At 61.1% G+C, this 56,300-nt stretch carries 54 protein-coding genes; 20 read left to right on the plus strand and 34 right to left on the minus strand.

The genetic code is table 11. The features are described 5' to 3' along the window. Positions 1-118 precede the first annotated feature (118 nt). A complete protein-coding gene (locus HU767_RS14425) occupies positions 119-733 on the plus strand; it encodes an NAD(P)-dependent oxidoreductase (protein ID WP_186729805.1) in 615 nt (204 codons plus the stop codon). A gap of 8 nt (positions 734-741) precedes the next feature. Here the strand turns inward: HU767_RS14425 and HU767_RS14430 are convergent, their stop codons facing one another. The 11 genes from HU767_RS14430 to HU767_RS14480 form a co-directional block, all read right to left on the minus strand. Next, positions 742-1,071 (minus strand): GlpM family protein, encoded by a 330-nt coding sequence (locus HU767_RS14430; protein WP_167352841.1) that lies wholly within the window; start codon positions 1,069-1,071, stop codon positions 742-744. 25 nt (positions 1,072-1,096) lie between these two features. After that, positions 1,097-2,425 (minus strand): sigma-54 dependent transcriptional regulator, encoded by a 1,329-nt coding sequence (locus tag HU767_RS14435; protein WP_186706335.1) that lies wholly within the window; start codon positions 2,423-2,425, stop codon positions 1,097-1,099. Further along, positions 2,422-4,323 carry an ATP-binding protein gene (locus HU767_RS14440; protein WP_186706334.1) on the minus strand — a complete coding sequence of 634 codons (1,902 nt, stop codon included), beginning with the start codon at positions 4,321-4,323 and terminating at the stop codon, positions 2,422-2,424. The genes HU767_RS14435 and HU767_RS14440 overlap by 4 nt, the downstream gene beginning before the upstream one ends. A 214-nt stretch (positions 4,324-4,537) precedes the next feature. Next, positions 4,538-5,272: an amino acid ABC transporter ATP-binding protein gene (locus HU767_RS14445; RefSeq protein ID WP_018614195.1), complete on the minus strand. Its 735-nt coding sequence runs from the start codon at positions 5,270-5,272 to the stop codon at positions 4,538-4,540. Further along, entirely contained in the window at positions 5,269-5,940 is a 672-nt protein-coding gene (locus HU767_RS14450; RefSeq protein ID WP_014339892.1) for an ABC transporter permease subunit, read from the minus strand. Before HU767_RS14450 ends, HU767_RS14445 begins: the two co-directional genes overlap by 4 nt. Next, positions 5,940-6,686 (minus strand): amino acid ABC transporter permease, encoded by a 747-nt coding sequence (locus HU767_RS14455; protein ID WP_053124568.1) that lies wholly within the window; start codon positions 6,684-6,686, stop codon positions 5,940-5,942. Before HU767_RS14455 ends, HU767_RS14450 begins: the two co-directional genes overlap by 1 nt. A 190-nt stretch (positions 6,687-6,876) precedes the next feature. Further along, complete coding sequence (locus tag HU767_RS14460) at positions 6,877-7,791, minus strand: glutamate/aspartate ABC transporter substrate-binding protein (protein WP_186706333.1); 915 nt, start codon at positions 7,789-7,791, stop codon at positions 6,877-6,879. Positions 7,792-8,144: 353 nt separating this feature from the next. After that, the gene (gene glpD, locus HU767_RS14465; protein ID WP_186706332.1) at positions 8,145-9,683 is read right to left on the minus strand and encodes a glycerol-3-phosphate dehydrogenase; all 1,539 of its coding nucleotides are present in this window, start codon (positions 9,681-9,683) and stop codon (positions 8,145-8,147) included. A gap of 319 nt (positions 9,684-10,002) precedes the next feature. Beyond that, the gene (locus HU767_RS14470) at positions 10,003-10,758 is read right to left on the minus strand and encodes a DeoR/GlpR family transcriptional regulator (RefSeq protein ID WP_186706331.1); all 756 of its coding nucleotides are present in this window, start codon (positions 10,756-10,758) and stop codon (positions 10,003-10,005) included. A gap of 85 nt (positions 10,759-10,843) precedes the next feature. Then, on the minus strand, positions 10,844-12,349 hold the full coding sequence (gene glpK, locus HU767_RS14475) for a glycerol kinase GlpK (protein ID WP_186729806.1): 1,506 nt from the start codon (positions 12,347-12,349) through the stop codon (positions 10,844-10,846). A gap of 73 nt (positions 12,350-12,422) precedes the next feature. After that, complete coding sequence (locus HU767_RS14480; RefSeq protein WP_186706329.1) at positions 12,423-13,274, minus strand: MIP/aquaporin family protein; 852 nt, start codon at positions 13,272-13,274, stop codon at positions 12,423-12,425. A gap of 324 nt (positions 13,275-13,598) precedes the next feature. Here HU767_RS14480 and ybaK point away from each other — a divergent pair, with 324 nt between their 5' ends. Together ybaK and HU767_RS14490 are read left to right on the plus strand one after the other, a co-directional pair. Continuing rightward, the gene (gene ybaK / locus HU767_RS14485; RefSeq protein ID WP_186706328.1) at positions 13,599-14,069 is read left to right on the plus strand and encodes a Cys-tRNA(Pro) deacylase; all 471 of its coding nucleotides are present in this window, start codon (positions 13,599-13,601) and stop codon (positions 14,067-14,069) included. A gap of 174 nt (positions 14,070-14,243) precedes the next feature. After that, positions 14,244-15,032: a PhzF family phenazine biosynthesis protein gene (locus HU767_RS14490; RefSeq protein WP_186706327.1), complete on the plus strand. Its 789-nt coding sequence runs from the start codon at positions 14,244-14,246 to the stop codon at positions 15,030-15,032. Between the two features lie 107 nt (positions 15,033-15,139). Here HU767_RS14490 and HU767_RS14495 read toward each other — a convergent pair whose 3' ends face one another. Continuing rightward, a complete protein-coding gene (locus HU767_RS14495) occupies positions 15,140-16,249 on the minus strand; it encodes an ABC transporter ATP-binding protein (RefSeq protein WP_186729807.1) in 1,110 nt (369 codons plus the stop codon). Next, positions 16,246-17,166, minus strand: coding sequence for an ornithine carbamoyltransferase (gene argF / locus HU767_RS14500; RefSeq protein WP_186706325.1), 921 nt, complete (start codon positions 17,164-17,166; stop codon positions 16,246-16,248). Before argF ends, HU767_RS14495 begins: the two co-directional genes overlap by 4 nt. Positions 17,167-17,569: 403 nt before the next feature. Here argF and HU767_RS14505 point away from each other — a divergent pair, with 403 nt between their 5' ends. The 3 genes from HU767_RS14505 (at position 17,570) to grxD (ending at position 20,528) form a co-directional block, all read left to right on the plus strand. After that, on the plus strand, positions 17,570-17,857 hold the full coding sequence (locus HU767_RS14505) for a hypothetical protein (protein WP_053124551.1): 288 nt from the start codon (positions 17,570-17,572) through the stop codon (positions 17,855-17,857). 131 nt (positions 17,858-17,988) lie between these two features. After that, a complete protein-coding gene (locus HU767_RS14510) occupies positions 17,989-20,097 on the plus strand; it encodes a molybdopterin oxidoreductase family protein (RefSeq protein ID WP_186729808.1) in 2,109 nt (702 codons plus the stop codon). Positions 20,098-20,186: 89 nt separating this feature from the next. Then, on the plus strand, positions 20,187-20,528 hold the full coding sequence (gene grxD / locus HU767_RS14515) for a Grx4 family monothiol glutaredoxin (RefSeq protein ID WP_186729809.1): 342 nt from the start codon (positions 20,187-20,189) through the stop codon (positions 20,526-20,528). A gap of 227 nt (positions 20,529-20,755) precedes the next feature. On the opposite strand, the gene bfr is transcribed toward grxD, so the two are convergent. Then, positions 20,756-21,229, minus strand: coding sequence for a bacterioferritin (bfr, locus tag HU767_RS14520; protein ID WP_186706323.1), 474 nt, complete (start codon positions 21,227-21,229; stop codon positions 20,756-20,758). Positions 21,230-21,427: 198 nt separating this feature from the next. After that, positions 21,428-21,646: a bacterioferritin-associated ferredoxin gene (locus HU767_RS14525; protein WP_003178704.1), complete on the minus strand. Its 219-nt coding sequence runs from the start codon at positions 21,644-21,646 to the stop codon at positions 21,428-21,430. Between the two features lie 313 nt (positions 21,647-21,959). On the opposite strand from HU767_RS14525, the gene HU767_RS14530 reads away from it, so the two are divergent. Then, positions 21,960-22,562 carry a peroxiredoxin gene (locus tag HU767_RS14530; RefSeq protein WP_003204949.1) on the plus strand — a complete coding sequence of 201 codons (603 nt, stop codon included), beginning with the start codon at positions 21,960-21,962 and terminating at the stop codon, positions 22,560-22,562. A gap of 236 nt (positions 22,563-22,798) precedes the next feature. On the opposite strand, the gene rnt is transcribed toward HU767_RS14530, so the two are convergent. Beyond that, entirely contained in the window at positions 22,799-23,476 is a 678-nt protein-coding gene (gene rnt, locus HU767_RS14535) for a ribonuclease T (RefSeq protein ID WP_003204947.1), read from the minus strand. Next, positions 23,473-24,519, minus strand: coding sequence for a dihydroorotase (gene pyrC, locus HU767_RS14540; RefSeq protein WP_186729810.1), 1,047 nt, complete (start codon positions 24,517-24,519; stop codon positions 23,473-23,475). Before pyrC ends, rnt begins: the two co-directional genes overlap by 4 nt. A gap of 191 nt (positions 24,520-24,710) precedes the next feature. On the opposite strand from pyrC, the gene HU767_RS14545 reads away from it, so the two are divergent. After that, positions 24,711-25,712, plus strand: a complete 1,002-nt coding sequence (locus tag HU767_RS14545; protein WP_186706321.1) for an OmpA family protein — start codon at positions 24,711-24,713, stop codon at positions 25,710-25,712. Positions 25,713-25,840: 128 nt separating this feature from the next. After that, entirely contained in the window at positions 25,841-27,058 is a 1,218-nt protein-coding gene (locus HU767_RS14550) for an argininosuccinate synthase (protein WP_053124536.1), read from the plus strand. A gap of 90 nt (positions 27,059-27,148) precedes the next feature. On the opposite strand, the gene HU767_RS29195 is transcribed toward HU767_RS14550, so the two are convergent. Continuing rightward, positions 27,149-27,634: a hypothetical protein gene (locus tag HU767_RS29195; RefSeq protein WP_346343468.1), complete on the minus strand. Its 486-nt coding sequence runs from the start codon at positions 27,632-27,634 to the stop codon at positions 27,149-27,151. Positions 27,635-28,100: 466 nt separating this feature from the next. On the opposite strand from HU767_RS29195, the gene HU767_RS14560 reads away from it, so the two are divergent. Next, positions 28,101-28,727, plus strand: a complete 627-nt coding sequence (locus HU767_RS14560; RefSeq protein ID WP_109753848.1) for a response regulator transcription factor — start codon at positions 28,101-28,103, stop codon at positions 28,725-28,727. A gap of 55 nt (positions 28,728-28,782) precedes the next feature. Here the strand turns inward: HU767_RS14560 and HU767_RS14565 are convergent, their stop codons facing one another. From HU767_RS14565 to metG, 8 genes are all read right to left on the minus strand, one after another. Further along, on the minus strand, positions 28,783-28,968 hold the full coding sequence (locus HU767_RS14565; RefSeq protein WP_186706319.1) for a hypothetical protein: 186 nt from the start codon (positions 28,966-28,968) through the stop codon (positions 28,783-28,785). Positions 28,969-29,075: 107 nt separating this feature from the next. Next, positions 29,076-29,714 (minus strand): endonuclease III, encoded by a 639-nt coding sequence (nth, locus tag HU767_RS14570; protein WP_186706318.1) that lies wholly within the window; start codon positions 29,712-29,714, stop codon positions 29,076-29,078. After that, a complete protein-coding gene (locus tag HU767_RS14575) occupies positions 29,711-30,244 on the minus strand; it encodes an Rnf-Nqr domain containing protein (protein ID WP_186729811.1) in 534 nt (177 codons plus the stop codon). Before HU767_RS14575 ends, nth begins: the two co-directional genes overlap by 4 nt. Next, positions 30,237-30,848 (minus strand): RnfABCDGE type electron transport complex subunit G, encoded by a 612-nt coding sequence (locus tag HU767_RS14580; RefSeq protein ID WP_186729812.1) that lies wholly within the window; start codon positions 30,846-30,848, stop codon positions 30,237-30,239. The genes HU767_RS14575 and HU767_RS14580 overlap by 8 nt, the downstream gene beginning before the upstream one ends. Beyond that, positions 30,845-31,831 (minus strand): RnfABCDGE type electron transport complex subunit D, encoded by a 987-nt coding sequence (locus tag HU767_RS14585; RefSeq protein ID WP_186729813.1) that lies wholly within the window; start codon positions 31,829-31,831, stop codon positions 30,845-30,847. The genes HU767_RS14580 and HU767_RS14585 overlap by 4 nt, the downstream gene beginning before the upstream one ends. Then, positions 31,818-32,825: an electron transport complex subunit RsxB gene (gene rsxB / locus HU767_RS14590; protein WP_186729814.1), complete on the minus strand. Its 1,008-nt coding sequence runs from the start codon at positions 32,823-32,825 to the stop codon at positions 31,818-31,820. Before rsxB ends, HU767_RS14585 begins: the two co-directional genes overlap by 14 nt. Then, complete coding sequence (locus HU767_RS14595; RefSeq protein WP_186706313.1) at positions 32,822-33,394, minus strand: Rnf-Nqr domain containing protein; 573 nt, start codon at positions 33,392-33,394, stop codon at positions 32,822-32,824. Before HU767_RS14595 ends, rsxB begins: the two co-directional genes overlap by 4 nt. 129 nt (positions 33,395-33,523) lie before the next feature. Next, entirely contained in the window at positions 33,524-35,569 is a 2,046-nt protein-coding gene (gene metG / locus HU767_RS14600) for a methionine--tRNA ligase (protein ID WP_186729815.1), read from the minus strand. Between the two features lie 299 nt (positions 35,570-35,868). Here metG and apbC point away from each other — a divergent pair, with 299 nt between their 5' ends. Beyond that, the gene (gene apbC / locus HU767_RS14605) at positions 35,869-36,963 is read left to right on the plus strand and encodes an iron-sulfur cluster carrier protein ApbC (RefSeq protein ID WP_186729816.1); all 1,095 of its coding nucleotides are present in this window, start codon (positions 35,869-35,871) and stop codon (positions 36,961-36,963) included. A 128-nt stretch (positions 36,964-37,091) separates the two neighbouring features. On the opposite strand, the gene HU767_RS14610 is transcribed toward apbC, so the two are convergent. Continuing rightward, complete coding sequence (locus HU767_RS14610; RefSeq protein WP_186706310.1) at positions 37,092-37,850, minus strand: SDR family oxidoreductase; 759 nt, start codon at positions 37,848-37,850, stop codon at positions 37,092-37,094. 164 nt (positions 37,851-38,014) lie between these two features. Between HU767_RS14610 and HU767_RS14615 the strand changes: the two genes are divergently transcribed. From HU767_RS14615 to groL, 4 genes are all read left to right on the plus strand, one after another. Beyond that, positions 38,015-38,746, plus strand: a complete 732-nt coding sequence (locus HU767_RS14615) for a HugZ family protein (RefSeq protein ID WP_186706309.1) — start codon at positions 38,015-38,017, stop codon at positions 38,744-38,746. Positions 38,747-38,812: 66 nt separating this feature from the next. Then, positions 38,813-39,289 (plus strand): FxsA family protein, encoded by a 477-nt coding sequence (locus HU767_RS14620; protein ID WP_039591771.1) that lies wholly within the window; start codon positions 38,813-38,815, stop codon positions 39,287-39,289. Between the two features lie 244 nt (positions 39,290-39,533). Then, the gene (locus tag HU767_RS14625) at positions 39,534-39,827 is read left to right on the plus strand and encodes a co-chaperone GroES (protein WP_003204913.1); all 294 of its coding nucleotides are present in this window, start codon (positions 39,534-39,536) and stop codon (positions 39,825-39,827) included. 50 nt (positions 39,828-39,877) lie between these two features. Next, positions 39,878-41,521 (plus strand): chaperonin GroEL, encoded by a 1,644-nt coding sequence (gene groL, locus HU767_RS14630; protein WP_053124505.1) that lies wholly within the window; start codon positions 39,878-39,880, stop codon positions 41,519-41,521. 213 nt (positions 41,522-41,734) lie between these two features. Here the strand turns inward: groL and HU767_RS14635 are convergent, their stop codons facing one another. Then, positions 41,735-42,478: a phosphatase PAP2 family protein gene (locus HU767_RS14635; protein ID WP_186729817.1), complete on the minus strand. Its 744-nt coding sequence runs from the start codon at positions 42,476-42,478 to the stop codon at positions 41,735-41,737. Positions 42,479-42,800: 322 nt separating this feature from the next. On the opposite strand from HU767_RS14635, the gene colR reads away from it, so the two are divergent. From colR to HU767_RS14660, 5 genes are all read left to right on the plus strand, one after another. Continuing rightward, complete coding sequence (colR, locus tag HU767_RS14640; protein WP_024779529.1) at positions 42,801-43,484, plus strand: two-component system response regulator ColR; 684 nt, start codon at positions 42,801-42,803, stop codon at positions 43,482-43,484. After that, positions 43,474-44,751, plus strand: coding sequence for a HAMP domain-containing sensor histidine kinase (locus HU767_RS14645; protein ID WP_186706307.1), 1,278 nt, complete (start codon positions 43,474-43,476; stop codon positions 44,749-44,751). Before colR ends, HU767_RS14645 begins: the two co-directional genes overlap by 11 nt. 114 nt (positions 44,752-44,865) lie before the next feature. Further along, positions 44,866-45,534, plus strand: a complete 669-nt coding sequence (locus tag HU767_RS14650; RefSeq protein ID WP_186706306.1) for a class I SAM-dependent methyltransferase — start codon at positions 44,866-44,868, stop codon at positions 45,532-45,534. A 4-nt stretch (positions 45,535-45,538) separates the two neighbouring features. After that, the gene (locus HU767_RS14655; RefSeq protein WP_186706305.1) at positions 45,539-46,255 is read left to right on the plus strand and encodes a lipopolysaccharide kinase InaA family protein; all 717 of its coding nucleotides are present in this window, start codon (positions 45,539-45,541) and stop codon (positions 46,253-46,255) included. After that, positions 46,252-46,479, plus strand: a complete 228-nt coding sequence (locus HU767_RS14660) for a hypothetical protein (RefSeq protein ID WP_186706304.1) — start codon at positions 46,252-46,254, stop codon at positions 46,477-46,479. The genes HU767_RS14655 and HU767_RS14660 overlap by 4 nt, the downstream gene beginning before the upstream one ends. A gap of 254 nt (positions 46,480-46,733) precedes the next feature. Here the strand turns inward: HU767_RS14660 and HU767_RS14665 are convergent, their stop codons facing one another. The 6 genes from HU767_RS14665 to HU767_RS14690 form a co-directional block, all read right to left on the minus strand. After that, positions 46,734-49,760 (minus strand): multidrug efflux RND transporter permease subunit, encoded by a 3,027-nt coding sequence (locus HU767_RS14665; RefSeq protein ID WP_186706303.1) that lies wholly within the window; start codon positions 49,758-49,760, stop codon positions 46,734-46,736. A 13-nt stretch (positions 49,761-49,773) separates the two neighbouring features. Then, positions 49,774-50,922: an efflux RND transporter periplasmic adaptor subunit gene (locus tag HU767_RS14670; protein WP_186706302.1), complete on the minus strand. Its 1,149-nt coding sequence runs from the start codon at positions 50,920-50,922 to the stop codon at positions 49,774-49,776. 155 nt (positions 50,923-51,077) lie between these two features. Beyond that, positions 51,078-52,175: a DUF1513 domain-containing protein gene (locus HU767_RS14675; protein WP_186729818.1), complete on the minus strand. Its 1,098-nt coding sequence runs from the start codon at positions 52,173-52,175 to the stop codon at positions 51,078-51,080. Between the two features lie 2 nt (positions 52,176-52,177). Then, complete coding sequence (locus HU767_RS14680) at positions 52,178-53,242, minus strand: imelysin family protein (protein WP_186706300.1); 1,065 nt, start codon at positions 53,240-53,242, stop codon at positions 52,178-52,180. Positions 53,243-53,270: 28 nt separating this feature from the next. Beyond that, entirely contained in the window at positions 53,271-54,662 is a 1,392-nt protein-coding gene (locus HU767_RS14685; protein WP_238349477.1) for a di-heme oxidoredictase family protein, read from the minus strand. 272 nt (positions 54,663-54,934) lie between these two features. Beyond that, complete coding sequence (locus HU767_RS14690) at positions 54,935-56,275, minus strand: ATP-binding protein (protein ID WP_186729820.1); 1,341 nt, start codon at positions 56,273-56,275, stop codon at positions 54,935-54,937. Between the last annotated feature and the right edge of the window lie 25 nt (positions 56,276-56,300).

Below are 56,300 nucleotides of genomic sequence, written 5' to 3' on the forward strand. Positions count from 1 at the left end.
AGCGGGAGCAAGCTCCCTCGCCACAAGGGCTTCATTTCAAGCCACAAAGGCTCATGTCATTTGGGAAATATTCAAGCAACTGCTTCAGTAGCATCTTGTGTAATCAACGGAGAATACCATGAGCAAAATCGCAATCATCGGCGCCACCGGGCGTGCGGGTAGCCAGCTGTTGGAAGAGGCCCTGCGCCGTGGTCACAGCGTAACGGCCATTGCCCGCAACACCGCGAAAATCGGCGAAAGGACCGGGGTGGTCAGCAAACAGCTGGATGTATTGGACAGCGAGGCGTTGACTGCGGCCATCGCCGGCCACAACGTGGTGATCAGTGCCGCGCACTTTGCCACCGTGCCGGCCGACAAAATCATCGCACCGCTGAAGGCCGCCGGGGTCAAGCGCTTGCTGGTGGTCGGCGGGGCCGGTTCGTTGCTGCTGCCGGATAACAGCCGGGTGATCGACAGTGATGGTTTTCCTGAGGAATACCTGGCCGAAGCCAGCGCCGGTGCCGTGTTCCTGGATGTGCTGCGCAAGGAACAGGACTTGGACTGGACCTTCCTCTCGCCTTCGGCGGAGTTCGTTGAAACCGAGCGCACCGGGCAGTTCCGAGTGGGCAAGGACCACCTGCTGTTTGATGACACCGGGCGCAGTTGGATCAGCTTTGCCGATTACGCCATCGCGATGATCGATGAAGTGGAAACGCCGCAGTTTTCGCAAAAGCGGTTTACCGTCGGCTATTGATCACAGAATCAGCCGTGAAGCCGCACCCAGACGCTGACCAGCACCGTCGCCGCCATCAGCCAGGCGACGGCTGCCACGGCCAATGAGGCTTCGAGGCGCATGCGGTCGACCATCACGTACAGCGTTGCGAGATAGACGAAGTACGGAATGATCGACCACATGCCAAACACGATGGTGGTCTTCAGGTCGTCCACCGAGCGGCCCTTGCCGACGATGTAGTGGGCGATCAGGGCGAAGGTGGGGAACAGCGGCACCAACCCGGCGATGTAGTAATTCTTGGTCTTGGCGAGCATCGCCAGGATGACCACCACGGCGGCACCCAGCGCCGCCTTGAAAATCAGATCCACAGCTTCACATCCCAGGTCAGTGGCTCAGGCCATATTTTTTGACTTTGTCGAACAGCGTGGTCTTGGCCATGCCCAGTTCCTGGCTGGCCTGGGTCAGGTTGCCACCGCTGCGTTGCAGGGCGTCCACCAGCAGGTTGCGTTCGAAGGCTTCCACCGCTTCGGCGAAGGCCAGGCCCTGGCTGCCACCGCTGGCGCCGGAGCGCTTGAAGGCCGGCAGGCCCAAGGCATAGCGCTCGGCGACGTTGCGCAGCTCGCGCACGTTGCCCGGCCAGTCATGGCTCATCAGGTTCGACAGGGTCTGGTTGTCCAGCTCCGGCACCGTGCGGTCGAAGCGCAGGGACGACTGCTGGAGGAAATGCTCGAACAGTTGCAGGATGTCTTCGCGCCGCTCGCGCAGGGGCGGCAGCTCCAGGGTCACCACGTTGAGGCGGTAATACAGGTCGCTGCGGAACTGCCCGGAGCGGCCCATTTCGTCCAGGTCGGACTTGGTGGCGGCGATCACCCGGCAATCCACGGCCACGCTCTGGTTCGAACCCAGGCGTTCGAGGGTGCGTTCCTGCAACACGCGCAGCAACTTGATCTGCAAGGGCAGGGGCATGCTCTCCACTTCATCGAGGAACAGCGTGCCGCCGTCGGCGTGCTCGATCTTGCCGATCCGGCGCTTGCCGGCACCGGTGAAGGCATTGGCCTCGTGGCCGAAAATCTCGCTTTCGAACAGGTTTTCCGGCAAGCCGCCGCAGTTCAGCGCGACGAACTGCTTGTCATGGCGCCGACTGAAATCATGCAGGCAGCGGGCGACCAATTCCTTGCCGGTGCCGGTTTCGCCTTCGATCAGCACGTTGGCCGAGGTGTCGGCGACGTTGGCGATCAGCGCGCGCAGGTGCTGCATGGCCGGCGAGCGACCAATGATCCGGCCTTCCAGGGAATCGCGTTCGGCCAGTTGCCGCCGCAGCGATGACACTTCCCGGGCCAGGCTGCGCTGCTCCAGGGCGCGGCGGGCGACGTCCACCAAGCGTTCAGGAGAGAAGGGCTTCTCCATGAAGTCATAGGCGCCTTTTTGCATGGCGCCCACGGCCATGGAAATGTCGCCATGGCCGGTGATCAACACCACCGGCAGGCTGCGGTCCCGCGCCTTGAGACGGGTCAGCAGTTCCAGGCCGTCGATGCCCGGCAGGCGAATGTCGCTGATGACGATGCCGGCAAAGTTATCGTCGACCCGCTCCAGCGCCTCTTCGGCGCTGCCCACGCCGACGCAGGGAATGTCTTCCAGGCTCAAGGCCTGCTGGCAGCCCAGCAGGACGTGGGGGTCGTCTTCGACGATCAGTACGCTCAGGTCGTGGTTCATAGCGGCTCGGCAGGTGAAGGGTTCACCAACGGTAGGTTGAGGACAAACGTGGTGCCACGCTCGAGCGGGTACTCGACGCCCAGGTGCCCACCCGCGGCGGCGGCCAGGCTCGCCGAGAGCGTCAGGCCCAGGCCCAGGCCTTGTTCGCCAGGCTTGGTGGTGAAGAACGGTTCGAACAAATGCTTGCGGGCCTCAGGATCGATGCCGTGGCCATTGTCGCGCACCCGCAAGCGATATTTACCGTCGGCGGCCTGGCCTTCGAGCCACAGTTTCGGCTCGGGTTGCGTCTGCATGGCGTCCAGGGCATTGCCGATCAGGTTCACCAGGATCTGTTCCAGGCGGGTCTGGTCGATTTGCAATTGGACGTCATCGAAACCGCTGTGGATCTGGATGTCGAGGTTTTCCAGGCGTCCGCCCAGCAGTTGCAAGGCGGCTTCGACGGCTTTGCCCAGGCTCGCTCGGCCCTGGTCATCGCCGCGGCGGGCAAAGGCGCGCAGGCTGGCGGTGATCCGGCCCATGCGGTCGATCAATTCGTTGATGGTATTGAGGTTGGTGCTGGCGATGTCCAGTTGGCCGCGCTCAAGGAAGCGTACGGTGTTGCCGGACAAGGTGCGCAACGCCGCCAGCGGCTGGTTGAGTTCATGGGCAATACTGGTGGACATCTGGCCGATGGCCGCCAGTTTTCCGGCCTGGACCAGTTCGTCCTGGGCCCGGCGCAAGGTCTCTTCGGCCTGGCGTCGCTCGCGGATCTGGCCCTTGAGTCGTTCGTTGCTGGCACGCAGGTCGGTGGTGCGTTCGGTAATCCGACGCTCGAGCTGGTTGTTGGCTTCCTGCAACGCTTCCCGGGCCGCGAGACGGGTGGCAATGACCTTGCGCCGTTCGTTCCAGGCGATCAGCAGGAACGCCACCAGGGCGAAGGCCACGGCCACCAGGATGCCTTGGTTGATCGCCTGGCGACGCAGGTCTTCAAGGGGCGTCAGCAGGGTGAAATTCCACGGGGTATCGCTCAAGGGCCGGGTTTGCGACAAATAGCTGATGGCGCGCTCGTCGGACACCAGTTGGGTGTTGGCCGGGAAGGTCAGCTTCTCCATGCCTTCGGCCAGGCGCTCCCGGGCCAGGGGCACCAGCTCGTTCAAAGGGAACCAATAATATTGCAGGCTGCGGGCCAGGCGTTCCTTGGTCTCGTCGCTCAGGGGGCGCACCGACTTGAGCCGTCGCGCCGAGTCGCTGGACAGGATGATGATGCCGTTTTCATCACTGACGAACGCCTCCAGCCGCGCCCGCTGCCAGCGCTCCTCCATGGCTTCGAGGCGCACCTTGACCACGGCGACGCCGATGATCTTGCCCTGTTGTTCCAGGCCATGGGCGAGATAGTAACCGGGCTCGCCATTGGTGCTGCCGATGCCATAGAACCGTCCCGGCTGGCCGCGCACGGCGTTCTGGAAGTAGGCGCGGAAGGACAGGTCTTCGCCCAGGTAACTGTCGACATCACGCCAGTTGCTGGTGGCCATCACCCGGCCGGTGGTGTCCATCACGTAGATGGCCCGGCTGCGACTGCGGCGGTTCAGGCCTTCGAGGTATTCGTTGACGGTCTTGCGATGCTCGGGCGTCGGGTCGTCCAGCAGTTGCGAGACGCTCGACTCAAGCTCCAACAGGCTGGGCAGGTAGGTGTACTTGCTGATCTCGCTCTCGACCGCACGGGCGTGCAGTTCCAACTGGCGCTCACCATTCTCGGCGAGGCCGCGTACGCCGTAGTGCTCACTGATCCAGAAGCCGAGGTAACCCAGGCCGATCATCAACGCAATGACCAGCGGCGGCAGGAACAGATGGCGGATCAGGCGGGGTTTCACGGCGAGTGATGGCGGCGCGGCGCGATAAAGGGTGGGGTCGCATTTCATCACAGAAGCCTTGGGTCAACCAGTGTGGCGGCGGTCGTCCTTCGAACGCGGTCCTGTGGCGAGGGAGCTTGCTCCCGCTCGGCTGCGAAGCAGTCGCAAAACGGTTCATGCGGTATGCCAGAAACATTGCATTTGCCGGTTTGGGGTCGCTGTGCGACCCAGCGGGAGCAAGCTCCCTCGCCACAAGGACAAGCGCGCCTAAAGGAGGCGACGCTTAGTGCTGCAGGATTTTCTCAAGGAAATGCTGCGCACGTTCGGAGCGGGCGCTGATGTCGCCGAAGAACTCTTCTTTCGGGCAGTCTTCGATGATCTGGCCCTGGTCCATGAAGATCACCCGGTTCGCCACTTTGCGGGCGAAGCCCATTTCGTGGGTCACGCACATCATGGTCATGCCTTCGTGGGCCAGTTGCACCATCACGTCGAGCACTTCGTTGACCATTTCCGGGTCAAGGGCCGAGGTCGGTTCGTCGAACAGCATCACCACCGGGTCCATCGCCAGCGCACGGGCAATCGCCACGCGCTGCTGCTGGCCGCCGGAGAGCTGGCCCGGGTGCTTGTGGGCGTGGGCCGAGAGACCCACGCGCTCAAGCAATTGCAGGCCTTTCTTGGTGGCTTCTTCCTTGCTGCGGCCCAGCACCTTGATCTGCGCGATGGTCAGGTTCTCGGTGATGGTCAGGTGCGGGAACAGTTCGAAATGCTGGAACACCATGCCCACCCGCGAACGCAGTTTCGGCAGGTTGGTCTTCGGGTCGGCGATGGACGTGCCATCGACCACGATGTCGCCCTTCTGGAACGGCTCCAGGGCGTTCACGCACTTGATCAGCGTGGACTTGCCCGAACCCGACGGCCCGCACACCACCACAACCTCACCCTTGCTGACCTCGGTGCTGCAATTGGTCAGTACCTGGAAGTCCCCATACCACTTGTTGATGTTCTTGATAGAGATCATACGGCGAACCTTTTTTGCAGACGCTTGACCAGCAGCGAGGCGGCAAAGCTGATTGTGAAGTACACGAGACCTGCGATGATCAGGAACTCATTGGAGCGGCCGATGATGTCGCCATTGGCCCGCGAAGCATTGAGGAAGTCCACCAGGCCGACCGTGTAGACCAGCGAGGTGTCCTGAAACAGGATGATGCTCTGTTGCAGCAACAGCGGGGTCATCTTGCGAAACGCCTGGGGCAGGATGATCAGGCGCATGACCTGGCCATAGTTCATGCCCAGTGCCTGTGCCGCGCCCATCTGGCCCTTGGGGATCGACTGCACGCCGGCCCGCACGATTTCGCAGAAGTACGCCGCCTCGAACATCATGAACGCCACGACGCAGGAGCCGAACGCACCGATCGGCGTGTCTTCGCCGGTGATCCAGCGCAGCACGAACGGCACCGCCAGGTAGAACCAGGTGATGACCAGCAGCAGCGGGATCGAGCGGAAATAGTTGACGTAGGCGCCAGCGATATTGGAGACCAGCTTGTTGTGGGACAGGCGCATCAGCGCCAGGATCGTCCCCAGGATGATCCCGCCGACGACACCCAGGGCCATCAGCTTGAGGGTCATCACCATGCCGTTCCACAAGCCGGGAATGGCCGGGATGATGCCAGTGAAGTCGAATTCCATTATTTACCCCCCACGGAGATCAGGCCGGGCACCGCGACTTTCTTCTCGACCATGCGCATCAGCAGCATCAGGCTCATGTTCAGGGTGAAGTAGATCAGCGTCGCCAGGGTAAAGGCTTCGAACAGGTTGGCCGAGAACTCGGCGGTCTGCTTGGTCTGCGCGAGCAATTCCATCAAGCCGATCAGCGAGGCCACGGAGGAGTTCTTGAAGACGTTGAGGAATTCCGAGGTCAGCGGCGGAATGATGATCCGGTAGGCCTGGGGCAGCAGCACGTTCCAGTAGATCTGCGGCAGCTTGAAGCCCATGGCGCGGGCGGCGGATTCCTGGCCGCGCGGTAGCGCCTGGATGCCGGTGCGTACCTGTTCGCAGACCCGCGCGGCGGTGAACAGGCCCAGGCACACGACGACGCTCAGGTAGGCCGAGGTGGTCGGGTTCAGGTCCTGCTTGTACCACTCCTGCATATCGGCGGGCAGCAGGTCCGGCACCAGGAAGTACCAGATGAACAGCTGAACCAGCAGGGGCACGTTACGGAAAAGCTCTACGTAGCACGTGGCGATACCCGACACCAGCCGGTTCGGCACGGTGCGCATCACACCCAGGATCGAGCCCAGCAGCAGGGCGATGATCCAGGCGACGACGGCGATGGCGATGGTCCAGCCCAGGCCGGCCACGTACCAGTCGAGATAAATCTCGCTGCCCACGCCGGTGGACTTGAAGAACACGCCCCAGTCCCAGTTGTAATTCATTAGGGTCTCCCCTCAGATCGTTCGATATACAAATGCCCGCCTGGGGAAGCTCCGTTCCCGCCCGGCTTGGAGGCCAGGCACACGCGATCGGCTCGACAGCCACCGGTTCGAGTGTTTCCAGATTTGCCAGCAGGGAGTGACCATCCCCTGAAGGAGCGGGGCCCCTTCAGGAGATAAGGTTAGTCAGAAATCAGGATTTCTTGTCGTCAGCCGCTTTATCGGTCGGCGTGGCGATCAGTGCCTTGAGTTCGTCGCTCATCGGGAAGTTGAGATTCAGGCCTTTTGGCGGGATCGGTTGCATGAACCATTTTTCGTAGATCTTGTTGATCTCGCCCGAAGCGTAGGTGGCCTTGATGGCGTCATCGACAACCTTTTTGAACGGCTCGTCGCCCTTGCGCATCATGCAGCCGTAGATTTCGTAGGACTGTGGGGTGCCGGTGACGGCCCAGTCATCGGCCTTCTTGGCCTTGGCGGCTTCGCCAGCCAGCAGGGCGTCGTCCATCATGAACGCGACGGCACGACCCGATTCCAGCATCTGGAAGGATTCGCCGTGGTCCTTGGCGGAGATGACGTTCATGCCCATCTGCTTGTCGGCGTTCATGGCCTTGAGGATGCGCTCGGACGTGGTGCCGGCGGTGGTCACGACGTTCTTGCCCTTGAGGTCGTCGAAATCCTTGTACTTGGAGTCTTTCTTGGACAGCAGCTTGGTGCCGATCTCGAAGATGCCAACGGAGAAGGCGACTTGTTGCTGGCGCTCGACGTTGTTGGTGGTGGAGCCGCACTCCAGGTCCACGGTGCCGTTCTGCACCAGCGGGATACGAGTTTGCGAGGTGACCAGGTTGTACTTGACCTGCAGGTTCGGTACGTCGAGCTCTTTCTTCAGGGCTTCGACAACTTTCAGCTGGATGTCATGGGAGTAGCCGACCGGCTTGCCGGAAGCGTCTGCGATGTAGGAGAACGGAATGGAAGCGTCGCGATGCCCAAGCGTAACGACGCCGGACTCTTTGATCTTTTTCAGTGTGCCGGTCAGTTCGGCTGCGAAAACCGGCGTGCTGATCAGAGCGGCAGCAATGGCTGCGCCCAGGAGATGGGGAACGATACGCATCGATGTTTCCTCGACATTGTTTTTTTTATTTCGGCCGGTTCGTCGGCCCTGAGTACTTCGAAATGCCTGGCAGCTCCTGGTGTGTTGGCGTACAGGCATTCGTCTCGAGGAGTGTAGAGCATGAGTCGTGCCAGGCCAGTCGTTTCTGGATAACTACTTGTTTTTTAAGATAATTAATGTTTTGTTTCAGGTTTTGTGCGGCCTGGTTTATCCGGTTAGCCGAACCGATCGATAGGTCTTGTTCGGAAAACCGAATGCCTTGCGCCTTCACACAATCCCTGTGGTGGGCTCCAGATAGCGAAAAGCCCCTGAATCGCGGGATTCAGGGGCTCTTCGGTTTAGCCGGGTATCGCTCAGGCCGCTTCGATCTTGCGGCGATTGTGCTCGACCTTATCCAAGTACTGCTGCAGCTTCTGTTGCTCGGCGGGGGTGGTGAACAAACCCAGCTTGCTGCGGCGCCAGAGGATATCCTGGGCATCGACGGCCCACTCGTCGCTGCACAGATAATCGATTTCGCGGGTGTAGAGGCCGGCACCGATGTGCTCGCCCAGATCGCCGAGGTCGTGCACGCCTTCGAGCATGCGCCAGGTACGGCTGCCATAGGTGGTGGCCCAGCGTCGGGCGATGTCGGTTGGCAGCCAGTCGAATTTGTCCCGCAGCGCCGAGCACAATGCTTGCGGGGTGGTCATGTTTTCCCCGCCGGGGAGGGCTTCCACGGCGGTCCAGCTCCCGCGCATCTGTGTGAAGTAGGGGGCCAGTTGCGCCATGGCTGATTCGGCCAGTTTGCGATAGGTGGTCAGCTTGCCGCCAAACACCGACAGCAATGGGGCCTCTTGACCGCCGCCCGACAGCGCCAGGGTGTAGTCCCGTGTCACGGCCGATGGGTTGTCGGATTCGTCATTGCACAGCGGACGTACACCGGAGTAGCTGTGCAGGATATCGTCGCGGCTGATTTGCTTCTTGAAGTGAGCATTGACCACTTTCAACAGGTAATCGGTTTCGCCTTCGGTAATCGCCACTTTGGCCGGATCGCCGGTGTATTCGCGATCCGTCGTACCGATCAAGGTGAACTGGTTCAGGTACGGAATGGTGAACACGATGCGCTGATCTTCGTTTTGCAGAATGTGCGCATGCTCGCCTTCGTAGAGTTTCGGCACGATCAGGTGACTGCCCTGGATCAGGCGGATGCCATAGGGCGATTCCAGCTTCAGGTCATCGCGAATGAACTTGGCCACCCACGGGCCCGCAGCGTTGACCAGCGCCTTGGCGTGGATCGAAAACAGGCTGCCGTCGGCACGTTCCAGGTGCAAGTGCCACAGACCTTTGCTGCGACGGGCATTCACGCAACGGGTGCGGGTGTGGACATGCGCGCCTTTCTCCCGGGCGGCCATGGCATTGAGCACCACCAGCCGCGCATCGTCGACCCAACAGTCGGAGTATTCGAAGCCTTTGGTGATCTCGCTTTTCAGTGCGCTGTCGGCCCCGAACTTCAGGCTTCTGGAGCCGGCGAGTTGCTCGCGTTTGCCCAGGTGATCGTAGAGGAACAGGCCGGCGCGAATCATCCAGGCCGGGCGCAGGTGCGGGCGGTGGGGCAGCACGAAGCGCATTTGCTTGACGATGTGCGGGGCCTTGGTCAGCAGCACTTCACGCTCGGCCAAGGCTTCGCGTACGAGGCGGAATTCATAATGTTCAAGGTAGCGCAGGCCGCCGTGGATCAGCTTGCTGCTCGCCGACGAGGTATGGCTAGCCAGATCGTCCTTTTCGCAAAGGAACACCGAAAGACCGCGACCGGCAGCGTCCGTGGCAATCCCCACGCCATTGATACCGCCACCAATGACGGCGACGTCATAGATCTCGGCGAGAGGGGGCGTAGGCAAGGTAGAAGTGGGCATCGGCTGGCCTCGGGCTCTTTTTCACAATATTTGAATTCGAACATAAATGTTCATTTGCGAAAATACTAGCCCATAAGCACAGCCACGACCAGTCGAATTCGATTGAAATTACTGATCGAATGCGGCTGAAAGGAAAATTTACGAACAAAAAGAGAATTGTGGAATGCTTCTGTGGCGAGGGAGCTTGCTCCCGCTGGATGGCGAAGCCATCCCAAGCAGGCTGGCGTTTTTCTTCAGGCTAACCGCACCAGGCCGATTTTACGACGGCTACGCCGCCGAGCGGGAGCAAGCTCCCTCGCCACAGGGGATCGGGGTGAAGTCAGACCACCTCCAGCCGAATCTTGTGCTGGGTCAATAGTTGCGCCAGGGCCGGCACGGGCTGCTGGTCGGTCACCAGGCAGTCGATCAGGCTGATAGGCCCCAGGCGGACCATGGCGTTGCGCCCGAATTTGCTGGAGTCCGCCGCCAACAGCACTTGCCGGGCGTTGGCGATGATGGCTTGGGAAACCCGCACTTCCTGGTAGTCGAAGTCCAGCAGGCTGCCATCTTCATCGATCCCGCTGATGCCCACCAAGGCGAAGTCGACCTTGAACTGATTGATAAAGTCGACGCTGGCCTGGCCCACCACGCCGCCATCACGCCGTACGTTACCGCCAGCGACCAGGACTTCGAAATCGTCCTTGGCACTGAGGATCGAAGCGACGTGCAGGTTGTTGGTGATGACCTTCAGATGGTTGTGATTGAGCAGCGCCCGGGCGATGGATTCGGTGGTGGTGCCGATGTTGATGAACAGCGAGGCGTGATCGGGGATCTGGGCGGCGATGGCTTCGGCGATGCGTTGCTTCTCGTCGCGCATCTGGTCCGCGCGCATGGCGTAGGCAGTGTTTTCCACGCTTGAATCGTAGGCGGCGCCGCCGTGATAGCGGCGCAGCAGGTTCACTTCCGCCAGTTGATTGATGTCGCGGCGGATGGTTTGCGGGGTGACGACGAATAGCTGCGCCATTTCCTCGATGCTGACATAGCCGCGCTCGCGGACCAGTTCGAGGATTTGTTGCTGGCGTGGAGGCAGATTCATGGGGCTTCCTTTGGGCTGCCGTACAAAATTTGCCCATGATGCCGCAGGAATCCACTCCCGACCAGTTTCGGAATCTTGTCGGCCTTTATTCCGCGTCTTCGTGGGGCTCCCAATCGCGGGTGCGGCTGACGGCTTTCTGCCAGCCGGCGTAGAGTTTCTCTTTCGCCGGCTCCTCCAGTTGCGGTTCGAATTCGCGCTCGATCACCGCTTTGCCCCGCAGTTCTTCCAGGCTGCCCCAGAAGCCGCACGCCAGGCCGGCCAGGTAGGCGGCGCCCAAGGCCGTAGTTTCACGCATTTTCGGCCGCTCGACCCGGGTGCCGAGGATGTCGGCCTGGAACTGCATCAGGAAATTGTTCGCCACCGCGCCACCGTCGACGCGCAGGGCCCGGAGGCGTTCGCCCGAATCCTGTTGCATGGCGTCGAGTACGTCGCGGGTCTGGTAGGCAATCGACTCCAGCGCTGCGCGAATAATGTGATCGACCCGTACGCCGCGGGTCAGGCCGAACAGCGCGCCACGGGCATAGGGGTCCCAATACGGCGCGCCGAGGCCGGTGAAGGCGGGCACCAGGTACACACCGTTGCTGTCCTTGACCTTGTTGGCGAAGTATTCGGTGTCCAGGGCGTCGTTAATGATCTTCAGTTCATCGCGCAGCCATTGGACCGTGGAGCCGCCATTGAATACCGCGCCTTCCAGGGCGTAGGCCACTTCGCCACGTGGGCCGCAGGCGATGGTGGTGAGCATGCCGTGATTGGATTTCACGGCCTTCTTGCCCGTGTTCATCAGCAGGAAGCAGCCGGTGCCGTAGGTGTTTTTCGCTTGGCCCGGCTCCACGCACATCTGCCCGAACAGGGCGGCCTGCTGATCGCCAGCGATGCCGCCGATGGCGATGCCGCTCTTGGTGCGCCCGTAAATTTCCGAGGACGACTTCACTTCAGGGAGCATTTCGCGAGGGATGTCGAGGATCTCGAGCATCTTCGTGTCCCATTCCAGCGAGTGGATATTGAAGAGCATCGTGCGCGAGGCGTTGGTGTAGTCGGTGACGTGGACCTTGCCGCCGGTGAATTTCCAGATCAGCCAGCTATCGACGGTGCCGAACAGCAGCTCACCGTTGCGCGCGCGCTCGCGGCTGCCTTCGACGTTGTCCAGGATCCACTTGAGTTTGGTGCCGGAGAAGTACGGGTCGGTGACCAGGCCGGTGGTCTGGCTGATGTATTGCTCGTGGCCGTCGCGCTTGAGCTGTTGGCAGATCTCGGTACTGCGCCGGCACTGCCAGACGATGGCGTTGTAGATCGGCCGACCGGTGGTCTTGTCCCAGACCACGGTGGTTTCCCGCTGGTTGGTGATGCCGATGGCCGCCACTTGGTCATGGTGCAGGCCGGCCTGGGCCAGGGCCTCGACCATGACCGCGCTCTGGGTGGCGAAGATTTCCATCGGGTCGTGTTCGACCCAACCGGCTTGTGGGTAATGCTGGGCGAATTCGCGCTGGGCGGTGCAGACCACGTTGGCGTCACGGTCGAAGATGATCGCCCGCGAGCTGGTCGTACCCTGGTCGAGGGCAATGATGTAATTCTTGTTCTGGATATCGGTCATGTCGATTGCCTTGGGACGTAAAAGGAAGAAGCCACGGCGCAGGTTCGATGGGCAAGAGCCTGCGTCGACTGTTTCAGGATGTTCTGGGCTTGCCGTCAATGGCCGGTGTTGCATCCTTTGTAGCAGTTATGGCGCTGGGCAGGTGGCGGGCAATCAACCCGCGATAAGCCGCGGCACCGAGGCACGCACCGACGATCGGCGCGAAAACCGGAACCAGGAAGTACGGGATATCGCGTCCACCCGTGAGGGAAATTTCACCCCAGCCTGCGAAGAAAGTCATCAGTTTAGGACCGAAGTCCCGCGCCGGGTTCATCGCAAAGCCCGTCAGCGGTCCCATGGAACTGCCAATCACGGCAATCAGCAAGCCGATCAGCAACGGCGCCAGTGGGCCACGAGGCAAGCCGTTGTTGTCATCTGTCAGGGACATGATGACCCCCATCAGAATGGCGGTGATGATCGCTTCCACGAGAAAGGCCTGGCCAGTGGACAGTGCTGCGTGCGGGTAGGTGGAGAACACCGAGGCCAGTTCGAGGCTCGCTTCGGTGCCGCGAACCATGTGCCGGGATTGTTCGAAATCGAAGAATAGATTGCTGTACAGCGTGTAGACCAGAAGGGCGCCGCAGAAAGCGCCGGTCACTTGGGAAATGATGTAGAAGGGCAGCTTGCGTTTTTCAAAGTCGGTGAACAGGCACAGGGCGATGCTGACGGCAGGGTTGAGATGGGCGCCGGAAATGCCCGCGCTCAGATAGATGGCCATGCTGACGCCGACGCCCCAGATGAGGCTGATTTCCCACAAGCCGAAACTCGCACCCGCGACCTTGAGCGCCGCGACGCAACCGGTGCCGAAAAAGATCAGCAGGCCCGTTCCCAGGAATTCGGCCAGGCATTGGCTGGACAGGGGCGGCTGTTGTAAAGCAGTTGTCATTCAAACCTCGGTTTTTTGTTGTTTTGCAGCGCGTTCGATACAGCACGATTGCGCGATTTCCACCGAGGCAGGATCCCCATCCTGATCTCGGGTTGCAGCTTGAGACATGCAATGTGACTTTCAGTTTCGAAAAAATATAGACAAGAAACGCTGGTGTCAAAGGTCGAAAGTGAACCGTCGGTCATATTTCAACTATTCGCGCTGTGAATGACTCGCCTGTTGGCGCGGCGTCGCCGGTCGTTGCAGTGCAGTACCGGAGCCTTTTCACAGGCGATGGCTTAGAATCCGCTCACTCGTTTTGGATTTCCTTTGTCAGGAGCGGTCATGACACCCGCGTTGGATCTGCTTAAGAAAGTGCGCGCCGAACATCGCATCCACAGCTATGAACACGATCCCAAGGCTGCTTCCTATGGCTTGGAGGCGGCGGAAAAGCTCGGGCTGGATCCGGCGCAAGTGTTCAAGACGCTGTTGGCGGCCAGCGAAAAAGGTGAGCTGTTGGTGGCGGTAGTGCCTGTGGCCGGGAGTTTGGATTTGAAAGGCCTGGCCCATGCCGCCGGCGTGAAGAAGGTCGAGATGGCCGACCCGGCCGCCGCGCAGCGTTCGACCGGTTATTTGCTCGGCGGGATCAGCCCGCTGGGGCAGAAGAAGCGTCTGCGCACGTTTATCGACAGTTCCGCACAGCCGCTCGCCAGCATGTTCGTCAGTGCGGGGCGGCGTGGGTTGGAAGTCGAGCTGGCGCCTTCGGTATTGAAGGAGCACACCGGGGCGGCGTTTGCCGATATTGGGCGGACTTGATAGCCGGGTGGCTGCTGCGCAGCCAAGCGGGAGCAAGCTCCCTCGCCACAGGGGAGTAAGGCCTGGTCGGTGTGTTTATCCGGCGCTGTAGGGTGAAAATTCTGCTGATCTGTCTCTGGATAAGCCGTGCCGTTGCACCCATGCTGGCGCATCAGAAAAATAAGGAGAAGTGCCATGCAGCTTGCGTTTCATCAGGTCGATGCGTTCAGTGACCGGCCATTCGGCGGTAACCCGGCGATGGTCTATCGGCTCGACGGCTGGCTTGCCGATGACTTGATGCAGAAGATTGCCGCCGAACATAACCTGGCTGAAACCGCGTTTCTGGTGCGCGAAGGCCAGCATTGGCATATCCGCTGGTTCACCCCCACCACCGAAGTCCCGCTGTGTGGGCACGCCACGTTGGCCAGCGCTTATGTGCTGTTCGAGGTCTATCACGAACCCGTCGAGCGCCTGGATTTCATTTGCCGGTCCGGTTCGCTGAGCGTGACGCGCGAGGGGGATCGGCTGTGGCTGGATTTTCCGGCCGTCGTGCCTGCCGAATTGGGCGCCTCCCTGGCGGTGCAGAGTGCCTTGGGCGTCGAAGCGGTGGATGTGTTGAGTTCCAACGAACTGTTCGTGGTACTGGAATCGGAGCAAGCGGTGCTCGATTGCAAGCCGGACATGGCGGCCCTGGCGAAACTGCCTTGGCCCGGCGCTATCGTCACCGCACCGGGGAGCAAGCATGATTTTGTCTCGCGCTATTTTGCCCCGGCGATCGGCATCAACGAAGACCCGGTGACTGGCTCGACCCATTGCAGCCTGATTCCCTACTGGTCCAAACGCCTGGGTAAACACGGGCTGACGGCTTATCAATGCTCGGCCAGGGGCGGGGCGTTGTTTTGCCGGTTGGAAGGTGAGCGGGTGAAGATTGGCGGGCATGCGACGTTGGTGGCGAGTGGGACGTTGATGTTGGGGGCGCACTGACTTTTGTGGGAGCGGGCTTGCTCGCGAAGGCGGTGTGTCAGCTACATTGATGTTGAATGTGCTGCCCTCTTCGCGAGCAAGCCCGCTCCCACACTGGAGGTGCGTTATCAGTTGGCCGCGCTATAGCGCCGTACACCGCTGTCCACCGGCGGGATCTGCGCTGCCGTGCTGCCCGAGGCCTGGAACAGCACCAGGTGCTCAGCCGCCACGCGGATGCCGACGTCGGCGCCCACCTGATGGTCGGCATGGCTGGGGAAGATCGATTCCAATTGCGCGCCGGTGGGCAACTGCAGGCGATACAAGGTTGAGGCGCCCAGGAAGGTCTTGCCGATAATTCTACCGGTGAGCGGGCTGTCCGGCGCATAGACGATATCGTCCGGGCGCAGCAGCACGTCCACCGCACCGCCGATGGGCCAAGTGTAGGCGCGGTTGCCACGCAGGATGCCCAGTTCGGTCTGCACCGATTCCGGGCTGTCGAGCTGGCCACGAATGAAATAGCCCTGGCCAATGAAACTGGCGACGAATGGCGTCAGCGGTTCGTGGTACAGGTTGTAGGGTGTGTCCCACTGTTCCAGGCGACCTTCCTTGAAAACACCGACGTGGTCACTCACGGCGAAGGCTTCTTCCTGGTCATGGGTGACCAGGATCGCGCTGGTGCCACGGGCCTTGAGAATGTCCCGTACTTCATGGCTGAGCTTGCGGCGCAGCTCGCCATCGAGGTTGGAGAACGGCTCGTCGAGCAACAGCAACTGCGGTTCCGGCGCCAGCGCACGGGCCAGGGCCACGCGTTGTTGCTGGCCGCCGGACAGTTCATGGGGAAAACGCTTGCCCAAGTGTTTCAGGTTGACCAGTTCCAGCAGCTCTTCGACGATGCGGTCCTTGTCCGGATGCTTGCGAATGCCAAAGGCAATGTTCTGTGCCACGCTCAGGTGAGGGAACAGGGCGTAATCCTGGAACACCATGCCGATGCGACGCTTTTCCGGGGCGAGGGTGAAACCGGCGCGGGAGATGGTTTCCCCAGCCAGTTGGATTTCACCCTCATGCACCGGTTCGAAGCCGGCAATGGCGCGCAACGTCGTGGTCTTGCCGCAGCCGGACGAACCGAGCAGGCAACCGATGTCACCGGCATTGAGGTGCAGGTTGAGGTTCTGGACGACCCGCTGGTCCTGGTAGCCGCAGGCCAGGTTGTGCAAGTTCAGCAGCAGGGCGTGGCTCATGCGTGGTGATACGCCGGCTCGACCAGGAACTCGAGCAGGGCCTTTTGCGCGTGCAGGCGATTTTCGGCCTGGTCCCAGGCTACCGAACGCGGATCATCCAGCAGGTCCATGCTGATTTCCTCGCCACGGTGGGCCGGCAGGCAGTGCATGAACAGCACGTCGGCATCTGCCAGGTCGAGCAGGGCCCGGTTGACCTGCAGTGGCGCGAACAGCTCCAGGCGCCTGGCGGTCTCTTCTTCCTGGCCCATGGAGGTCCAGACGTCGGTGCTCACCAGGTGCGCACCGGCCACGGCCTGTTTCGGATCGCGGACGATGGACACTCGGTCCCCGGCCTTGGCCAGCAGCTCGGCATTGGGGTCAAAGCCTTCAGGGCAGGCAATGCGCAGCTGGAAGTCGAATTGCATCGCCGCTTCTATATAGCTGTTGCACATGTTGTTGCCATCGCCGATCCAGGCCACGGTCTTGCCTTGGATCGAGCCACGGTGCTCGAGGAAGGTCTGCATGTCGGCCAGCAACTGGCAAGGGTGCAGGTCGTCGGACAGGCCGTTGATCACCGGTACGCGGGAATGGGCCGCGAACTCGGTCAGGGTGCTGTGGGCAAAGGTACGGATCATCATCGCGTCCAACATGCTCGACATGACGATGGCGCAGTCGCTGATGGGTTCGCCACGGCCCAGTTGGGTGTCACGGGGCGACAGGAAGATCGCCTGGCCGCCCAGCTGGATCATGCCGGCTTCGAAAGAGATGCGGGTGCGGGTTGATGACTTCTCGAAGATCATCCCCAGCACGCGGTTTTTCAAGGGCTCGAACAGTACGCCGCGGTTACGCAGGTCCTTGAGCTCCACGCCTCGACGGATCACGCCGAGCAACTCATCGGGCGTGAAATCCATCAGGGAGAGAAAGTGCCTTGCGCTCATGATTGACTACCTTTTTGTAACTGACCGCAGATGCTCAAAGCCTTGTTTAATCAAAAAACGGGCGAGACCTGCGGCAAAAGCCGCACGGGGCGACGAAATAGGGGAAGGCGCGATCTTATAATTAAATGTCGCGTCTTACCAATAGGGCTACGGTTTTTGGGGAGTTCAGCGAGGCCATCCCAGGACTGCGATGGCAAATTTGTGGCCGGTTTCCTGACAGCAGCGACCCATTTGTACACTGGCGTTGCTCGGCTTGGCAATCAAGCGTGGCGGGCGCGTGATGGAGGATGGTCGGTTTTTGCCATGCCATTGTGTCCTTTCACCTGTCTGCTGGTGCTTGTGAAACATTTCCTAATGCAAAGGCCTGGGTTATAAATGAGCCTCAGCGGCACAGGAGCCCGAAATGGATTCGAAAGAGCAACAACTGATGGAATTGCTGGGGCTGACCGCACGCTCGCTGACGCACCTGACGGCTTCGGTGACGTCCATGTCATTCGAATTGCTGCGCAGCGATGACGAAGTGACCAAGGCCGCCGGCCGGCGGATGATCGATCGCATGGCCACGATCAGCAGCGGCCTCGACGAGCATTGGCGGTTGATTGGCGAGCTGACCGGTGTACCCATCGCCCAGGAACAAGTGGAAACCATCGAGGAAATCCAACTCCTGGCGCCACCTCCCGAAGGTCCTTGAACGCACCTCATCGGCGGGCCTGATGCCCGGCAATTCACAGGACGAACGTCGCTGGCGCTGCCGGGAATCACGCGCCATAGTTTTGTTCCCGCGGCCGAAAGTGCCCGCCACGAATAAAACAGAGACTGGCCATGACCAAGACTCTCCACCACCGTGCGTGCCATCTGTGTGAAGCCATCTGTGGCTTGACCCTCGAAACCACCGAAACCGACGGCCAGGGCCTGGCGATCACCTCGATCAAGGGCGATGCGCTGGACACGTTCAGCCGTGGTCACATCTGCCCCAAGGCCGTGGCCCTGCAAGACATCCAGAACGATCCAGACCGCCTGCGCCAACCCATGCAACGCGTCGGCAGCGAATGGCAACCCATCGCCTGGGACGATGCCTTTGCGCTGGTGGCCGAGCGCCTGGCGGCTATCCAGGCGCGTCACGGCCAGAACGCGGTGGCCGTCTACCAGGGCAACCCCAGCGTGCATAACTATGGGCTGATGACCCACAGCAACTATTTCCTGGGGTTGTTGAAGACCCGCAGCCGTTTCTCGGCGACCTCGGTGGACCAACTGCCTCATCATTTGACCAGTCACCTGATGTACGGTCACGGCCTGCTCCTGCCGATTCCGGACATCGACCACACCGATTTCATGTTGATCCTCGGCGGCAACCCGCTGGCTTCCAACGGCAGCATCATGACCGTGCCAGACGTGGAAAAGCGCCTCAAGGCGATCCAGGCCCGTGGCGGCAAAGTGGTGGTGGTCGATCCACGCCGCAGCGAAACGGCGGCCATCGCTGACCAGCACGTCTTCGTCCGCCCGGGTGGTGATGCGGCACTGCTGTTTGGCTTGCTCAATACTTTGTTCAGCGAAGGCCTGACTCGTGACAGTCATCTGCCGGTGGACGGCCTGGACGAGGTGCGCGCGGCCGTCGCTTCCTTCACGGCTGAAGCGATGAGTCCGCTCTGTGCGGTGCCGGCCGCGCAGATCCGGCAATTGGCCCGGGACTTCGCCGCCGCGCCGTCAGCGGTGTGCTATGGACGGATGGGCGTGTCGACCCAGGCGTTCGGCACGCTGTGCCACTGGCTGATTCAGGTAATCAACCTGGTCACCGGCAATCTTGACCGGGTGGGCGGTGCGCTGTGCACCGAGCCGGCGGTGGACCTGGTGGCCACCACCTCGGGCGGTCATTTCAACCGTTGGCAGAGCCGGGTGTCCGGGCGTCCCGAGTACGCCGGGGAGCTGCCGGTGTCAGCCCTGGCCGAGGAGATGCTGACCGAGGGCGAAGGCCAGATTCGCGCGTTGGTGACCGTGGCCGGCAATCCGGTGCTGTCGACGCCCAACGGGCGGCAACTGGAGCAGGCCCTGGATGGGCTGGAGTTCATGGTCAGCGTCGATTTGTACATCAACGAAACCACCCGTTACGCCGACCTGATCCTACCCTCGACCTCGGCCTTGGAAAACGATCACTACGACACCACGTTCAACCTGTTCGCCGTGCGCAACGTGACCCGTTTCAACCGGGCGATCCTGCCCAAGCCCGAGGGGGCGCTGCATGACTGGGAAATCTTCGTCGGCCTGGCCAAGGCCTTCGCCGCCCGGACCGGCAAGGCGCTCAAGCCGACCATGCCGCCGGCACAGATGATCGATTTTGGCCTGCGCAACGGGGCGTATGGCGATGCCTCGCCGCACAAGCTGTCCCTGGCGACCCTGTTCGACCATCCCCATGGCATCGACCTCGGCGCACTCAAGCCCAACCTGGCGGCGCGCCTGAAAACCGAAAACCAGCGGGTGCAGGCCGCACCGGCGGTGATTCTCGCTGACCTGGCGCGCTTTGCCGCGTTGCAGGCGCCTGAGCCGGATGAGTTACTGATGATTGGCCGTCGCCATGTGCGCAGCAATAATTCCTGGATGCATAACTTCCATCGACTGGTGAAGGGCAAGCCGCGTCATCAGTTGCTGATGCACCCGGATGACCTCGCCGCGCGTGGCCTTGCCGATGGGCAGCGCGTGACCGTCAGTTCGCGGGTGGGGGTCATCGAAGTCGAGGTGCTGGGCAGCCTGGACATGATGAAAGGCGTGGTCAGCCTGCCCCACGGCTGGGGCCATGCCCGGCCGGGCGTGCAGATGACCATTGCCAGCGCACAGCCAGGCTCCAGCGCCAACGACTTGACCGATCACTGTCAGCTCGATGAGTTATCCGGCAACGCGGCGCTCAACGGTGTACCGGTGAAGGTGGCGGCTGCGTAAAATTGTCCCTGAGCAGCACGTTCTGCTTTCCGTTACAATGCGCCACCGTGTCGACATCTGAAGTCGCAAAGTTTAAGCCGAGGTGCTCCGTGGATATCATCGAAACGATTAAAGACCAGATTGCCAACAACACCATCCTGCTTTACATGAAAGGCTCGCCGAACGCGCCACAGTGCGGTTTCTCGGCCAAGGCCGCCCAGGCGGTGATGGCGTGTGGCGAGAAGTTTGCCTACGTGGACATCCTGCAGAACCCGGAAATCCGCGCCAACCTGCCCAAGTACGCCAACTGGCCAACCTTCCCGCAATTGTGGGTGGGTGGTGAGCTGGTCGGCGGTAGCGACATCATGACCGAGATGGCCGCTGACGGCTCTCTGCAGGCCACGATCAAGGCAGCTGTGGAAGCAGCGGCGGCGAATAAGACCGAAGCCTGATCCACATATCCGTATTCAGCACACAGTTTGTGGCTGAATGCGGACACTGTGGGAGCGGGCTTGCTCGCGAAAGCGGTGTGTCAGTCTCTGTTGATGTTTCTGGTACAACGCTTTCGCGAGCAAGCCCGCTCCCACAGGGGATTTAAGTGAGCCTGGGAACCCAGGCAATAAAAAGCCCCGCCTCTCGAAAGAGGGCGGGGCTTTTTAGTGGCTTGCTACTGGGAAACTTACTCTTCACCCATCTGCGATTGCAGGTAGTTCTCCAGACCGATCTTGTCGATCAGGCCCAGTTGGGTTTCCAGCCAGTCGATGTGCTCTTCCTCGGATTCGAGGATGTCTTCCAGCAGTTCACGGCTACCGAAGTCGCCAACGCTTTCGCAATGGACGATGGCGGCCTTCAGGTCGGCATGGCCGGTGCGCTCGATGCGCAGGTCGCACTCGAGCATTTCCCGGGTGTGTTCGCCGATGTGCAGCTTGCCCAGGTCCTGGACGTTCGGCAGGCCCTCGAGGAACAGGATGCGCTTGATCAGCTTGTCCGCGTGCTTCATCTCGTCGATGGACTCGTGGTACTCGTGCTTGCCCAGCTTGTTCAGGCCCCAGTCCTCGTACATGCGCGCATGCAGGAAGTATTGGTTGATCGCGACCAGCTCATTGGCAAGGATCTTGTTGAGATGCTGGATGACTGTAATGTCGCCTTTCATGATGAGGCCTGCCCTGTAATAGCTGTGTATAGGGCGGAGTTTGAGCCGCGTATTTACCAGTGTCAAACCTAAGTTATTGAATAATAAATGAAAATTAATCGGAATAAGAATGTTTGTGTTCCGCGTCTGGACGCTAACTATTTGATTTGCAGGCATAAAAAAACCGGACATTAAGTCCGGTTCCTTGAAAAGCTGTGTTTACGCGGCAGTAAATTCTACCGGGTAAGGGATCGAGGCCTGTGCCGTTTGCACCTTGGCGAGGGTTTCACGCACCACTTCCTTGGCCAGGCAGGCACATTTGCCGCATTGGCTGGCTACGCCGGTGGCCTGGCGGACTTCGCGATAGCTGCAGCAACCTTCATAGATCGCTTCGCGGATTTGTCCGTCGGTGACGCCAGTGCAGAGGCATACATACATAAGTGAGAACCGTCGCTGGTTGTGACTCAATTGAGACGGATCTTAATGTTAACGAGAATGATTGTCAAAGTTGTTTCTCAAGGACTTTCACCCAGATGACGACAGGCTGACGAACGGTTTTATCCAGCGCGACGAAAGCGGCCCGCAGCGGGCCGGCGATTTTTCGATACCACGAAAAACCGTTGAAGACAGTCCAAATGCGCGGTGTATGATGGTCGGCCCTTGTAAGCGGGTTCGTGTCACAGGGCTGTCGCCTGAGGGTGGCAGGCTGGCCCGGACCTTGTTTTCACGCTATTACATCAGGAGATATCCCATGAGCGTACTCGTAGGCAAACAAGCCCCAGACTTTACCGTTCCAGCCGTCCTCGGCAACGGCGAAATCGTCGACAGCTTCACCCTGTCCTCGGCCATCAAAGGCAAATACGGCCTGGTGTTCTTCTATCCTCTGGACTTCACCTTCGTCTGCCCATCCGAGCTGATCGCACTGGATCACCGCATGGACGATTTCAAGGCGCGCAACGTTGAAGTGGTCGCTGTTTCGATCGACTCGCACTTCACCCACAACGCCTGGCGCAACACCCCGATCAACAATGGCGGTATCGGCCAGGTGAAATACACCATGGCTGCCGACATGAAGCACGAAATCGCCAAGGCCTATGACGTTGAGTCCGAAGGCGGCGTGGCTTTCCGTGGCGCGTTCCTGATCGACGACAAGGGTGTCGTCCGTTCGCAGATCATCAACGACCTGCCGCTGGGCCGTAACATGGAAGAGCTGATCCGTCTGGTCGACGCGCTGCAATTCCACGAAGAGCACGGCGAAGTCTGCCCGGCCAACTGGAAAAAAGGCGACAAGGGCATGACTGCATCGCCTGAAGGCGTTGCCGCTTACCTGGGCGAGCACAGCGACAAGCTGTAAGCGCACCCAGGCATAAAAAAACCGGCCCTCGATGGGCCGGTTTTTTTATGGGCAGTGCAAGCCGAATGATCGGCAGAGACGCAGAGCCCTTTGCACTGAACCCTGTGGCGAGGGAGCTTGCTCCCGCTGGGTGGCGTAGCCGCCCCAAATATTTTGTGAGCGCTTCGCGCTCAAGCGGGAGCAAGCTCCCTCGCCACAAGAGCCACAAGAGCCACAAGAGCCAGGCTTGGCCAATGTCAGTCGTCGAAATCCTGCCAGCCACCCATCTCTTTCCACCGGTTGACGATGCCGCAGAACAGCTCGGCGGTCTTCTCGGTGTCGTAGCGGGCCGAGTGGGCCTCGCGGCCATCGAAGTCGATGTCGGCTGCCTGGCAGGCCTTGGCCAAGACAGTCTGGCCGTACGCCAGGCCCGCCAAGGTCGCGGTGTCGAAGCTGGAGAACGGATGGAACGGGTTGCGCTTCATGTCCAGGCGCGCGACGGCGGCGTTGAGGAAGCCCAGGTCGAAGCTGCTGTTGTGGCCGACCAGGATCGCTCGCTTGCAACCGTTGGCTTTCAGCGCCTTGCGTACGCCACGGAAGATGTCGGTCAGGGCTGTTTCTTCGCTGACCGCCATGCGCAGCGGGTGATCGAGCTTGATCCCGGTGAACTCCAGGGCCGCCGCTTCGACGTTGGCGCCTTCGAACGGTTCGACGCGGAAGAAGTAGGTGTGATCAGGGAACACAAAGCCTTTTTCGTCCATGCCGATGGTGGTCGCGGCGATTTCCAGCAGGGCGTCGGTGGCGGAATTGAAACCACCGGTTTCGACATCGACGACGACCGGCAGATAACCACGGAACCGCGCGGCCATGGGGTGACGGGCGCCGCCCGAACCACCGTTGCCGTCCAGTTCGTCGTCGAAATGATCTTCACTCACGCGTTTTCCTCCAGCAGGCGCCAGCGCAGTTTTTCACCGGCGCGCAGCGGGATGACGGTCTGCTCGCCGAAGGGCAGGCTGACAGGGGCGGTCCATTCGTCACGGACCAGGGTAATACGATCGGTGTTCACCGGCAGGCCATAGAAACGCGGGCCGTGCAGGCTGGCAAAGCCTTCGAGCTTGTCCAGCGCGTTGCGCTGTTCGAACGCCTCGGCGTACATCTCGATGGCGGCGTAGGCGGTGTAGCAGCCGGCGCAACCGCAGGCCGCTTCCTTGGCGTGCTGGGCGTGGGGGGCCGAGTCGGTGCCGAGGAAAAACTTGGCGCTGCCGCTGGTGGCGGCGTCCAGCAAGGCTTCCTGGTGGGTATTGCGCTTGAGGATCGGCAGGCAATAGAAGTGCGGCCGGATCCCGCCCACCAGCATGTGGTTGCGGTTGTACAGCAGGTGATGGGCAGTAATGGTCGCGCCGACGTTGGCCGGTGCTTCGTTGACGAACTGCACGGCATCGCCGGTGGTGATGTGTTCGAACACCACCTTGAGGGTCGGGAAGCGCTCCACGACGCGGCGCATGTGCTCGTCGATGAAAATCTTCTCGCGGTCGAACACGTCGACGTCGCCCCGGGTGACTTCACCATGGATCAACAACGGCATGCCGACTTCGGCCATGGCCTCCAGCGCCGGGAAGATCTTGTCGATGCTGGTGACGCCGGAGTCGGAGTTGGTGGTCGCGCCGGCGGGGTACAGCTTGGCGGCGTGGACAAAACCGCTGGCCTTGGCGTCGCGAATCTCTTCGGGCTGGGTGCGGTCGGTGAGGTAAAGCACCATCAGCGGTTCGAAGCGGCTGCCAACCGGGCGCGCTGCGAGGATACGCTGGCGATAGCCATCGGCCTCGGCGGCGTTGCGCACGGGCGGAACCAGGTTAGGCATGATGATTGCGCGCCCGAAGGTGCGCGCGACATCGGCGACGGTATGGGTCAACACAGCACCATCGCGAAGATGAATATGCCAGTCGTCGGGACGCAGCAGGGTCAGGCGGTCGGACATTGGGGGGCTTCCAGGCGGGTCAAACTTTGGGAATGCTACCGGAAAAGACCGATTCAGGCACCCGCTATCAAGTTCTGCCACAACTTACCGATAGCTCCTACAGGTGTGCCACGAATCCGTGCAGTACCCCGGACAGGCGTCATGCCCTCAAGCAGGCGTCGATCTTTGTATAAAAGTCAGTGGAGCCTCCCGTGCGCCAGCGTTATCTAGCCTTGCTCAGTGTGTTTGCCAGCCTTCCCGCCATGGCGCTCACTTTCCAGACCCGTCTGGAGAGCATCGAGTGGACGGTCGAAGGCGACAAGTTCGAGTGCCGGCTGAGCCAGCCGATCACCGATTTTGGCAGCGGCGAATTCGTGCGCAAGGCGGGGGAGCAGGCCACGTTCCGCCTCAAGGCTTATAACCCGATGCTCGGTGGTGGCTCCGCAACGTTGCTCGCGGCCGCGGCGCCCTGGCAGCCAGGACGGGGCGATATCAACCTGGGCTCGGTCAGGATCGGCAGCGGCGATGTGCTGTTCGACAGTTCCCAGGTACAGGCAGGCCGACTGATCAGCGGGTTGATGGAAGGCCGCAGCCCCGTGGTTCGACGCAACACCGAGGATGGGCGCGTTTCCGAAGTTCGGCTGCTGCCCGTGCGCTTCAACAAGGCGTTCAACGATTACCAGGGCTGCGTGGCGAAACTGTTGCCGAAAAACTTCGAACAGATCAAGCAAACCCAGATCGGCTTCCCCGGTGAGGGGATTGAGCTGGATGCTCGGGCCAAGGCTCAGTTGCAGGTCATGCTCGACTTTATCAAGGCAGACCCGAGCGTCAATCATGTCGAGCTTGATGGCCATTCCGACAACAGTGGCAACCGCCTGACCAACCGTGAGCTTTCACGCCGTCGGGCCCTGGCGGTTCAGGACTTCTTCAAGGCCAACGGCTTCCAGGAGTCCCAGTTCACCGTGCGCTTCCACGGCGAGCGTTATCCGCTGGTCGCCAATACCAACGCCGCCAATCGGGCCAAGAACCGTCGTGTCGTCGTAAAACTGGAGCGAGTGGCGGCCACCCAGGCCCCGGCGCCACAACCGCCAACACCAGCGGCAACGCCTGCATCACCTGCTGTGGCACCCGCTGCTGCGCCGGGCAAGACGGCGGCGCCGGTTGTCCCGGCCAAGGCGGTTGCGCCTGCTGCGACGGCTGCGCGCACTTCCTGATCCCGCGCGCATCGTCGCGCAGTCGACATAATCTGTCGCTTCGTCGTCATAAGCTGTCGCGCCTCTGTAAATTATCCGCGCTGGACGTTAGACTTCCCGGCTTTCCGTACAACCCGTGGAGTGATGGCATGGCGGACGTAAACAAGGTCGTTCTGGCGTATTCCGGCGGCCTGGACACTTCGGTGATCCTCAAGTGGCTGCAGGACACATATAACTGCGAAGTGGTGACCTTCACCGCTGACCTGGGGCAGGGCGAAGAAGTCGAGCCTGCACGCGCCAAGGCCCAGGCCATGGGCGTCAAAGAGATCTACATCGATGACCTGCGCGAAGAGTTCGTCCGCGACTTCGTGTTCCCGATGTTCCGCGCCAACACCGTTTACGAAGGCGAGTACCTGCTGGGTACGTCCATCGCCCGTCCGTTGATCGCCAAGCGCCTGATCGAAATCGCCAACGAAACCGGCGCCGACGCCATTTCCCACGGCGCCACCGGCAAAGGCAACGACCAGGTGCGTTTCGAACTGGGCGCCTATGCCCTCAAGCCGGGCGTGAAAGTCATTGCACCGTGGCGTGAGTGGGACCTGCTGTCTCGCGAAAAACTGATGGACTACGCCGAAAAGCACGCGATCCCGATCGAGCGCCACGGTAAGAAAAAGTCTCCGTACTCGATGGACGCCAACCTGCTGCACATCTCCTATGAAGGCGGCGTGCTGGAAGACACCTGGACCGAGCACGAAGAAGACATGTGGCGTTGGACCGTCTCCCCGGAGAAGGCCCCAGATACCCCGCAGTACCTGGAACTGACCTATCGCAACGGCGATATCGTCGCACTGGACGGCGTGGAAATGAGCCCGGCCACCGTGCTGGCGACCCTGAACCGCATCGGCGGCGAACACGGCATCGGTCGCCTGGACATCGTCGAGAACCGTTATGTCGGCATGAAGTCCCGCGGCTGCTACGAAACCCCGGGCGGCACCATCATGCTGCGCGCCCACCGGGCGATCGAATCGATCACCCTGGACCGCGAAGTGGCCCACCTCAAGGATGAGTTGATGCCCAAGTACGCCAGCCTGATCTACACCGGCTACTGGTGGAGCCCTGAGCGCCTGATGCTGCAACAGATGATCGACGCTTCCCAGACCAACGTGAACGGCGTGGTACGCCTGAAGCTGTACAAGGGCAACGTGATCGTGACCGGGCGCAAGTCCGACGACTCGCTGTTCGATGCCAACATCGCGACCTTCGAAGAGGACGGTGGTGCCTACAACCAGGCCGACGCCGCCGGCTTCATCAAGCTCAACGCACTGCGCATGCGCATCGCTGCGAACAAGGGTCGCAAGCTGTTCTGACCTTGGCTACTCAAAAAAACGGCCTGCCTTGAGCAGGCCGTTTTTTTTGTCCTCTTTTTTTGTGCATGCCGCAGGTTCGTACCCGATGGCTCATTTATCCTGCCCGTGGGCTGCAAGATCTGTCTGGTTGTAGATGATGTACACGACGATGCCGGCGTGCCTTGAATGCTCCGTTCGACAGGTCTCGATCAAGCGCTGGGATTGGCTGCATAAGGTACACAGGGTGTCCGGCGATTCACGGCTGTGTCGATGCAGGCCTATCAGCAGCAGTCGTAGCTCCTTGCCCGTCTGGCGCAGCATTCGTTTACGCCGACCGGTCGTGTCATCCATGGTCTTTATAAAGTGTTTGCTCTTGCGAAAATCCGAAGGTGAATACAAGGAGCGATAATTGAAGTTGAGTGTGATGAAAAAAAGCAGCAACAGATAAAACGGAAAGCTGATCAGGAACCAGAGGTAATACTCGCGATCCTGATCATCCAGGAACGGCAGGGAAATCGCCGCGGAAGTTTCGGATAAAGTTGCGAATATGGCGATAAGGGTCATGGGGTTGGTGATGGTTTTCAAAGGTTTGTTCATGGTTAATGCTCATGGAATATTCATGCTCGGTGAGTAAAGTGAAAAAGAGTGTTTTGGGATAATAAGGTGTCGCGATAACCGTCAGGGATGCTGGCATTTAATGTCAGGCACCTGAGCGTCTTTTATATATGAATTCCTGTTGCTGAAGTGAGGTGAGTAAGTTTTAACAGCAAACAATTCAGTTACTCTTTATGAATAAAGAGCGTTCCGACGGTCAGTCCGCGACGGGCAGGGCGGTGAAAGAGCGCATTATTCGTGGGGAATACCGGAGTGTTGGTGAGGTCGATCTTTCTCTGAAAAAAATTCAGGACACATTTTTCCCGCCAGGATTTGTAGGAATTTTCTGTATCGCTTGTAGGTTCTGTCTCTCGGTGCGAGCGGTCAGGGGGGGGCAGTATGCCAAGGTAGAAATGACTAGGCTATTGTGCGTGCTCTAAAAATTCGAACAGCGAAGTTGGATTTGCCCATGAATAAAGTGCTGATCGTGGATGATCATCCCGTCATTCGTCTTGCTGTACGTTTGCTGATGGAGCGTCATGGATATGAGGTCGTTGCCGAAACCGACAACGGCGTCGATGCGCTACAACTTGCTCGTGAACTTATGCCCGACATCGTCATTCTTGATATCGGCATTCCGAAACTGGACGGGCTGGAGGTTATTGCCCGTTTGGCGGCCATTCCTTCATCAATGAAAGTGCTGGTGCTGACTTCCCAGGCGCCTGGACATTTTTCGATGCGCTGCATGCAAACGGGGGCGGCCGGGTATGTCTGCAAGCAACAGGACCTTACTGAGTTATTAAGTGCAATAAAGGCAGTGCTGTCCGGTTACAGTTACTTTCCCAACCAGGCACTGCACACGGTGCGATCGAGCCTGGGTAATGCCAGTGAGTCCGATATGGTTGATCGGTTATCGGGGCGGGAAATGATGGTCTTGCAGCAACTGGCGCGCGGCAAGACCAACAAGGAAATCGCCGATGGCATGTTCTTGAGCAACAAGACCGTCAGTACTTACAAGACGCGTCTGTTATTGAAACTCAATGCCCGTTCGCTGGTCGACCTGATCGAACTGGCGCAGCGCAATGGGTTGGTGTGAGGCTTCAGGTCACGCGTACTTAGTAAAAAGCCTCCATCGGGGAGGCTTTTACGTGTCAGAGATCAAAGTCGTATTCGGCCAGTTGCTTCTGTAAACGACGCTCTTCCAACAGGTTATCGATGGTGCGCCGCTTGCTCAGGTTGGTTTTCGCCACTTCCGGCACGGCCACAGGTTCGACGTCGTCGGCTTCAGCGGCGGTGAATTCGTCTTCTACATCCAGTTGTTCTTTGCCAGCACTCATGGGTTCGACTCCAGGCTAAGACTGCCATTGGCGCTCCTTATATCGATAAACCACGAGCGGGTAAAAAAGATTTTTTCAATCGATGGATCGAGAAAAGCAATAGCGCCTCAATCGTCCGACGTCTTGTGCTTGTATTCGCATAAATCTTCGATCCGGCAACTGCCGCAGCGGGGCTTGCGGGCCAGGCAGACGTAGCGTCCGTGGAGGATGAGCCAGTGATGGGAGTCCAGCAGGTATTCCTTGGGGACAAATTTCATCAGCTTCTTCTCCACTTCCACCACGTTTTTGCCGGGGGCCAGCCCGGTACGGTTGCTGACGCGGAAAATGTGGGTGTCGACGGCCATGGTCAATTGCCGAAATGCGGTGTTGAGCACGACGTTGGCGGTTTTGCGGCCGACGCCTGGAAGGGCCTCCAGCGCTTCACGGGTCTGGGGGATTTCACTGCCGTGGCGCTCGATCAGCAGGCGGCAGGTTTCAATCACGTTTTTAGCCTTGCTGTTGAACAGGCCGATGGTCTTGATGTACTCGGACAACCCTTCGACGCCCAGGGCATGGATCGCCTCTGGGGTATTGGCGACCGGGAACAGTTTGGCCGTGGCCTTGTTGACGCCGACGTCGGTGGACTGCGCCGACAGGATGACCGCGATCAGCAACTCGAACGGAGAGGAATAGGCCAGTTCGGTTTTCGGCTCCGGGTTGTCTTCGTGAAAGCGACGGAATATTTCCAGGCGTTTTGCGGCGTTCATGGGCGCGGCGTTTCCTCGAGGGTTGAAGGGGATTTGGCGGCCGTCCAGGCCTGTCGGGCGGCCAGCAGCAGCCCGAGCAGAATGAACCCGCCAGGAGCGAGCAAGGCCAGGGGCAGGCCGCTGCCGATCAGTTCATGGATGGCGCCCAGGCTGATCATCAAGAGGCCGAACACCCCAACCAGCCGCAGGCGCACAAGCAGGCGAGACTCAACGAAGAACCCACCATGCTCCAGCGCCACGCAGCTCAGGGCGATCCAGCCCATGTACAGGCTCAGCGGTTGATACAGTTCCAGCGCACAGGCCTGAATGAGCAAGCCTGTACAGGTGGCCAGGGTGGTGGCCAGCACAATGGCTGCGAGCAGCCTTTGCCCGGACGTCAGGCGCTGCCGGACAAGCCCCATTGCCAAGCCTTGGCAGGAGAGAATCAGCGCCCAGGCCAGCCATAGCGCCAGGGCGCCGGCCAGTGAATGGCTAGCGCCAACCAACGGGACGAGCAGCAGGCCGCGTGTCAGGCCCCATGGCTTATTCATCCGCAGACACTCCCGTTAACCGGGCCTTGTGCTCGTCGAAATAACGCAACGCGTCATGAACCGCCTGGAGCACCGCCCGGGACGTCACCGTTGCGCCGGCCAATTGATCGAACAGACCCTGGTCCTTTTTCAAGGCCCAGCCGCTGTCGTCAGGCGCCTGGCGTGATTTGCCGGTGAAGGCCTGCAACCAGGCGTTCGGCCAGCCGGCAATCGCCGCGCCCAACCCGGGCGTCTCGGCTTGGCGCAGGGTCTTGACCCCCAGCAACCGGCCTTGTGAATCGATGGCGACCAGCAATTCGATGCTGCCTTCATAACCCAGCGCCTGGCTACGCAGCAGCACGGCGCTGGGCTGGCCGTTGCGGGTCGCCAGGTAACCGCCCAGCAGCGTGCTATGGGCCAAGGTTACCGAGGTTGTGAAAACGGGGCGCGTCAACGGCTGATTGTCATAGTGGTCAGTGGGCAGCACGTCGAGCAAGGTCTTGTTCGCCAGCATCTGTCGCTGGGTCTCGATGCGCCCGGTCGTGCTGAGGTGCGTGAGGTAAGTGGCACCGCTACCGAGGCCAATCAACAGGACCAGGATTGCCACGCCGCCGGGATTCTTCATGTTAGCGGCCGCCGTTGTCGCGCCTCGGCGAATCGGTCCAGTGCCGGCACGCCGAGGTTCATCAGCAACACGGCGAACGCCACGCCGTCCGGGTAGCCGCCCCAGGTTCGGATCAGGTAGATCAGCAGTCCCATGCCCGCACCAAACAGCAGCCGGGCAAGCGGGGTCTTGGCCCCCGAGACCGGTTCGGTCGCGATAAAAAAGGCGCCGAGCATGGTCGCGCCGCTGAACAGATGAAACAGCGGTGAACCATGGGAATCGGAACCCGACCCGTTCCAGCACAACAGGCTGATGATGAACAGGCTCGCCAGCAGGCCCACCGGCGCATGCCAACTGAACACCCGTTGCTGCAACAGGAACAGGCCGCCTGCCAGGAAGGCCAGATTGACCCATTCGGCGCCTCGACCACCGAAACGCCCGAACGCCGGATCGGTGCCGAACAGTTCATCGATGGTCAGGTTCGTGTTGGTCCGCAGGCTGTCCAAGGCGGTCGCCCCGGCCCAGGCATCGGGCGCCGGATGAGTGCCGAACACTTGTTGCAAACCTTCCAGCAGGCCCATGCCGTGGGGCGCGGGCCATTGACTCATCTGGGCGGGAAACGCCACCAGCACCAAGGCGTATCCGAGCATCGCCGGGTTGAACGGGTTGCTGCCGACGCCGCCCCACAGGTGCTTGCCGAACAGCAAGGCGCAGGCGGCCGCCGTGACGGTCAGCCACCAGGGGCAATACGCCGGCAAGGCCAGGGCCAGCAGCGTGGCACTGACCAGCGCGCTGCCATCGTTCAGTTCGGGTTTGAGTGGTCGCTGCCGCACACGCAACACGAACGCTTCGACCGCCAGCGCGGTGAGGCCGGACAATAGCAGGTTGAGCGCCACGCCCCAGCCTTGGAACCACAGCAGCGCCAGCACGCCGGGCAGCGTCGCCAGCAACACTTGCATCATCGCTGGTCGCAGCCGTTCGTCCACCGGCTCAGGAAGCGGCATGGGCGTCCACCTGGCGTTCGGCATCCTTCACCGCTTGCTCCAGCGCCTGCAACTGTTCATCCGACACCGCGGCCGTCCGGGCTTTGCTGAGTTCGGCGCGGCGCATCGCCAGTTGGATCTTGGCCCGCTTCAGCTCGGCGTTTTGCGCCGGTGCCGGGGGCGCGGTGGCCGCAGGTGCGGCGTTTTCCAGTTGGCTCAGGGCCTGCTCGGCGGCTTCGAACTGGCGTTGCAGCACGATCAGTTGCGACTGCTGCTCGAAGGTCGGCGGATGGCCGAACGCTTTCAAGGATTTGTTCAATTGCGCCCGGCTCATGGCCAGGTCGATCTTGGCTTTTTTCAAGGCGGCATCGGCGGTGGCGGCTTTTTGCGCGCGTACGCGTTCCAATGCGGCTTGTACGGGGTCGAGCGACTGCTCCTTGGCCTGCGCCGCCCTATGGGTTCGGGCCAAGCGCTCCGCCTGGCGCTGTTCTTCTTCGCGGCGCAGGCGCGCATTGCGTTGTTCGAAGCGACGTCTGGCGTGGTTGCGCTTGGCGGTTCGCGCCTGTAGCTCATCGGTACTGAAGGCCAGGCCACCGACAATCGGCAGCACGGTCGCCATTGGCAGGGGGTGCATCTCGATGCAATCGACCGGGCAGGGCGCTACGCAAAGGTCGCAACCTGTGCATTCATCGATGAGAACGGTGTGCATCAGCTTGGCCGCGCCAACAATCGCGTCCACCGGACAGGCCTGGATGCACTTGGTACAGCCGATGCATTCGGCTTCGCGGATAAAGGCGATTTGCGCCGGGGCCGCGCCGCGGCTGGTGTCCAGTTCCAGCACGGGTATTTTCATCAGCTCGGCCAGGGCCGCGATGGTTTCGCGCCCACCGGGCGGGCATTTGTTGATCGGCTCGCCTTGGGCGATGCCTTCGGCGTAGGGCTTGCACCCTGGGTGGCCGCATTTGCCGCATTGGGTTTGCGGCAGCAGGGCATCGATACGTTGAATCAGGCTCATGTCTTGACCAGCCCGCGCAATCCGAGAAAGACCACCGCCATCAGTCCGGCGCTGATCAACTGAATCGGCAGGCCCCGAAAGGGCAGGGCAATAGCGTTATTGGAGGTTCGCTGGCGCAAATCGTCGAACAGGCTCAGCACCAGCCAGAAACCCAGCCCAGCACCCAGGCTCAGGGCCATGGCGTGGCCCAGGCCTCGGTCATCCTGGCTGTTGAGCAGCGTCACGCCCAGTACGCCGGCATTGCCCAGCAACAGCGGCCACAGCCCATCGAATGGCAGGGTCGGCAGCCAGCGCGCCAGCAGGCGCAGCAAGGGGGCGATCAGCAAGATGCTCAAGGACAGCCACGCCAACAGGCGCAGCGACACCAGGTTTGTCGGCGTCAACAGCCCATGTTCGATCAGGTAGCCCAGGGTGCCGACGACCAGCATCAAGCACGTCGTCGCCAGGCCCAAGGCGTGCACCTGCTTTCTGCCGCTGGCCGCCAGCAGTGGATCGACGCCCAGCGGCCAGTGCAACACCAGGTTGTTGATCAGGGCAGCGCTAAACAGCGTGAGGAGGATTTCGGTCATGGGCGTGTTGGTGACGAGGGGCCTGTTACAAGATTAGGCATTATCCGGCACGCCGGGCGCGTGGGCCAGATATGAAAATCCCACAGCCACCTGCGAGGCGACTGTGGGATCGGTGCAGCGGGAGTCGTATTACTTGATCCGCTGGCCCGGCTTGGCGCCGCTGTCAGGGCTCAACAGGTAGATTTCCTCACCGCCGGGGCCCGCCGCCATCACCATGCCTTCGGAGATGCCGAAGCGCATTTTGCGCGGCTTGAGGTTGGCGATCATCATCGTCAACCGACCTTCAAGCTTGGCCGGGTCCGGGTAGGCGCTCTTGATGCCGGAGAACACGTTGCGTTGCTCGTCGCCGATGTCCAGGGTCAGGCGCAACAGCTTGTCCGCTCCTTCGACGGCTTCGGCCTTGAGGATCAGCGCCACGCGCAGGTCAACGGCGGCGAAGGCATCGAAATCGATTTCCGGCGACAGCGGGTCCTTGGCCAGTTCGCCGTTGCCGGCAGGGGCGCCGGTGTCGGTCTGGCTGGCGGCCAGGTCTTCCTTGGAGGCGTCGATCATGGCTTGGACCTTGGCGGAATCGATACGGGTCATCAACGGCTTGAATTCGTTCAACTGATGGTTGCTCAGCAGGGTCTGGTGGTCGTTCCAGGTCAGCGGCGCAACGTTCAGGAACGCTTCGGCATCGGCGGCCAGCAGCGGCAGCACCGGCTTGAGGAAGATCACCAACTGGCGGAACAGGTTGATGCCCAGGGCGCAGATGGCCTGGACTTCGTCCTGCTTGCCTTCCTGCTTGGCCAGCGACCAAGGGGCCTTGTCGGCGATCCAGGCGTTGGCGCGGTCGGCCAGGGCCATGATTTCGCGCATGGCGCGGGCAAAATCGCGGCTCTCGTAGGCTTCGGCGATGCTGGGCGCGGCCGCCAGGAAGGCGTCGGTCAGTTCCGGCGCGGCGTTACCGGCGACCAGGGCGCCGGCGTTGCCCTTGTGGATGAAGCCGGCGCAACGGCTGGCAATGTTGACGACCTTGCCCACCAGGTCGGAGTTGACCTTTTGCACGAAGTCTTCGAGGTTCAGGTCGAGGTCATCGACGCCACGGCCGAGCTTGGCGGCGTAGTAGTAGCGCAGGTATTCCGGCGACAGGTGGTCCAGGTAGGTCCGGGCCTTGATGAAGGTACCGCGGGACTTGGACATTTTCTGCCCGTTGACGGTCAGGTAACCGTGGACGTTGATGGCGGTCGGCTTGCGGAAACCGGCACCTTCGAGCATCGCTGGCCAGAACAGCGCATGGAAATTGACGATGTCCTTGCCGATGAAGTGATACACCTCGGCGGTGGAGTCCTTGCCCCAGAACGCGTCGAAGTCCAGCTCCGGCGTGCGGTCGCACAGGTTCTTGAAGCTCGCCATGTAGCCGATGGGCGCATCCAGCCACACGTAGAAATACTTGCCAGGCTCGCCGGGGATTTCAAAGCCGAAGTACGGTGCATCGCGGGAAATGTCCCACTCTTGCAGGCCGGAGTCGAGCCATTCGGCGAGCTTGTTGGCCACCGCGTCGTGCAAGGTGCCACTGCGGGTCCAGGTTTGCAGCATCGCCTGGAAATCCGGCAGCTTGAAGAAGAAATGCTGGGAATCCCGGAGCACCGGGGTGGCGCCGGAAATCGCCGACTTCGGGTCTTTCAGGTCGGTCGGTGCGTAGGTGGCGCCGCATTTCTCGCAATTGTCGCCGTACTGGTCTTCGGTGCCGCATTTCGGGCAGGTGCCCTTGATGAAGCGGTCGGCCAGGAACATGTTCTTTTCCGGGTCGAAATATTGGGTGACAGAACGGGTGGCGATATGCCCGGCGTCACGCAGCTTCAGATAGATCTGGCTCGACAGCTCACGGTTTTCTTCGGCGTGAGTGGAGTGGAAGTTGTCGAAGTCCACCAGGAACTCGGCAAAGTCGGCGCTGTGTTCAGCCTGGACGTTGGCGATCAGCTGTTCCGGGGTGATGCCTTCCTTTTCCGCACGCAGCATGATGGCCGAACCGTGGGCGTCGTCGGCGCAGACATAGATGCACTGGTTGCCGCGATGTTTCTGGAAGCGCGTCCACATATCGGTCTGGATGTATTCCAGCATATGGCCGAGGTGAATCGAACCATTGGCATAGGGCAGGGCGCTGGTGACGAGGATCTTGCGTGGCTCGGACATGGGGCTCGGCTACTTGATGAAACGGAGGTCGGCCACTATAAAGCGCCGGGAAATATATTTCACCCCACTGGCCTGTTTGTGGCGAGGGAGCTTGCTCCCGCTGGGGGGCGAAGCCGCCCCAAAATGGTTCTACGCCCTGGCGTATCGGCAGCGTCAGCCTCGTTGCGACTGCTGCGCAGCCGAGCGGGAGCAAGCTCCCTCGCCACAAGAGCGTTCGTCGCCCTTAATCGGGTCGCCACAAAAGCACGCGCGGCGTAGGATAGCGGCCTGTTTTTCAAGTCTTGCTATCGGAGTTGCCCATGAGCGCCGTCAACCGCGCAGCGGTGGAAACCGTCCTTCGCCAGTACACCGACCCCTACCTGAACCAGGACCCGGTCAGCGCCGGATGCGTGCGCGCCATCGACATCCAGGGCGATCGCGTCAGCGTCCAGCTGGAAATCGGCTACGCCGCCGACCTGTTCAAGAGCGGCTGGGCGCAGATGCTGCAAATGGCGATCGAAGGCCTGGACGGCGTGACTGTCGCGAGCGTCCAAGTCACCAGCGTCATCGCCGCGCACAAGGCCCAGGCCCAGGTGCCGGGGCTGGCGAACGTCAAGAACGTGATCGCCGTGGCCTCGGGCAAGGGCGGCGTGGGCAAGTCCACCACCGCCGCCAACCTGGCCCTGGCCCTGGCCCGTGAAGGGGCGAAGGTCGGGATTCTCGATGCGGACATCTACGGTCCGAGCCAGGGCATCATGTTCGGGATCGCCGAGGGCACCCGGCCCCAGGTCAAGGATCAGAAGTGGTTCGTGCCGCTGCAGTCCCATGGCGTGGAAGTCATGTCCATGGCCTTCCTGACCGACGACAACACGCCGATGGTCTGGCGCGGGCCGATGGTGTCCGGTGCCTTGCTGCAACTGGTTACGCAAACCGCGTGGGGCGACCTGGATTACCTGGTGATCGACATGCCGCCGGGCACTGGCGATATCCAACTGACCCTGGCGCAGAAAGTCCCGGTGGCCGGTGCGGTGATCGTCACCACCCCCCAGGACCTGGCCCTGCTGGACGCGCGCAAGGGCGTGGAGATGTTCCGCAAGGTGAACATCCCGGTGCTGGGCGTGGTAGAGAACATGGCCGTGCACATCTGCTCCAATTGCGGCCATGCCGAGCACCTGTTCGGCGAAGGTGGCGGGGAAAAACTGGCGACCCAGTACGGCGTCGAATTGCTGGCTTCGCTGCCGCTGTCGATGGTGATCCGTGAACAGGCCGACGGCGGCAAACCGACGGTCATCGCCGAGCCGGACAGCCAGATCGCCATGGTCTATCAGGAACTGGCCCGCCACGTGGGCGCGCGGATCGTGTTGCAGGAAGCGGCATCGCCGGCGATGCCGAATATCACCGTCAGCGACGATTGATGCTTTGAAACACAATCCCCTGTGGGAGCGGGCTTGCTCGCGAATGCAGTGTGTCATTCAACGAATAAGTTGACTGATCCAGCGCATTCGCGAGCAAGCCCGCTCCCACATTGGGTTATGCAGTGGGTTTAGATCCGCATCCCGCCATCCATCTCCAGGATCCGACCGGTGTAGTAATCGTTCTCGAAGATATACGCCGCCGAATGGGCAATTTCCTCGGGTTTCCCCATGCGCTTGAGCGGGATCGCGGAGGTCATTCTTTCCAAGGCCTCGGGCTTCATGCCCAGGGTCATCTCGGTTTCGATGAAACCCGGTGCGATGCCGGCGACACGGATGCCGTAGCGCGCCAGCTCCTTGGCCCAGGTCACGGTCGCTGCGGCCACACCGGCCTTGGCAGCCGAGTAGTTGGTCTGGCCGACATTGCCGGCGCGGGAGATCGACGAGATATTGATGATGGCGCCGCTGTTCTTCAGCTCGACCATTTTCGCCGCCACTTCACGGGTGCACAGGAACACACCGGTGAGGTTGACATCGATCACCGCCTGCCACTGGGCCAGGCTCATCTTGGTCATTTCGCCATCCTTGACCTTGAGCAGCAGGCCGTCGCGCAGGATCCCGGCGTTGTTGATCAAGCCGTGGATCGCGCCGAAGTCCTCGGCCACCCGGGCGACCATGTCGATCACCTGATCTTCATTGGCGACGTTGCACAGGTAGGCACGGGCCTCGACGCCCTTGGCCGCGCAGGCGGCCACCGCCTGGTCGAGTTTTTCCTGGTTGAGGTCCACCAGGGCCAGCTTCGCGCCTTTACCCGCGAAATACTCGGCCATGGAGCGACCCAAGCCCTGGCAACCGCCGGTGATAATGATTACTTTGTCAGTGAGTTGCATTCTCATGTCCAGATGGCGCAGCGGTGGAGGGGACCCTTTGGGCGGCCTCTCGATTCGCGACGGTGTAGCCCGACTGCATACGAGAATCGTCCCCTAGGTGTACCGGAACATTACTCCAGTCGCCTGACCGTTTTCTAGACGGTTTTTATAAAAGGAGTCATAAATTGAGCGTTGAAGCTGCCAAGCATGCCCGGGAACTGCTGCTCAAGGAATACCGTGGAATGCTCTCCACGCATTCCAAATCGATGCCCGGTTTTCCGTTCGGTTCCGTCGTGCCCTATTGCCTGGACGCAGAAGGCCGGCCGCTGATCCTGATCAGCCGCATTGCCCAGCACACGCACAATCTGCAAAAAGACCCCAAGTGTTCGATGCTGGTGGGCGAGCGCGGTGCCGAGGATGTGCAGGCCGTCGGGCGCCTGACTTACCTGGCCGAGGCCCGGAAACTCGAAGACAGCGCCGCCATCGAGGCTGCCGCCGAGCGTTATTACCGCTATTTCCCTGACTCGCAGAACTACCACAAGGCCCATGATTTTGATTTCTGGGTGCTTGACCCGGTGCGCCATCGCTACATCGGCGGCTTCGGCGCCATTCACTGGATCGACTCGCTCACCCTGGCCAATCCCTTCGCCGGCAAGGCCGAAGCCAGCATGATCGAGCACATGAACGCCGATCACGCCAAGGCCATTGCCCATTACGTGACGCTCGCCGGCCTGCCGAAAAGCGAACCGGCGCAACTGGTGGGCATCGACAGCGAAGGCATGCACCTGCGTATCGGGCAGGGCTTGCACTGGCTGGCGTTTCCAACGCCTTGCAACACGCCGACACAAGTACGCGAAGCCTTGGTTTACCTGGCTCACGCCGAGCAATGGCCAAAAAATGCCGAGGCCGACGCTTGAATTCACGAAAGGTCGACGTCATTTAGGTTTTCATAGCAAGGCATTCTTGCGTAGAGGAACCCTTTGATGCGCCCTTTTTTGTTGCTCTTTCTGCTATTCCCGGTGTTGGAGCTGTTCGTATTCGTCAAGGTCAGCGGTGCGATCGGGTTTTTCCCGGCGCTGCTGCTGGTCATTCTCGGCTCGATGCTCGGCGTGTTCGTGCTGCGCATTGCCGGTCTCGCCACGGCGCTGCGTGCCCGTGAAAGCCTGAGCCGTGGCGAGCTGCCCGCCCAGACCATGCTCGAAGGCCTGATGCTGGCCTTGGGTGGCGGCCTGTTGATCCTGCCAGGCTTCATCAGCGACGTGCTGGGCCTGGTCATGCTTTTGCCGTTCACCCGTCGGTTGCTGGCCAATAAAATGCGCCAGCGCGCCGAGGAGCAGGCGATGCGCCAACGGGCCTTCGCCGATGACCTCCAGCCCCGCGGCGGGCCGGCTCCGCGCGAGCCCGTGGGTCGTGAGCCCAACGTGATCGAAGGTGAATTCGAACACCGGGATTCCAAGTAAAACTTTCTCCACGGCGCCTTCGGGCGCCGTGTTCGTTTTGGCTGCGTGAAGTAAAAAATTTTCTGCTTGCGCCCTTGTAATCCACTTGTACGCCCTTATGTAACGGTCACCGCAAGGTTTCCGGTGGCGACACCGGACAGACTTCCGCGGTTCGACTGACGAACCGCAACCGGCTCTGCCGGCTTTGTTAAACCCGCCGGGACTACACCGGCCGATGAAAACCAAAAATTAGGAGAGATCGACAATGAAGCTTCGTCCTCTGCATGACCGCGTCGTCATCCGTCGCAGCGAAGAAGAGAAGAAAACCGCTGGCGGTATCGTCCTGCCAGGTTCGGCTGCTGAAAAAGCCAACCACGGTGAAGTTCTCGCTGTAGGTCCAGGCAAGGCACTGGAAAACGGTGAAGTACGTGCGCTGGCCGTGAAAGTGGGTGACAAGGTTGTGTTCGGCCCTTACTCCGGCAGCAACACAGTGAAAGTCGACGGCGAAGACCTGCTGGTAATGAGCGAGAACGAAATCCTCGCTGTTCTCGAAGGCTGATTCCCCCGCCCATTTTCCCGTTACTACAAAGTATTTAAGGAATATCGATCATGGCTGCTAAAGAAGTTAAATTCGGCGATTCCGCCCGCAAGAAAATGCTCGCCGGTGTCAACGTCCTGGCTGACGCAGTAAAAGCGACCCTGGGCCCGAAAGGCCGTAACGTGATCATCGAGAAGAGCTTCGGCGCTCCGACCATCACCAAGGACGGCGTTTCCGTAGCCAAGGAAATCGAACTGAAAGACCGTTTCGAAAACATGGGCGCGCAACTGGTCAAAGACGTTGCCTCCCGTGCCAACGACGACGCCGGTGACGGCACCACCACCGCGACCGTACTGGCTCAGTCGATCGTCAACGAAGGCCTGAAAGCCGTCGCTGCCGGCATGAACCCGATGGACCTCAAGCGCGGCATCGACAAGGCGACCATCGCCATTGTCAAAGAGCTCAAAGCCCTGTCCAAGCCATGCGCTGACACCAAGGCGATCGCTCAGGTCGGCACCATCTCCGCCAACTCCGACAACTCCATCGGCGACATCATTGCCGAAGCCATGGAAAAAGTCGGCAAGGAAGGCGTGATCACCGTTGAAGAAGGCTCGGGCCTGGAAAACGAACTGTCGGTCGTAGAAGGAATGCAGTTCGACCGTGGCTACCTGTCCCCGTACTTCGTCAACAAGCCGGACACCATGACCGCCGAGCTCGACGGCCCGCTGATCCTGCTGGTGGACAAGAAGATCTCCAACATCCGCGAAATGCTGCCAGTGCTGGAAGCCGTTGCCAAAGCCGGCCGCCCACTGCTGATCGTGGCTGAAGACGTCGAAGGCGAAGCCCTGGCGACCCTGGTCGTGAACAACATGCGCGGTATCGTTAAAGTCGCAGCCGTCAAGGCGCCAGGCTTCGGCGATCGTCGCAAGGCCATGCTGCAGGACATCGCCGTACTGACCGGCGGTACCGTTATCTCCGAAGAGATCGGCCTGAGCCTGGAAAGCACCACCCTGGAGCACCTGGGTAACGCCAAGCGCGTGATCCTGTCCAAGGAAAACACCACCGTGATCGACGGTGCCGGCGTCGAGGCTGACATCCAGGCTCGCGTGACCCAGATCCGCGCCCAAGTGGCCGAGACTTCGTCCGACTACGACCGTGAAAAACTGCAAGAGCGTCTGGCCAAGCTGTCCGGCGGCGTTGCGGTGATCAAGGTTGGCGCCGGTTCCGAAGTTGAAATGAAAGAGAAGAAAGCCCGCGTTGAAGACGCCCTGCACGCGACCCGCGCAGCCGTCGAAGAAGGCGTGGTACCTGGCGGTGGCGTGGCACTGGTTCGCGCTCTGCAGGCTATCTCCGAGCTCAAAGGCGACAACGATGACCAGAACGTGGGCATCCAGTTGCTGCGTCGCGCTGTAGAAGCGCCGCTGCGCCAGATCGTTGCCAACTCCGGCGACGAGCCAAGCGTTGTGGTCGACAAGGTCAAGCAGGGTTCGGGTAACTACGGTTACAACGCTGCGACCGGCGAATACGGCGACATGATCGAAATGGGTATCCTGGACCCAGCCAAAGTGACTCGTTCGGCTCTGCAAGCGGCTTCGTCGATTGCCAGCCTGATGATCACCACCGAGGCGATGATCGCTGAAATCAAGGAAGACGCTCCAGCTGGCGGCGGTATGCCAGACATGGGCGGCATGGGTGGCATGGGCGGCATGATGTAAGCCAGCCTTACCCCTGTAGCGAAAAACCCCGCCTGCGAAAGCCGGCGGGGTTTTTTATTGTCCTTGGATTCAATCCCGCATTGGACTGGGCCCTGCTGTCTCTGTGGGAGCAAAGCTTGCTCGCGATGGCGGTGGGTCAGCTTGCCAGGATGCTGAAACTGCCATTGCGATCGCGAGCAAGCTTTGCTCCCACAGGGTTTGTCCGGGGCGTATTCAGGCGTTGGCGGGTTGGCTCAGCGCTACGCGATCAGCCATGGCAGCCGGTCGGTACAGGATGTAGTAGTAACACCCCAGGCAAATCAGCCAACAGAACACCGCTGTCCACACGTTGTGGGAAAAAAAATGCGCCCCTTGCATCATCCGCCCCAGGGAGAACACCGTGCCCAGGGTGAAGGTGAGCACCAAGGCCTGGCGGGCCAGGCGCGGGCGGCGATCGCGCAGGACGAAGAACAGCGCGAACAACGTGAACCCGGTGGCGGCGTGACCGCCGGGCCAGCATCGACCGGGTTTGTCCGTGGCCGGGCGTGGGCTGAGCAGCTCACTGTAGGTCTCCTTGCCGCCGAACTCTTTCAGGCTCCAGGGGCATTGCACCGCCGTCACCGCTTTCATCGGCGTGACGAAGGACGTCGCCAGTGCCAGGGACAGCACCAGGCAGCCCAGTTCCCGCTTGAAGGGTTTGAGCCGGGTGATGAAAAACGTACCGATGAACCCCAGGACCGCCAGCAGGGAAAACGCGATCACTACCTCCTTGGCTCGATCGTGCAGGATATCCTCGAGGAAAAAGCTGTGCCGACCGATAAACCCACCCGCTGTCGGATCGTAAAACAACTTGGCGAGGTCCATGTCCAGGGTGGTCAGTTCCAGCAACACCAGAATGGCTGCGACGACGGCAGGCAGGCCCAGGGCGACCCATAAATTCAGCGGCCTGGATGCGGGGCGGATGGCGGAGGGAACCATGGCAGTACCTTTGGGAGTTTTCGTTTTCAGCGTGTCGCGCAGTCTGGTCCGTGTTGCGTTCGGGCGGTGTGAAGGTTGGGTGAAAAACTCGTCAATGACTGTCGGCGCGGCCCCTGTGGGAGCGGGCTTGCTCCGGGCGGCGATCCGACGAATGCGTAGGCATCCAACATTGAAGGAGGCTGACCCACCGCATTCGCGAGCAAGCCCGCTCCCACAGGGGGGGCATGCGCTGCTATGGCGGACACAAACCTAGCCGTGAGCCACGCTTGGCCGTAAGCTGCGCGGGCCAAGCCAGCCGTTAACCGTGCACGCAGAGGTGCCCATGCGAATTCTATTGGTCGAAGACAACCGCGACATCCTGGCCAACCTGGCCGATTACCTGGGGCTCAAGGGCTATACCGTCGATTGTGCCCAGGACGGTTTGTCGGGGTTGCACCTGGCGGCGACCGAACACTACGACCTGATCGTGCTCGACATCATGCTGCCGGGCATCGATGGCTACACCTTGTGCAAGCGCCTGCGCGAGGACGCCCGGCGGGATACGCCGGTGATCATGCTCACTGCCCGGGATCAGTTGGACGATCGCCTGCAGGGCTTCAAGTCCGGCGCCGATGACTACCTGATCAAACCGTTCGCCTTGTCGGAACTGGCGGCGCGGATCGAAGCCGTCATGCGTCGCGCCCAGGGTGGTGGCCGGCGGGCCTTGCAGGTCGGCGACCTGAGCTACGACCTCGATACCCTTGAAGTGACGCGCGAAGGCAAGCTACTCAAGCTCAACCCCGTGGGCCTGAAACTCCTGGCAGTGCTGATGCAAAAAAGCCCCCACGTATTGCGCCGCGAAATCCTCGAAGAAGCGTTGTGGGGCGACGATTGCCCAGACAGCGACAGCTTGCGCAGCCACGTTCATCAACTGCGCCAAGTGATCGACAAACCGTTCGAAAAACCGCTGCTGCATACCGTGCACGGCGTCGGCTATCGCCTGGCCGAGGGCCGCGATGGAGTTTAAGCAGAGCCTTGCCCAACGGATCATCATCGCGTTTGCGCTGATGAGCGCATTGGTGGCCGGCGCGTTCGCCATGGGCATCGTGGCGACGGTTCATTTGGTCGAAGAAAAGCTGATTTCCGCCGGGCTGGGTGGCGACCTGCAACGCCTGTTGCTGATGGACAGCGTCTCGGACTGGAACCATCGGCCGGAACCCGACCAACTGTTCTATTTCAGCGGCGGTCCGGGGGACTTCGAATTACCCAGGGACCTGCGCCATCTGGAGCGTGGTTTCCACGAAGTGTTTCGCGAGCAATTGTCCTATCACGCCATGGTCGAGATCGTGGATGGTCGGCACTACGTGTTGCTGCAAGACCAGAGCGATTTCGAGGAGCGCGAGCGGGTGCTGTTTGCCGTGGTCCTGGTGGGTTTCGTGCTCAGCCTGGCGCTGGCGGTATTTTTGGGTTGGGTCCTGGCACGCCGGGTGATGGCGCCTGTGGTTCGCCTGGCCCGGCAAGTGCGCCATCGCGACCAACTCCTCGGTCTCGCTCCGCCGCTGGCCCCGGACTATGCCGCCGATGAGGTGGGTGAGTTGGCCGTGGCGTTCGATGCCACACTGGGGCGCTTGCGCCAGGCCCTGACCCGCGAGCGCTTGTTTACCAGCGACGTCAGCCACGAATTGCGTACGCCGCTGATGGTTTTGGCGACCTCCTGTGAACTGCTGCTGGAAAACCCGGCGCTGGATCCGCGCGGTCGTACCCAGGTCGAGCGCATCAGCCGGGCCAGCGAAGAGATGCGCGAACTGGTGCAAACTTTCCTGATGCTCGCCAGGTCCGAACGCGAAGACAACGGCATGTCGCCTCGTCTGACCCTGGGGCAGGTGGCCGAGAACCTCCTCGGCGTATGGCGCGCGCCCATCGAATCCAAGGGCCTGACGCTGATCTTCGAACCCGGGCAAACCGTCGACACCCTGTATAACGCCACGTTCCTGACGGCGGTGATGGGCAACCTGCTGCGCAATGCCCTGCACTACACCGACCAGGGGTTCATCCGTCTTTCGCTGACCAGCACCGGATTCATGGTTGAGGACAGCGGTGTGGGCATTCCCGAGGAAAAACGCGAGGCGATGTTCGAGCCCTTCGTGCGTGGTAACGAAAAGCGCGGCGAGGGCCTGGGGCTGGGGTTATCCCTGGTGCAGCGCATTTGCGAGAACCGAGGCTGGACAGTCAGCCTCAGCACGATGGAACCCAACGGTTGCCATTTCGAAGTGGAATTGAATCCAAAGGGCTGAGCGACTGTGTTGAAAAGTCTTGTAAACATTGGAAGGTTTACCTGACTTTATTTTCACAAGGACATGACATCCCGATTCATAAGGTGGGGCCGATCAGTCATCGAGGCCCCGCCAATGTCCAAGCCCATCAAGTTGGCTTTTTCCGAAAAGTACAACGAGCAGCACGCCAGGGAATATTTTCATAAACATCGCACTGGTTTGAGTCGTCGTCTTTCCAATCAGCGAGACCAGCAATTGGCCCGGCGCGCATTGGCACTCGTCGGTGACCCCGGCCTGGTCCTGGACTTGCCGTGCGGTGCCGGGCGTTTCTGGCCCCTATTGGCCGAAAAACCGAACCGGGTGATCATCGGCGCGGACAATTCCGAGGCCATGATCAATACCGCATTGGAAGCTCAACCGAGCGACGTCGTAAAACGGGTACGGCCTTTGCACACTTCTGCGTTCGACATTGCCTTGCCTGATAACGCCGTCGATAGCATTTTTTGCATGCGCCTGCTGCACCACATCGGTGAACCCGCGCATCGAGTGGCAATCCTGAAGGAATTCGAGCGTGTCAGCCGTGACAGCGTGATCGTTTCATTGTGGGTCGATGGCAATTTCAAGGCCTGGAAACGCAAGCGCCTGGAACGCACCCGTGGGCAGAAAGACTACCAGAATCGATTTGTGTTACCGACGGATACAGCAGAGAAGGAGTTTCGGCAGGCTGGGTTTCGCATTCAAGAACGGCTGGATTTCCTACCGCTTTATGCCATGTGGCGAGTCTATGTATTACGCAAGGGGTAACAGCATGGTTGTGCAGGCCGTAGAGACACCTGGCATTTCCCGCAGCAGCTTCGAACACTTCTGGAACCAGCAAGGCGAGTGGGTGGAAGAGCCCAATGTGCGGCGTGGTGGTGAAAGCGGCGTGCAGCGGATCAGCAGCAACAATGGTGAGTTGTTGTATGCCAAGCGTCAAACCGGACATATTTATCGCAGTTGGTTGTACCCGCTCGGTCGTCCGACCGTGCTGCGAGAGCAGGACGCGTTGCTGGCCTTGAGCCGCCTGGATGTCCGTGTGCCCGAGCTGATTTTTTGCGGCGCCCAGCGCGACCCGGCCTGCAAGTGGCGGGCGCTGCTGGTGACCCATGCCTTGGAAGGTTTCGAGCAGATCAAGCACTGGTACGCCGGAGGCGGACGTGAGCGCCATGGCGAAGCGGTGCATGACCAGATCCTCCAGGGCCTGGCTGAGAACCTGGCCCGCATGCACAAGGGCCGCTGGCAACATGGCTGCCTCTACATCAAGCATGTCTTTGTACGTGTGACAGGCGAGGGCGAAGCGGCCAAGGCTGAAGTCGCCCTGCTGGATCTGGAAAAATCTCGCCAGCGCCTGACTGCCCGGCAGGCGGCCTTCCATGACCTGAGGCAACTGCGGCGCCATTCGTCGTTCAGCGAGGCTGACTGGAAAAAAGTCGTCTATTTTTATGAGGCGGCGTTTGGCAGCGCTATCAAAGGTTTATGGCAATGAAACTCGAAATTGCTAGAGGTTTGTTTTTAGTAGGCGCCTTGGGAGTTGCATCGATGGCGGTGGCGGTATGGGAACAGCCACGCTCGCAGGTCCTCAGCGTTTCGAATGCTGGTACCCATTGTCCTTTGCCACGGGTGGCAAAGGCCAGCGAGGCGATCCAACCGGACAATGACCTGCTGCTGTTCATGTTCAGCCTGTCCCAAGGGATGAGGCCGCAAAGTTGAAAGTCCCGAAACCAAGATAAAGGCCTCCCTTGTGTGAGGCCTTTATTTTTTGGTTTTTCCAATGCCACCACAAACCTTCAGCCAAACACACAACCCGTGGCGAGGGAGCTTGCTCCCGCTGGACCGCGAAGCGGTCCCCATCGGTTCAGGGTCTGGCAGCGGTCATTCAATGACGACTGCTTCGCAGCCGAGCGGGAGCAAGCTCCCTCGCCACAAAAACATCCCGTATCCGCGTGAGTTTGCTTGAACAGTCCTCAGGCCTTGTCCGGCTTGGCCAGCAGCGTGTAGATGCAAGGCAAGACGAACAGCGTGAACAGGGTCCCAATCGACATGCCGGTGGCGATCACCATGCCGATGTCGAAGCGGCTTACTGCCCCGGCGCCTGTGGCGAAAATGAGCGGTACCATGCCGAACACCATCGCCGCAGTCGTCATTAACACCGGCCGCAGGCGGATCGACGCGGCTTGTTCTATTGCTTCTCGCGGCGTCAGATGTTGTTCCCTGCGCAGTTGGTTGGCGAACTCGACGATCAGGATCCCGTGCTTGCTGATCAGCCCGATCAGCGTCACCAGGCCCACCTGGGTGTAGATGTTCATGCTCGACCAACCGAGGAACAGCGGAATCAGGGCACCGCAAATGGACAACGGTACAGTCACCAGGATCACCAGTGGGTCGCGGAAGCTTTCGAACTGCGCGGCCAGCACCAGGAAAATAATCGCCAGGGCCAGGGCAAAGGTTACCCACAACGCGCTGCCTTCCTGTACGAATTGGCGCGAAGCCCCTGCGTAATCGAAGGCGAACCCCACCGGTGCTTCTTCCCGGGCGATCTGGCGGATGGTCTCGATGGCCTCGCCCATGCTCACGATGGGGAAGCCTGAAATCGTTACCGCATTGAGCTGCTGGAACTGGTTCAGCTGTCGCGGTCGCGCCCGGTCGCTGACTTTGATCAGGGTCGACAGCGGTAGCGATTCACCCTGGGCATTTTTCACGTAATAGCTGTTCAACCAGTCCGGGTTGTCCCGGAACGGCCGTTCGACTTGGGCAATGACTTTGTAGCTGCGGCCCTCGAGGGTGAAGCGGTTGATCTCGGATTCGCCCAGCAGTGTCGCCAAGGTGCCGCCCAAGTCCTCCATGGATACGCCCATCTGGGCGGCCTTGGCGCGATCGATATCCACCACGACTTCTGGCTTGTCGAACGCCAGGTCAATGTCCATGAAAGCGAACTTGCCGGATTCCAATGCACGCTTTTTGACCCGGTCGGCAACCTCCAGCAACGTTGCATAGTCTTTCGGGGAGTTGATGACGAACGCGAACGGCAAGCCTTCGCCAGTGCCCGGCAGCGAGGGCAGGTTGAAACCGAAGATCTGCAGGCCAGGCACGCTTTCCAGCCTGGCCTGGACCTCTGGCAGGATTTCCATCTGGGTGCGGCTGCGTTCGTTCCAAGGCTTGAGCAGGAAGCCGCCGATGCCCGACTGCACACCGTCATAACCATTGATCTGGAACGAGGAGTAGTACTCCGGGAACTCCTTGAAAATGGTGATGAAGTGATCGGTATACGTGTTCAGGTAGTCGAGGTTGGTGGGCTGCGGGGCGTTGGCCATCATGAAGATGATGCCCTGGTCCTCGTCGGGGGCCAGTTCGGACTTGCTGAACATGACCAGCACCGGGATCAGCAGCAGCACGATCGCCGCGAACACCAGCACCACCGGCCGGGTGTTGAGCGTGCCATGGAGCATGCGCTGGTAACGGCTCTTCAAGCGTTCGAAGATCATGTCCAGCCGATGGGCCAGGCCCGAGGGATTCTCGTCGTGGCGCAGGAGCAGGGCGCACATCATCGGCGACAGGGTCAGGGCGACGATCCCGGAGATCACCACCGCCCCGGCCAGGGTCAAGGCGAACTCCTTGAACAAGGCCCCCGTCAGGCCCTCGAGCAGGCCGATCGGTGCATACACCGCCGCCAGGGTGATGGTCATCGAGATCACCGGCATGGCGATTTCCCGGGCACCTTCGATCGAGGCGTCGAACGGCGTCTTGCCCTCCTCGATGTGCCGGTGAATGTTTTCCACCACCACAATGGCATCGTCCACCACCAGGCCGATGGCGAGCACCATGGCCAGCAGCGTCAGGAGGTTCATCGAATAGCCCATCAACTGCATGAAGAACATCACGCCGATCATCGACAAGGGGATGGTCACCACCGGGATGACCACCGAGCGCAAGGCGCCGAGGAACAGGAACACCACGACGATGACGATCAGCACTGCCTCGAACAGGGTTTTCACCACCTCGTCGATGGACGCCTGGATGAACAGGGTGGCGTCGTAGGCGATCTCGGCCTTGAGGTTGGTCGGGAGCTGGGCCTCCATCTCCGGCATGATCTTGCGCACTTCCTTGATCACATCCAGCGGGTTCGCACCCGGCGTGGCCTTGATCCCGATGTACACCGAGGGCGTACCGCCAAAGGAACTGATGCTGTCGTAGTTCTCTGCGCCCATTTCCACACGGGCGACGTCCCGCAACAATACACGGCTGTCGCCCTCGGTCTTGAGCGGGATCGCGGCGAAGTCCTCGGCGGACTTGAGCTCGGTGTTGGCGTTGATGCTGGTGACGACGTATTCGCCTTTCACTTCACCGGCGGCGGAGAGGAAGTTGTGCTGGCGCACGGCATTGGTCACGTCGGCGGCGGTCAGGCCGAAGCCTGCGAGCTTGATCGGGTCCAGCCACAGGCGCATGGCGAAGACCTGGTTGCCGAGGATCTCCGCCTCGGCCATGCCGGGCAGTGTCGCCAGCTTGGGCTGGATCACCCGGGACAGGTAGTCGGTGATCTGCGGGTTGTTCAGTTCCTTGCTGAAGAAGCTGATGTACATCAGTGCCGAGGCATCGGCGGCCTCGCGGCTGAGGACCGGGTCCTCGGCGTCCTGGGGCAGTTGGTTCTTGACCTCGTTGGCCTTGGCCAGCAGTTCGGTAAAGAGCCGGTCGCTGTTGGAGCCGATGCGGGCATAGACCGAGATCACCGAGAAATTCTGGCGACTGACCGAGGTCATGTAGTCGATGCCCTCGGCACTGGCCAGGCTCTGTTGCATCGGTTGGGTGATGTAGCCCTGGATGGTCTCGGCGTTGGCCCCGGGGTAGGCGGTGGTTACCGTGATCAGGGCGTTTTCCATTTGTGGATACTGACGCAGGGGCAGCTTGCTCCAGGCCTGGAAGCCCAGCAGCACGATCAACAGGCTGACCACGGTGGCAAGCACCGGGCGGCGGATGAACGGATCGGTAAAAGCCATGGGGGTTCCTTGATCAGTCCGCGCGCGGCGGGCTGTTCTGTTCGGTCAGGGTCTTGTCGTCGCTGATGGCGATCGGCGTACCGTTATCGAGCTTGAGTTGGCCGGCGATCACGACTTGTTCGCCGCTCTGCACGCCTTTGGACACCAGTACCTGCCCGTCGCGTCGCTCACCGGTTGCAACGAAACGCCGTTCGGCGATCAGGACCGGCTGGCCCTTGTCGTCTTTCTCGACAGTGCCGTCGGCGGCTTTCTTTTGCGTCACCACGTACATGGAATTGCCGTAGAGGGTGTAGGTCACGGCGCTTTCCGGGACGACGATCCCGGCGGCGACGTCCGGCAGGATCACCTGCAGGTTGGTGAACATGCCGGGCAGCAGTTTGCCGTCGGGGTTGGCCAGGGTGGCGCGCACCAGGACGTTGCGGGTGCTGTCCTCGACCTTGGGGTTGATCGCGCTGATGGTGCCGACGAAGGTCTGCCCGGGGTAGGCCGAGACGCTGACATTGACCGGCTGTGCCACGGCGAGCCGGGGCACGCTTTGCTCAGGGACGTAGAAGTCCACGTACAGGCTGCTGAGGTCCTGCAGGGTGGCGATCACCGTGCCACTGGCCAGGTAGTCGCCGACGTCCACCTGGCGAATGCCGATGGTGCCGCTGAACGGCGCCAGGATGTGTTTCTTGGCCAGCGAAGCCTTGAGCTGGTTGACCGTGGCCTGGTTTTTCTTCAGTTGCGCCGAGAGCCGGTCGAATTCGCCCTTGGAGATCGCCTGGCTGCCCACCAGTTGTCGGCCACGTCCAAAATCCAGTTGCGACAGGCCAAGATCGGCCTCGGCGGTTTCCAGCAGGGCGTTTTCGACTTCGCTGTCCAGTTGCAGGAGCGGCTGGCCGGCCTTGATCTTCTGTCCAGACTGGAATTGCACCTTCTGCACGGTCCCGGCGATTTCCAGGCTCAGGTCCACGCCTTGCAGCGCCTTGAGACTGCCAACGGTGGGTAGGCGGGCCTGCCAGGGTTGCTGGGCCGCTGTGGCCACGGCGACGCTGACCGGTGGTTTGGGGGCAGAAAACGTCTGGATCTGCTGGTAAACGGAGAAGGCCTTGTAGCCGGCGAGCAACAGCACCACCAGCAGCACAACACCCAACATGATCAGCATGCGGCGTCGCAGCATGTTCCACTTCCTTGGAAAGAGCCGAGAGAAAATACGGATAGGCGGGCACATTACTCTGAGTGTGCGGGCTATTCCAGATGCTGGCGGGACGGTAGTGCGTGGGGCTTTTCCGAAAAACAGGGGCGCCCGGCGCCGATCGGCTTCGCTCCCCGGCGTCAGACCAGATGCAAATGGTTGTCCCAGAGCCCTGCCGGCAGATCCAGTGGTTTTGCAACCAGTTGTGTCTGCCGACAATCGTAATAGCGACAACGGCCTTGGCCCGACGTCACGACAAAACCGTCGGCCACCGCGCCCACGCCAGCGCAGTCCGGCAGGGGCGCGTCCAGGCGGACTTCGCCGCTGTCCAGGTCCCAGATGAAAAAGCGGTTGCCGCGGGGGGCGGTCAGGGCCACCAGGCGCAAGTCGCTGTGTACGGCAACGCTGGCGGTGTAGTGCCCCATGGCCTGCAATTGCTCTGCGGGCACCGGGAATGCCTGGAACGGCTGTCCTGGCCGTTTGATCGCCACCAGTTCCGACGGTTCGTGGGCTGCGCCCAAGAACTGCTGGCCGGAGACGATGGTGCCGTCGCTGGCGATGCCCAGGTGGCGCACGCTGTTCATCGATTGGGCGAGGGTTTCCTTGCTCAGCAGGGTGCCATCGCGTTGCATCAGCACCAGGCTCGGCTCCATGGCGTCGAGGTTCATTTCGACCCGGCTTTCGGCCTCGGTGCGAATGCCGCCGTTGGCGACCACCAGCGTCTCGCCATCGGGCATCCACGACACCTGGTGAGGACCGATGCCATGGGTAGAGATTTCGCCGCTGTGCACCAGCCGCTCGCCTTCGAAACGGTACACGCCCAACAGGCCGCGTCCCGGATCGGTGGTGTCGTTCTCGGTGGCATACAGCCATTCGCCGCTTTTATGGATGACCGCGTGGCCGTAGAAGTGCCGGTTCGGCAACGAGGCGATGGTTTGCAGCAGCGTCCCGTCGCGCAGGTCGATCAGGTAGCTTTCGGTGCCCGGGCGACGGGCGACGAACAGCGCAATCGGCTGCGTCGGATGGTTGATGATGTCATGGCAGCGCTGGCCGACCTGGGTGGCAAACACCCGCGTGCCGTCCAGTCGATAGCCGACGGCATAGTGCTTGCCGTCGCCATCGTCCCGTGCCGAAAGCAAGAGTGGCTGTTTGTCCTTTTGCTTGAACAGCGTCCAGCCGCCCAGGGTGACGGCGCCGAGTAGCAAGCTGCCCAGTGCCAGGACCTGACGTCGAAACATGATCAGTCACCGTCGTTGGCATTGAAGCCCAGTTGAATGCCCAGCGCCTTGGCCAGTTCGCCTTCATGCAGGCGATGGACAACGTTGAGGCTGTCGTACAAATCGTTGAGTTGCTGGCGCCCGGCATCGTCGCCGAGCATTTCGGTCAGCGAGCGCTGGCTGCTGGCGAACAGTTTCAACGAGGCATCGTAGGCGGCGTCGATCTTGTCCGCCAATGGCTTCTGGTCGCTCGGCAGCAGGCCGCGCAGGCCCTTGTTGTCCACGCCGACCCAGACGGTCCTGGCCGCGCTAAGGCTGGCTTCCAACCCTTGCAACGACGACTGGCTGCGCCAGGCATCGGCCTGGAATGGCTGAGGTACGCCTTTGCTCTGGCGGCCCATCGGCGTGCCGAGTTTTTTCTTCAAAGTATCCAGGGCAGTGACCTGCACACGGAGCAGGTCGGCGATGGCCTCGTGGGAATCGGCGTAGCGCTGGTTGGGAAACTTGCTCATCTGGGCGAGCATGCCGTCGTTGCTGTTCCAGCCCGACAGGATCTCTTCGGCCAGCTGTTTCTGGCGTTCGCCGATGGCGATGAGCAGCGGGCAGTACTTGGCTTTCTGTGCGCTGTCGGCCATGTCGATTTTCGCGTCGAACAGCAGGTATTCGTAGGCCGACAGCCCTTGCACGACCACGCTGGACTTGGCCAGGCCGGCGGCGTCGATCTGTGGCTGGCTGTTGACCAATTGCTCGACCTGACGACCCACCAGGTTTTTCTTGTCCGGCCAGAATTGCACCTGCCAGGCGCGGTTGCCCTCGGCCAGCGGCCCGATCAGCAGCGGTTGCAACTCGGCCCAGGCTTTTTGCGCCTTGAGGAAGTCGGCGCGGGCGGTCTCCAGGTTTTCTTTACCTTGGCAGAACGCCAGGGCGCTGGTCGCCAGTTGCCGGTCGGCCTCGACCCAGCGGCTGTAGGTCGGCAGGATCACTTGCTTGGCGATGGCGGCCGAAGTGACGGCTTGCGGATCCTGGGGCGAGCAGGCGCCGAGGGCGAGGGCGGCGAGGCTGGTGAACAACAATTTGGGACGGAACATGTCAGGCTCCCATTTCTGGAAAAGGCATTTAAAGGGAATTCAGGAAGGCCAGCAACGCAGCGCGCTGCTCGGCATTGAACGCTAAAACCTGGCGTTGCGCCGCTTGTGCTTCGCCGCCATGCCACAGCACGGCTTCGAGCAGGTTGCGGGCACGACCGTCGTGCAGGAACTGGGTGTGGCCGTTGACGGTTTCGGTCAGGCCGATGCCCCACAGCGGCGGGGTTCGCCAGTCGCGGCCACTGGCCTTGAATTCGCTGCGGTTGTCGGCCAGGCCTTCGCCCATGTCGTGCAGCAGCAAGTCGGTGTAGGGGCGGATGACCTGGTTCGCCAGTTCCGGCTCGGCGGCGTTGGCGGCGGTGGTGTATTTCGGTGTGTGGCAGGACTGGCAACCGGCCTGGAAAAATAGATTCTTGCCTGCCAGCACTTGGGACGAATTCACGTCGCGACGGGCCGGCACCGCGAGGTTGCGGCTGTAGAACAGCACCAGGCGCAGGATGTTGTCGCTGACTTCCGGTTCGCCGTCCGGGCCATTGCCGCTGGGCGCACGCTTGCAGTCGACTTGGGTCTCGGTGCAGTCGTCGAGCGGCCGCAGGCTGGTCGTCAGGCCCATGTCGCCGGAAAACGCATGGACGTTCTGTTGGTTGAGGTTGGGCTGTCCGGCTTTCCAGCCGAAACGTCCCAGCACGGTTTTCTGCTGCACATCGTCCCAGGCCTGATTGGGCCGACCGGCGATGCCGTCGTTCTCCCGCGCCTGGGCTTCGGCGTTCGCCAGCAGCGCCTCGTCGGGGATGGCTTCCAGCAGGCCCAGGCCGATCATCGGCGGTGCCACGCGGGCCGAAAAACGCGTGTCGGGGTGCATCGGGCCATACCCCAACTGGGTGATCTGCAGGATTGGCTTGCGTAACTCGACGACGGTGCCGTCCTTGAAGCGCACCGGGACCGGGGTGTAATCGACCCGTACCTTGCCTTCGGGGGCGACGCCGGGCACCGACATGTCCTGCAACTGCCCACCATAGACCGGCTCGGGCACTACGCCCAGTTGCTCGATGACCTTGGCGTAGGCCGGTGCGTCGGGAATCGACAGGCGCACCAGCATCGACACCGCGCTGGTCGCATCCGGCGCCGGCGGATGGCCGCGACCGTCCTTGACGTGACAGTTCTGGCAGGCGTTGGTATTGAACAAGGGCCCGAGGCCGTCCCGGGCGGTGGTGGTCGAGGGGGCGATCACCCAGGGGCTGCGGAAGAAACTGTTGCCGACACTGAAATCCACGCGCCGCGAGGGTGGCAGGTTGGCCGAGGGCAGGGAAAAGGCGTTCTGGTCACTCTTGCGGACTGTCGCGGTGCCACCGGAACGGGCTTCACCCGGTTCGGCCTGGGTAAAACGCGGGGCATCATCGCAGGCACTCAGGCCCAGGGCCATGAACAGTGCACATAAACGAAGAGGCAACGACGGCATCGGGCGTCCCGGGGGATGAGTGAAAACGAGGGCGCAAAGTCTAACAGGGCGGGGCAGTTTGAATAAGAGGAATTATCGTTTGGTTCTATTCATTGTGGCGAGGGGATTTATCCCCGTTGGGTCGCGAAGCGGCCCCCTGCTTTCTGTCTGATGCCTGTTGGCAATTTGGGGCTGCTGCGCAGCCCAGCGGGGATAAATCCCCTCGCCACAGGTTAGTGTTGGATGCATTTTCGGTGTTACGGCTGGACGACAGCTCCCGGCACCAACGGCAGCTCCAGTGTCGCAATGAAACCACCCTCGGGATGATTGCCCAGCACCAGCGCACCGCCATGGCGTTCGGCGGCACGGCGTGCGATGGCCAGGCCCAGGCCATGGCCGGCGGCGGTCTGGCCGGGGGCGCGGTAGAACGGCTCGGCCAATTGCCCGAGGTGTTCGGCCTCAACCCCGGGCCCGTGGTCACGTACGCTGACCAGGATCCGTTCGCCTTGGCGCCGCGCGTGCATCTCGATCGATTGCCCGGCCGGATTGAAGCGCTGGGCGTTGCGCAGCAGGTTGTCCACTGCTCGCTCGATCATGGTCGGCCAACCCTTGAGGGTCAGGTCCGCCTCGGTTTCAAGCTGTACGGTTTGCTCCGGTGAAGCCAGTTGCGCATCTTTTTGCAGGGTGACCAGCAGCGCGTTGAGGTCGACTTCTTCGGCGCTGGCGTTGTCGGCATCGACCCGGGCCAGGACCAGGATTTCGCTGATCAGCGCCTCCAGGCGATCGCATTCACGGGTCAGGCGCGGCCAGAGCTTTTCACGCTCCTCGGGGCTGGCCCGTTCCGCCAATGCCAGGGCAATGCGCAGCCGGGCCAGGGGCGAGCGCAGTTCGTGGGACACGTCCCGTAGCAGTTGTCGCTGGCTGGCGATCAGGCTTTGCAAACGCGCGCCCATGCGGTTGAAGTCGGTGGCCAGTACGCCGAACTCGTCCCGCCGGTTGGCCAGTTTAGCGAGGCTGTTCTGCTGGTAGGTGGCTTGGCCCAGGTCATGCACCGCACCGCGCAGTCGACTCAGCGGACGAGTGATGGAGAGCGTCACCAACAGGCTGAACAAGGTCAGCACCACCAACGCGATCCCCAGGGCACTGAGGGGCCAGAGCAGGCTGCCGCGGTGCCAGGCGTCCAGTTCGGGATGGGGGATGCGGTAGATGAATAGGTAGGTGTCGCCGCTTTTGGCGCTGGTGAACTCGTCGGTGAGCCGGCGCCAGGGCAGGCGGCGGTCGTCGTTGTTCTGCCGAGCCTCGAAGGCGGCGGCGCGATGGGGAAAAGTGCCACGCACCACCGGGTCGCCGCTTTCGTTGAACACCTGGACGTCAATGTGATACTGGCGCTTGCGCTGTTTCAGAATTTCCTGGGCGGCGTCCTCGCCTTGGGTTTCGTAGGTCTGCGTCCACTCTTCGGGCAGGGTATTGAGCCCCGGGTGGCGGCTGAGGATCCAGGCGTCCTGGTTCAGCATGTGGCCCATCAGGATCGAAAGTCCTGCAACCAGAGTGATGGCCAGCCAGAAACTGGCCAGGATGCGCCAGAACAATGAACGCACGATAAATCCTCGAAAACAAAGAAAG

Source organism: Pseudomonas sp. SWRI179 (genome assembly GCF_014268705.1).
In the GTDB taxonomy this organism is placed as follows: Bacteria; Pseudomonadota; Gammaproteobacteria; order Pseudomonadales; family Pseudomonadaceae; genus Aquipseudomonas; species Aquipseudomonas zanjanensis.

Excerpts from the sequence above, each read along its gene's own strand:
- HU767_RS14425 (WP_186729805.1), top strand. The coding sequence starts at position 119 with ATGAGCAAAATCGCAATCATCGGCGCCACCGGGCGTGCGGGTAGCCAG.
- HU767_RS14435 (WP_186706335.1), bottom strand. The coding sequence starts at position 2,425 with ATGAACCACGACCTGAGCGTACTGATCGTCGAAGACGACCCCCACGTC.
- HU767_RS14440 (WP_186706334.1), bottom strand. The coding sequence starts at position 4,323 with ATGAAATGCGACCCCACCCTTTATCGCGCCGCGCCGCCATCACTCGCC.
- HU767_RS14445 (WP_018614195.1), bottom strand. The coding sequence starts at position 5,272 with ATGATCTCTATCAAGAACATCAACAAGTGGTATGGGGACTTCCAGGTA.
- HU767_RS14450 (WP_014339892.1), bottom strand. The coding sequence starts at position 5,940 with ATGGAATTCGACTTCACTGGCATCATCCCGGCCATTCCCGGCTTGTGG.
- HU767_RS14455 (WP_053124568.1), bottom strand. The coding sequence starts at position 6,686 with ATGAATTACAACTGGGACTGGGGCGTGTTCTTCAAGTCCACCGGCGTG.
- HU767_RS14460 (WP_186706333.1), bottom strand. The coding sequence starts at position 7,791 with ATGCGTATCGTTCCCCATCTCCTGGGCGCAGCCATTGCTGCCGCTCTG.
- glpD (WP_186706332.1), bottom strand. The coding sequence starts at position 9,683 with ATGCCCACTTCTACCTTGCCTACGCCCCCTCTCGCCGAGATCTATGAC.
- HU767_RS14470 (WP_186706331.1), bottom strand. The coding sequence starts at position 10,758 with ATGAATCTGCCTCCACGCCAGCAACAAATCCTCGAACTGGTCCGCGAG.
- glpK (WP_186729806.1), bottom strand. The coding sequence starts at position 12,349 with ATGACCGATATCCAGAACAAGAATTACATCATTGCCCTCGACCAGGGT.
- HU767_RS14480 (WP_186706329.1), bottom strand. The coding sequence starts at position 13,274 with ATGACAACTGCTTTACAACAGCCGCCCCTGTCCAGCCAATGCCTGGCC.
- ybaK (WP_186706328.1), top strand. The coding sequence starts at position 13,599 with ATGACACCCGCGTTGGATCTGCTTAAGAAAGTGCGCGCCGAACATCGC.
- HU767_RS14490 (WP_186706327.1), top strand. The coding sequence starts at position 14,244 with ATGCAGCTTGCGTTTCATCAGGTCGATGCGTTCAGTGACCGGCCATTC.
- HU767_RS14495 (WP_186729807.1), bottom strand. The coding sequence starts at position 16,249 with ATGAGCCACGCCCTGCTGCTGAACTTGCACAACCTGGCCTGCGGCTAC.
- argF (WP_186706325.1), bottom strand. The coding sequence starts at position 17,166 with ATGAGCGCAAGGCACTTTCTCTCCCTGATGGATTTCACGCCCGATGAG.
- HU767_RS14505 (WP_053124551.1), top strand. The coding sequence starts at position 17,570 with ATGGATTCGAAAGAGCAACAACTGATGGAATTGCTGGGGCTGACCGCA.
- HU767_RS14510 (WP_186729808.1), top strand. The coding sequence starts at position 17,989 with ATGACCAAGACTCTCCACCACCGTGCGTGCCATCTGTGTGAAGCCATC.
- bfr (WP_186706323.1), bottom strand. The coding sequence starts at position 21,229 with ATGAAAGGCGACATTACAGTCATCCAGCATCTCAACAAGATCCTTGCC.
- HU767_RS14525 (WP_003178704.1), bottom strand. The coding sequence starts at position 21,646 with ATGTATGTATGCCTCTGCACTGGCGTCACCGACGGACAAATCCGCGAA.
- HU767_RS14530 (WP_003204949.1), top strand. The coding sequence starts at position 21,960 with ATGAGCGTACTCGTAGGCAAACAAGCCCCAGACTTTACCGTTCCAGCC.
- pyrC (WP_186729810.1), bottom strand. The coding sequence starts at position 24,519 with ATGTCCGACCGCCTGACCCTGCTGCGTCCCGACGACTGGCATATTCAT.
- HU767_RS14550 (WP_053124536.1), top strand. The coding sequence starts at position 25,841 with ATGGCGGACGTAAACAAGGTCGTTCTGGCGTATTCCGGCGGCCTGGAC.
- HU767_RS29195 (WP_346343468.1), bottom strand. The coding sequence starts at position 27,634 with ATGAACAAACCTTTGAAAACCATCACCAACCCCATGACCCTTATCGCC.
- HU767_RS14560 (WP_109753848.1), top strand. The coding sequence starts at position 28,101 with ATGAATAAAGTGCTGATCGTGGATGATCATCCCGTCATTCGTCTTGCT.
- HU767_RS14565 (WP_186706319.1), bottom strand. The coding sequence starts at position 28,968 with ATGAGTGCTGGCAAAGAACAACTGGATGTAGAAGACGAATTCACCGCC.
- nth (WP_186706318.1), bottom strand. The coding sequence starts at position 29,714 with ATGAACGCCGCAAAACGCCTGGAAATATTCCGTCGCTTTCACGAAGAC.
- HU767_RS14575 (WP_186729811.1), bottom strand. The coding sequence starts at position 30,244 with ATGAATAAGCCATGGGGCCTGACACGCGGCCTGCTGCTCGTCCCGTTG.
- HU767_RS14580 (WP_186729812.1), bottom strand. The coding sequence starts at position 30,848 with ATGAAGAATCCCGGCGGCGTGGCAATCCTGGTCCTGTTGATTGGCCTC.
- HU767_RS14585 (WP_186729813.1), bottom strand. The coding sequence starts at position 31,831 with ATGCCGCTTCCTGAGCCGGTGGACGAACGGCTGCGACCAGCGATGATG.
- rsxB (WP_186729814.1), bottom strand. The coding sequence starts at position 32,825 with ATGAGCCTGATTCAACGTATCGATGCCCTGCTGCCGCAAACCCAATGC.
- HU767_RS14595 (WP_186706313.1), bottom strand. The coding sequence starts at position 33,394 with ATGACCGAAATCCTCCTCACGCTGTTTAGCGCTGCCCTGATCAACAAC.
- metG (WP_186729815.1), bottom strand. The coding sequence starts at position 35,569 with ATGTCCGAGCCACGCAAGATCCTCGTCACCAGCGCCCTGCCCTATGCC.
- apbC (WP_186729816.1), top strand. The coding sequence starts at position 35,869 with ATGAGCGCCGTCAACCGCGCAGCGGTGGAAACCGTCCTTCGCCAGTAC.
- HU767_RS14610 (WP_186706310.1), bottom strand. The coding sequence starts at position 37,850 with ATGCAACTCACTGACAAAGTAATCATTATCACCGGCGGTTGCCAGGGC.
- HU767_RS14620 (WP_039591771.1), top strand. The coding sequence starts at position 38,813 with ATGCGCCCTTTTTTGTTGCTCTTTCTGCTATTCCCGGTGTTGGAGCTG.
- HU767_RS14625 (WP_003204913.1), top strand. The coding sequence starts at position 39,534 with ATGAAGCTTCGTCCTCTGCATGACCGCGTCGTCATCCGTCGCAGCGAA.
- groL (WP_053124505.1), top strand. The coding sequence starts at position 39,878 with ATGGCTGCTAAAGAAGTTAAATTCGGCGATTCCGCCCGCAAGAAAATG.
- HU767_RS14635 (WP_186729817.1), bottom strand. The coding sequence starts at position 42,478 with ATGGTTCCCTCCGCCATCCGCCCCGCATCCAGGCCGCTGAATTTATGG.
- colR (WP_024779529.1), top strand. The coding sequence starts at position 42,801 with ATGCGAATTCTATTGGTCGAAGACAACCGCGACATCCTGGCCAACCTG.
- HU767_RS14645 (WP_186706307.1), top strand. The coding sequence starts at position 43,474 with ATGGAGTTTAAGCAGAGCCTTGCCCAACGGATCATCATCGCGTTTGCG.
- HU767_RS14650 (WP_186706306.1), top strand. The coding sequence starts at position 44,866 with ATGTCCAAGCCCATCAAGTTGGCTTTTTCCGAAAAGTACAACGAGCAG.
- HU767_RS14655 (WP_186706305.1), top strand. The coding sequence starts at position 45,539 with ATGGTTGTGCAGGCCGTAGAGACACCTGGCATTTCCCGCAGCAGCTTC.
- HU767_RS14660 (WP_186706304.1), top strand. The coding sequence starts at position 46,252 with ATGAAACTCGAAATTGCTAGAGGTTTGTTTTTAGTAGGCGCCTTGGGA.
- HU767_RS14665 (WP_186706303.1), bottom strand. The coding sequence starts at position 49,760 with ATGGCTTTTACCGATCCGTTCATCCGCCGCCCGGTGCTTGCCACCGTG.
- HU767_RS14670 (WP_186706302.1), bottom strand. The coding sequence starts at position 50,922 with ATGCTGCGACGCCGCATGCTGATCATGTTGGGTGTTGTGCTGCTGGTG.
- HU767_RS14675 (WP_186729818.1), bottom strand. The coding sequence starts at position 52,175 with ATGTTTCGACGTCAGGTCCTGGCACTGGGCAGCTTGCTACTCGGCGCC.
- HU767_RS14680 (WP_186706300.1), bottom strand. The coding sequence starts at position 53,242 with ATGTTCCGTCCCAAATTGTTGTTCACCAGCCTCGCCGCCCTCGCCCTC.
- HU767_RS14685 (WP_238349477.1), bottom strand. The coding sequence starts at position 54,662 with ATGGCCCTGGGCCTGAGTGCCTGCGATGATGCCCCGCGTTTTACCCAG.